The 47606-nt window shown below is 59.0% G+C and carries 44 protein-coding genes and 1 tRNA gene; 19 read left to right on the top strand and 26 right to left on the bottom strand.

The genetic code is table 11. From position 1 onward, the window contains the following. Window positions 1-29: 29 nt before the first annotated feature. Window positions 30-119 carry a hypothetical protein gene (locus tag PHW99_RS05260; protein ID WP_366913059.1) on the top strand — a complete coding sequence of 30 codons (90 nt, stop codon included), beginning with the start codon at window positions 30-32 and terminating at the stop codon, window positions 117-119. Between the two features lie 53 nt (window positions 120-172). Next, on the top strand, window positions 173-496 hold the full coding sequence (locus PHW99_RS05255) for a hypothetical protein (RefSeq protein WP_300174471.1): 324 nt from the start codon (window positions 173-175) through the stop codon (window positions 494-496). Window positions 497-527: 31 nt separating this feature from the next. On the opposite strand, the gene PHW99_RS05250 is transcribed toward PHW99_RS05255, so the two are convergent. Next, entirely contained in the window at window positions 528-974 is a 447-nt protein-coding gene (locus PHW99_RS05250) for an Lrp/AsnC family transcriptional regulator (protein ID WP_300174493.1), read from the bottom strand. A gap of 110 nt (window positions 975-1084) precedes the next feature. Between PHW99_RS05250 and PHW99_RS05245 the strand changes: the two genes are divergently transcribed. After that, window positions 1085-1714: a LysE family transporter gene (locus tag PHW99_RS05245; RefSeq protein WP_300174469.1), complete on the top strand. Its 630-nt coding sequence runs from the start codon at window positions 1085-1087 to the stop codon at window positions 1712-1714. 86 nt (window positions 1715-1800) lie between these two features. On the opposite strand, the gene PHW99_RS05240 is transcribed toward PHW99_RS05245, so the two are convergent. From PHW99_RS05240 to PHW99_RS05145, 20 genes are all read right to left on the bottom strand, one after another. Then, complete coding sequence (locus tag PHW99_RS05240; protein WP_300174467.1) at window positions 1801-2121, bottom strand: hypothetical protein; 321 nt, start codon at window positions 2119-2121, stop codon at window positions 1801-1803. Window positions 2122-2178: 57 nt separating this feature from the next. Beyond that, window positions 2179-4413, bottom strand: a complete 2235-nt coding sequence (gene dinG, locus PHW99_RS05235; RefSeq protein WP_366913053.1) for an ATP-dependent DNA helicase DinG — start codon at window positions 4411-4413, stop codon at window positions 2179-2181. A 39-nt stretch (window positions 4414-4452) separates the two neighbouring features. Continuing rightward, window positions 4453-4529, bottom strand: a tRNA-Pro gene (locus PHW99_RS05230). A 34-nt stretch (window positions 4530-4563) separates the two neighbouring features. Continuing rightward, complete coding sequence (locus PHW99_RS05225) at window positions 4564-5013, bottom strand: MerR family transcriptional regulator (RefSeq protein ID WP_300174465.1); 450 nt, start codon at window positions 5011-5013, stop codon at window positions 4564-4566. 73 nt (window positions 5014-5086) lie between these two features. Further along, window positions 5087-5440 (bottom strand): integration host factor subunit alpha, encoded by a 354-nt coding sequence (locus PHW99_RS05220; RefSeq protein WP_300174463.1) that lies wholly within the window; start codon window positions 5438-5440, stop codon window positions 5087-5089. 38 nt (window positions 5441-5478) lie between these two features. Beyond that, window positions 5479-7908 (bottom strand): phenylalanine--tRNA ligase subunit beta, encoded by a 2430-nt coding sequence (gene pheT, locus PHW99_RS05215; protein WP_300174461.1) that lies wholly within the window; start codon window positions 7906-7908, stop codon window positions 5479-5481. 61 nt (window positions 7909-7969) lie between these two features. Beyond that, a complete protein-coding gene (pheS, locus tag PHW99_RS05210) occupies window positions 7970-9046 on the bottom strand; it encodes a phenylalanine--tRNA ligase subunit alpha (RefSeq protein ID WP_300174459.1) in 1077 nt (358 codons plus the stop codon). Between the two features lie 108 nt (window positions 9047-9154). Then, a complete protein-coding gene (rplT, locus tag PHW99_RS05205; RefSeq protein ID WP_300174457.1) occupies window positions 9155-9514 on the bottom strand; it encodes a 50S ribosomal protein L20 in 360 nt (119 codons plus the stop codon). A gap of 25 nt (window positions 9515-9539) precedes the next feature. Continuing rightward, complete coding sequence (gene rpmI / locus PHW99_RS05200; RefSeq protein WP_223911783.1) at window positions 9540-9743, bottom strand: 50S ribosomal protein L35; 204 nt, start codon at window positions 9741-9743, stop codon at window positions 9540-9542. Between the two features lie 213 nt (window positions 9744-9956). Beyond that, entirely contained in the window at window positions 9957-10550 is a 594-nt protein-coding gene (gene infC, locus PHW99_RS05195; RefSeq protein WP_300174489.1) for a translation initiation factor IF-3, read from the bottom strand. A gap of 84 nt (window positions 10551-10634) precedes the next feature. After that, window positions 10635-12548: a threonine--tRNA ligase gene (gene thrS / locus PHW99_RS05190; RefSeq protein WP_300174455.1), complete on the bottom strand. Its 1914-nt coding sequence runs from the start codon at window positions 12546-12548 to the stop codon at window positions 10635-10637. Between the two features lie 282 nt (window positions 12549-12830). Then, on the bottom strand, window positions 12831-14147 hold the full coding sequence (gene aceA / locus PHW99_RS05185) for an isocitrate lyase (RefSeq protein ID WP_300174453.1): 1317 nt from the start codon (window positions 14145-14147) through the stop codon (window positions 12831-12833). Between the two features lie 259 nt (window positions 14148-14406). Further along, entirely contained in the window at window positions 14407-15759 is a 1353-nt protein-coding gene (glnT, locus tag PHW99_RS05180; protein ID WP_300174451.1) for a type III glutamate--ammonia ligase, read from the bottom strand. A gap of 18 nt (window positions 15760-15777) precedes the next feature. Further along, window positions 15778-17247, bottom strand: a complete 1470-nt coding sequence (locus PHW99_RS05175; RefSeq protein WP_300174449.1) for an aldehyde dehydrogenase — start codon at window positions 17245-17247, stop codon at window positions 15778-15780. 63 nt (window positions 17248-17310) lie between these two features. Next, window positions 17311-18171 (bottom strand): ABC transporter permease subunit, encoded by an 861-nt coding sequence (locus tag PHW99_RS05170; protein ID WP_300174448.1) that lies wholly within the window; start codon window positions 18169-18171, stop codon window positions 17311-17313. Between the two features lie 9 nt (window positions 18172-18180). Further along, window positions 18181-19098 carry an ABC transporter permease gene (locus PHW99_RS05165; protein ID WP_300174447.1) on the bottom strand — a complete coding sequence of 306 codons (918 nt, stop codon included), beginning with the start codon at window positions 19096-19098 and terminating at the stop codon, window positions 18181-18183. 12 nt (window positions 19099-19110) lie between these two features. Next, window positions 19111-20211, bottom strand: coding sequence for a polyamine ABC transporter ATP-binding protein (potA, locus tag PHW99_RS05160; protein ID WP_300174446.1), 1101 nt, complete (start codon window positions 20209-20211; stop codon window positions 19111-19113). Between the two features lie 95 nt (window positions 20212-20306). Then, window positions 20307-21479, bottom strand: coding sequence for an extracellular solute-binding protein (locus PHW99_RS05155; protein ID WP_300174487.1), 1173 nt, complete (start codon window positions 21477-21479; stop codon window positions 20307-20309). A gap of 94 nt (window positions 21480-21573) precedes the next feature. Further along, on the bottom strand, window positions 21574-22983 hold the full coding sequence (locus PHW99_RS05150) for an aspartate aminotransferase family protein (RefSeq protein ID WP_300174445.1): 1410 nt from the start codon (window positions 22981-22983) through the stop codon (window positions 21574-21576). A gap of 66 nt (window positions 22984-23049) precedes the next feature. Beyond that, window positions 23050-24399 (bottom strand): glutamine synthetase family protein, encoded by a 1350-nt coding sequence (locus tag PHW99_RS05145; protein WP_300174485.1) that lies wholly within the window; start codon window positions 24397-24399, stop codon window positions 23050-23052. Between the two features lie 189 nt (window positions 24400-24588). Here PHW99_RS05145 and PHW99_RS05140 point away from each other — a divergent pair, with 189 nt between their 5' ends. From PHW99_RS05140 to PHW99_RS05130, 3 genes are all read left to right on the top strand, one after another. Beyond that, entirely contained in the window at window positions 24589-26052 is a 1464-nt protein-coding gene (locus tag PHW99_RS05140; RefSeq protein WP_300174444.1) for a PLP-dependent aminotransferase family protein, read from the top strand. Between the two features lie 331 nt (window positions 26053-26383). Continuing rightward, entirely contained in the window at window positions 26384-26773 is a 390-nt protein-coding gene (locus PHW99_RS05135) for an NUDIX hydrolase (RefSeq protein ID WP_300174443.1), read from the top strand. A 172-nt stretch (window positions 26774-26945) separates the two neighbouring features. Continuing rightward, the gene (locus PHW99_RS05130) at window positions 26946-29165 is read left to right on the top strand and encodes a penicillin-binding protein 1A (protein WP_300174483.1); all 2220 of its coding nucleotides are present in this window, start codon (window positions 26946-26948) and stop codon (window positions 29163-29165) included. 22 nt (window positions 29166-29187) lie between these two features. Here the strand turns inward: PHW99_RS05130 and PHW99_RS05125 are convergent, their stop codons facing one another. Further along, window positions 29188-30489: an FAD-binding oxidoreductase gene (locus tag PHW99_RS05125; RefSeq protein WP_300174442.1), complete on the bottom strand. Its 1302-nt coding sequence runs from the start codon at window positions 30487-30489 to the stop codon at window positions 29188-29190. Between the two features lie 21 nt (window positions 30490-30510). Next, window positions 30511-31428, bottom strand: a complete 918-nt coding sequence (gene speB, locus PHW99_RS05120) for an agmatinase (RefSeq protein ID WP_300174441.1) — start codon at window positions 31426-31428, stop codon at window positions 30511-30513. Between the two features lie 193 nt (window positions 31429-31621). Here speB and PHW99_RS05115 point away from each other — a divergent pair, with 193 nt between their 5' ends. Continuing rightward, complete coding sequence (locus PHW99_RS05115) at window positions 31622-32569, top strand: DMT family transporter (protein WP_300174440.1); 948 nt, start codon at window positions 31622-31624, stop codon at window positions 32567-32569. Between the two features lie 25 nt (window positions 32570-32594). Here PHW99_RS05115 and rraA read toward each other — a convergent pair whose 3' ends face one another. Continuing rightward, a complete protein-coding gene (gene rraA, locus PHW99_RS05110; RefSeq protein WP_300174439.1) occupies window positions 32595-33116 on the bottom strand; it encodes a ribonuclease E activity regulator RraA in 522 nt (173 codons plus the stop codon). A gap of 188 nt (window positions 33117-33304) precedes the next feature. On the opposite strand from rraA, the gene PHW99_RS05105 reads away from it, so the two are divergent. From PHW99_RS05105 to PHW99_RS05080, 6 genes are all read left to right on the top strand, one after another. Further along, window positions 33305-33754 (top strand): SWIB/MDM2 domain-containing protein, encoded by a 450-nt coding sequence (locus PHW99_RS05105; protein ID WP_300174438.1) that lies wholly within the window; start codon window positions 33305-33307, stop codon window positions 33752-33754. Window positions 33755-33843: 89 nt separating this feature from the next. Beyond that, the gene (locus PHW99_RS05100; RefSeq protein ID WP_300174436.1) at window positions 33844-34848 is read left to right on the top strand and encodes an ABC transporter permease subunit; all 1005 of its coding nucleotides are present in this window, start codon (window positions 33844-33846) and stop codon (window positions 34846-34848) included. Window positions 34849-34850: 2 nt separating this feature from the next. Continuing rightward, on the top strand, window positions 34851-35744 hold the full coding sequence (locus PHW99_RS05095; protein ID WP_300174434.1) for an ABC transporter permease subunit: 894 nt from the start codon (window positions 34851-34853) through the stop codon (window positions 35742-35744). A gap of 11 nt (window positions 35745-35755) precedes the next feature. After that, window positions 35756-36745, top strand: a complete 990-nt coding sequence (locus PHW99_RS05090; protein WP_300174432.1) for an oligopeptide/dipeptide ABC transporter ATP-binding protein — start codon at window positions 35756-35758, stop codon at window positions 36743-36745. Beyond that, entirely contained in the window at window positions 36742-37785 is a 1044-nt protein-coding gene (locus PHW99_RS05085) for a dipeptide ABC transporter ATP-binding protein (RefSeq protein ID WP_300174430.1), read from the top strand. The genes PHW99_RS05090 and PHW99_RS05085 overlap by 4 nt, the downstream gene beginning before the upstream one ends. A gap of 19 nt (window positions 37786-37804) precedes the next feature. Next, window positions 37805-39433 carry an ABC transporter substrate-binding protein gene (locus tag PHW99_RS05080; protein WP_300174428.1) on the top strand — a complete coding sequence of 543 codons (1629 nt, stop codon included), beginning with the start codon at window positions 37805-37807 and terminating at the stop codon, window positions 39431-39433. A 125-nt stretch (window positions 39434-39558) separates the two neighbouring features. Here the strand turns inward: PHW99_RS05080 and PHW99_RS05075 are convergent, their stop codons facing one another. After that, window positions 39559-41319 (bottom strand): thiamine pyrophosphate-binding protein, encoded by a 1761-nt coding sequence (locus PHW99_RS05075; protein WP_300174426.1) that lies wholly within the window; start codon window positions 41317-41319, stop codon window positions 39559-39561. 55 nt (window positions 41320-41374) lie between these two features. After that, a complete protein-coding gene (locus PHW99_RS05070) occupies window positions 41375-42580 on the bottom strand; it encodes an MFS transporter (protein ID WP_366913045.1) in 1206 nt (401 codons plus the stop codon). A gap of 84 nt (window positions 42581-42664) precedes the next feature. Between PHW99_RS05070 and PHW99_RS05065 the strand changes: the two genes are divergently transcribed. The 6 genes from PHW99_RS05065 to PHW99_RS05040 all read left to right on the top strand — a co-directional run bounded on the left by PHW99_RS05065 (window position 42665) and on the right by PHW99_RS05040 (window position 47397). Continuing rightward, on the top strand, window positions 42665-43489 hold the full coding sequence (locus tag PHW99_RS05065) for a helix-turn-helix transcriptional regulator (RefSeq protein WP_300174422.1): 825 nt from the start codon (window positions 42665-42667) through the stop codon (window positions 43487-43489). 181 nt (window positions 43490-43670) lie between these two features. Next, a complete protein-coding gene (locus PHW99_RS05060) occupies window positions 43671-44210 on the top strand; it encodes a glycine zipper 2TM domain-containing protein (protein WP_300174420.1) in 540 nt (179 codons plus the stop codon). A gap of 59 nt (window positions 44211-44269) precedes the next feature. After that, complete coding sequence (locus tag PHW99_RS05055; protein ID WP_300174418.1) at window positions 44270-44506, top strand: PepSY domain-containing protein; 237 nt, start codon at window positions 44270-44272, stop codon at window positions 44504-44506. A 24-nt stretch (window positions 44507-44530) separates the two neighbouring features. Further along, the gene (locus tag PHW99_RS05050) at window positions 44531-45202 is read left to right on the top strand and encodes a response regulator transcription factor (protein WP_300174416.1); all 672 of its coding nucleotides are present in this window, start codon (window positions 44531-44533) and stop codon (window positions 45200-45202) included. Next, window positions 45199-46557, top strand: coding sequence for an ATP-binding protein (locus tag PHW99_RS05045; RefSeq protein WP_300174414.1), 1359 nt, complete (start codon window positions 45199-45201; stop codon window positions 46555-46557). The genes PHW99_RS05050 and PHW99_RS05045 overlap by 4 nt, the downstream gene beginning before the upstream one ends. A 282-nt stretch (window positions 46558-46839) precedes the next feature. Next, a complete protein-coding gene (locus PHW99_RS05040; RefSeq protein ID WP_300174412.1) occupies window positions 46840-47397 on the top strand; it encodes a cysteine hydrolase family protein in 558 nt (185 codons plus the stop codon). Window positions 47398-47606 lie beyond the last annotated feature (209 nt).

Here is a 47606-nt window from a genome sequence, read left to right as displayed (position 1 = left end):
GCTTCTGGCGGCTCAACCGTTTCGCGGCAATCATCCTGGCTCCGTACTTCGCTTGGGTCAGTTTCGCTGCCGCACTGACTTGGGCAACTTGGCGCGCCAACCCAACAATGCTTGGATAGGTGCGCTCGGAGTAAACACCGAAGGCATCACCGCCCCGGGGAGACAAGTCAACATGGGTGAAGTGCTAGGACTGGTTGTGGTCGCTCCAGTCATTGAGACATTGCTTCTGGCGGCCATTCTTTGGGTTCTGTCTTTGCTCTCCCAGAATCTGCTTCTGGTCGCAGCAGCAAGTGCCGTCATCTGGGCTGGCTTTCATGCCACTTTCGGCGCGCTCTGGTTCTTCGGCACCGTATGGAGCTTCTTCGTGTTCTCATGTGCCTACTTGACCTGGAGGAAGGTTTCATTCCCTCGCGCGTACTTCGCAGCCGCTCTGCCTCATGCATTTGTCAATCTCACAGTCGTGCTCATTCTCTGGGGCACCGAGATTGCTGCCTGACTCCCCCGCCCAGGCGCCTTCACTTCACACCTCAGGCCGTGGGCGGCGACAGACCACGGCGTGGCACCGGGGTGGAAAAAACGATGGAGGTCCTGGTTTCGCCATAGATGTTGATCTGGGCAATCAGCGCTTCAAGATGTGGCAGGTCGGTGGCCACCAGCGTCATCAGGTAGGAGTCGGCGCCACTCACGTGATGGCACTCCAGCACATCGGGCATTTGCAACAGTTTGTCGATCAGCTGGCGCTTGCCGGGCTGCGGCACCTGGATGCCCACAATGGCGCGCACGCCATACCCGACAGCGTTGGGTGACACCTCGGCGTGGTAGCCGCTGATGACCCCAGCCTCTTCCAGGCGCTTGAGCCGCTCGGCCGTGGCGGGCAGTGACAGATTGGCCGCCTGTGCCAGCGCCTTGAGCGGCTGGCGGCCATCGGCTTGCACGGCTTGGAGCAGGCGCCAGGACTTCTCGTCGATCTGCATCATGAAAAATGTCAAAAACTGGCAATTTACCTGAATTATTCTTGCCAAATGGTCTTTTTTCCTGAATTTTGATATTCAGCGTGCCAAGAGGCCTGTTTAGCATCATGGGCATGACAACCGATACACTTTTTCTTTTTCTCAAAGCGCTGGCGCTGGGGGTGCTGATCGCCGCGCCGGTCGGCCCGATTGGGCTGCTGACCATCCAACGCACGCTGGACCTGGGCCGCCGTGCCGGGCTGGCCACCGGCCTGGGCGCGGCCCTGGCTGACGCGGTGTACGGTGCGGTGGGGGCCTTCGGTGTCACGCAGGTGATTCACTGGCTGGTCAGCGCCCGCGTGTGGCTGGCGTTGGGTGGCGGCGCCATGCTGTTGTGGATGGCCTGGCGCATCGTGACGCAACCGCTGGCCGAACAAGCCGCACCGTTGCCAAGCCGCGCCGATTTGTTGCGTTGTCTGGCTGGCACGTTTGTGCTGACGCTGTCCAACCCGGCCACCATTTTGTCGTTCATCGCCGTGTTCGCCGCCATGGCCGCAGGTGCCCAGCAGGTGGTGACACCATTGCCCATGGTGTCTGGCGTGCTGGTGGGCTCAGCCTTGTGGTGGCTGGTGTTGTCGAGCATCGTGAGCCATTGGCGCCATCACTTCAGCACCGTTTGGCGTCGGCGGATCAACCAGGTGTCAGGCACCCTGCTGGCGGGCTTTGCCCTGTGGCAATGGGTCAGCGTTTTTGGGGGGCAGTGACACCCCTGGAAACCGACTATTTTTTAAGCAAAAACGGGCCTTAGCCCGGTTGGAATATGCCTTATTAGCTATGATTTATATAGCATTCATCGGTCAAAACGCTCGATGCGCTTGGGTTCCACGTCGGTGATGTCCGTCACTTCGGCATCCACCACTTTACCCGGCGTTGCATTACCAGGCTGGGCGGGGCCATGCGGGTAAAACCGTTGCCAGGCGGCTTGCCGCTTCATCTGAAACGTCCAGGGGCTGACCGGCTGGCCAGTCAATTTGGCCCACAACGCCCGCAGCAGCCAGACTGCCAGCACCAACAAGCCGGCGGCCAGCAGGCTGACAAAAAACACCGCGCCGGCCAGCAACAAGCCCAGCCGCACGACCCAGCCCAATAGTTTCAACAAAACATTCGTCAACTCAGCACTCCTTGTGAATGGGGTAGGTTGGGGCATTGCCGCCCATGACAAGGCCGCTCAGGGCTGCGCCGGCACTGCCTGCGGCTGACCGTGCAGCCGACGTGACACCGCGTAGGGCGGCAGGCCCTGCAGCATGCGCCGGCCAAAGGCCATGGACAACAGACGTTTGTCATAACAGATCACCCGCGCCTGGTCGTCCTCGGTACGGATGGCGCGGCCGGTCCATTGCAGCAGTTTGATGCCGGTGGCGGGCACCACCAGCTCGGCAAACGGGTCGCGGCCCTCGCGTTTGAGCCATTCGGCGCGTGCCTCTTCCACCGGGTCAGACGGCGGACTGAACGGCAGCTTGGCAATGAACACGGTCTCGCACAACAGACCGGGCAGGTCCAGCCCCTCGCCAAACGACTGCAGGCCAAAAATCACCGACGGCAGGCCCGCCTCGACACGGGCCTGATGGATACCCAGCAAGCGCGTGCGCGCCATCTGGCCCTGCACCAGGACCAGGTCCAGCAGCGCCGCATCCAGCGCGTCCACCGCCGCTTTCATCTGCACCCGCGAGGTGAACAGCACCAGGGCGCCGTGTGGCACCTGGCGCAGGTCGGTCAACAGGGCCGCCACCATTTCGCGGGTGTAACTCTCGACGTGGCGCGGGTCGGCAGCCGTTTCCACCACCACCAGCTGGCCTTGGGTGCGGTAATCAAACGGGCTGGCCACGGCCAGCGTGGACACCTGCGGCAAACCGTCGAGCCCGGATTCACCCAGAAAGTAGTCAAAGCTGCCACAGCTGGTCAGCGAGGCCGAGGTCACCACCGCGCCGCGCACCTGGCTCCACAACTGGCGACGCAGCAAGTCACCCGGAACGATCGGGCAGGCATGGGCGCTCAAACTCACCAGGCCACTGCTGGTGTCGGACTTGAGCCATTTGGCCATCGGCTGGGCCTCGTGCGCCAGCAGCATGGTACTGGTCCCCAGCACGCTGTTGAGCTTGGGTGCCATCTGGCCCAGCTTGGCGTATTGGACCGAACATTGCGCGGCTTGGGACGGGTCTTCCTTGGCGCGCAGCTTGAGTTCAGCACCCAGGGCTTCCAACACGTCAGACAGGCCGCGGGCATGGCCCTGGATCAGGGTCATGGGCTCCACCAGAGCCTCGGGCAGCTGGCCGTCCTTGAACCGGTGCACCACGTCATAACTGGTGGCCACCACGCGCAGCAGGTCCATGGCGATACGACCGGCATCCAGCATGGCGGTTTTGAGTTGCTGGGCCAGCGTGGTCACGTCCTGGGCCACGGCATAACCCAGTTTTTCGGCCACATCCAGCAGAATGCGCGGCAGCTTGTCGAGCCAGCGCAGGCCGCTGAGGTCCATGGCCCCGGAAAACTGGTCCAGCGCCACGGCCGGTAGGTGGTGGCCTTCGTCAAACACCAGCAGGCAGTTGTCCAGATCGGGCAGCGCTTTCATGCCCAATGAGGCCAGCACCAGGTCGTGGTTGGCCACAATCACCTGGGCCTGCGCCAGTTGGGTGCGGGCGTTGTAATAGCTGCAGTCCCGAAACCGCGGGCAATGTCGGGCAGTGCAGGTGTGGCGTTCGGCCGCGACGGTGGCCCAGTCACGCGGATCAGGCTGCTCGGCCAGGCTGTCGCGGTCACCGTCCCAGCGGCCCGCCGCCAGCGCCGAAGCCAGCGTGTCATAGAGCTGCATGCGGCGTTCTTCGGGGTCTTGCCAGTCCTGGCCTTTGAGCTGTTTGCCATAGGTAGTTGGCGAGGGTGGCGCATCTTCATCCACACCAAACAGCTCGCTGCCTTCGTCACCGCCGGCACCGGCCAAACGCTCCAGCTTGAGTTTGCACACATAACGGCCGCGGCCCTTGGCCAGGGCGTAGACAAACGGGGTGTCCAGCACGGCTGCCAGGGCCGGCAGGTCCTTGGTCATCAATTGCTCTTGCAGTGCCACCGTGGCGGTGGACACCACCACCCGGGTCTTGCGCGCCAACGCCATGGCGACGGTGGTGGCCAGGTAGGCGGCGGACTTGCCCACGCCAGTACCGGCCTGGATCACCGCAATGGCTTTGTCGGGATGGGGCTGATCACCCAGGCTGATGCCGTGCAAGGCCTGGGCAATGCGCTCCGCCATGTCACGCTGGCCGGGCCGGGAACGAAAACCCGGCGTGGCAGCGACCATCTGGTCAAACGCTGCCAGCGACAAGTCGGCCAAAGACGGATCATTCAACATGGCACCTGCCAAGGCAATGGAATAAGTGCGCTGCACCGGTGGGTGAACGTACAAAAAAGACAAAGGGCTTAGCACCTTTCGATGCTAAGCCCTTGATTTTATTGGTCGGTGTGAAAGGATTCGAACCTTCGACCCCTTGCACCCCATGCAAGTGCGCTACCAGGCTGCGCCACACACCGAAGCTGATGATTATAACGTGACCGCAGACGTTTCTCAGAACTCATCGAGCAGAAGTTCGCGAATTTCACCGAGTTCGTGGCGCACCTGCAGCCAAGGGTCTGGTGTGGATGCCAAGTCCGGCATCTGCGACAGGTTCTGCACATCGTTTAACGAGACATCACTGACTTCGATCACCTCAACACCGTCAAGAAAAACCTCCCCATGGCGCGACTTGTCACGCTCAGCCTGCAACAGCTCCTGCATCTTGTTGCGCGCACCACTGATGGTGAAACCCTGGTCGTACAACAAGTCCCGGATGCGGCGGATCATCAACACTTCATGGTGTTGGTAATAGCGACGGTTACCGCGTCGCTTCATCGGGCGCAGCTGCGTGAACTCCTGCTCCCAATATCGAAGCACATGTGGCTTGACACCGCACAGATCACCCACCTCACCGATGGTGAAATAGCGTTTGGCAGGGATGAGCGGGAGAGAATTCTCCATTGAAATCAATGCAATAACTGCAAAAGCTTGCAGGTTACTCTAAGTCACCAGTGCCTGTAAAGACAACCGTGAATCAATTGACGGAATCAGGCAAGAAACGCGAGGACGACGCCCCTTGCTCATGGATTTGTTCCTTGAGCTTGTGGCTGGCATGAAAAGTGACCACCCGGCGCGCCTCAATGGGAATGGCCTCGCCAGTTCGAGGATTACGCCCCGGCCGAGGCGCCTTGGTGCGAATCTGGAAATTGCCAAAGCCGGTGATCTTGACATCATTGCCGTCCACGAGACTCTGTGCAATCAGGTCAAAAAAGGCATCGATCATGTCTTTGGACTCCCGCTTGTTCAAACCAATTTGCTCAAACAGCAATTCGGCCAGTTGGGCTTTGGTCAACGCAGGCGTTTCAAGAGATTCAACAGTGATATCCATGGAGACTCGTTGTGTTTACGACACGATATGGCACAGGGTCAGGCGCGCTGACGGGCACCCACCTGAGCGACAAGTGATGCCACCACCGCAGCCACGGCAGAATCAATCTGCGTTTCAGTCAAGGCAGCGTCCTGCGCGTTCAGCGTCAGACGAACCGCCATGCTCTTTTCAGCAGTTGGGGCCACGCCGTCCAAACTGGGTTTTGGACGGTAAATATCAAACAACACAGCGTCACGCAGCAGCCCGTTGACTGGTGCCGCCCAGATGGCTTGCATCAGGGCATCGTGGGTGACCTTTTCGTCGACCAGCACAGCGATGTCACGCTCCACGGATTGAAATTTGGCAACAACCTGGGCACGAGGAACCTCGCGACGCAACACAGTCGCCAAGTCCATCTCAAACATCACCGGCGCCTGGTTCAGGTCGTAGGACTGCCGCCACTTGGGATGCAGTTCACCAACAAAACCTACATCGACACCATCCAGGACCACCCTGGCGCAGCGTCCCGGATGCATGGCCGGATGTTGTGCCGGGACAAAGGACAACCTGGCAGGAGCCAGCAGAGCCTCCAGATCACCTTTGACATCGTAAAAATCAACAGGGCGCTCCTTGACACCCCACTCAAGCGTATCACTGGCCCCAACAGCCAATCCTGCCAGACGCATGGGCTGGTCAAACCCCTTGACGGTGGTGTCGGTACTGGTCACGGAGGGATCACGCAAAAAAACCCGTCCCATCTCAAACACCCGTACACGCTGTGCCTTGCGATCCTGGTTGAACTTCAAAACCTGCAACAACGAGCCCAATAAGGATGAACGCATCACGCTCATTTGGCTGGCAATGGGGTTGAGCAACTTGATCGGATTCGGGTTACCGGCCAGTTCACGTTCCCAGCGTTCGTCCACAAAACTGAAGTTGATGGTTTCCTGGTAACCCAACGCAGCCACGGCACGGCGTACAGCAAATTCGCCGCGCTGCGCCTCCGAACGAACTTTGGCGGTAATAGGCGCCTGAGGCGGTGTCGCCGGCAAGTTGTCATAACCCACGACCCGGGCCACTTCCTCAATCAGGTCTTCTTCGATCTGCAGGTCAAAGCGGTAAGTCGGAGGTGTCACCGACAACACACCGTCACCCTCCACCACCGGCAGACCCAGACCAGACAGCGCCTTGGCACACTGAGTCTGCGTCAACGGCATGCCAAGCACCTTGCTGGCCCGGGCCACCCGCAGGTTCACAACGGCTGGTTTAGGCATGGACACCTGCTGATCATCAATCGGGCCACAAACGGTTTGTGGGGTGCCGCAGATCTCAAGGACCAGTTGGGTGATGCGCTCAATGTGTTCCACTGTCAGGTCAGGATCAACGCCACGCTCAAACCGGTGACCAGCATCGGTTGAAAAATTGAACCTGCGTGAACGCCCGGCAATCGCCTTGGGCCACCAGAAAGCCGCTTCAATGTAAATATTTTGCGTCTCATCAGACACGGCAGTGGCGTCGCCACCCATGATGCCGGCCAATGACTCCACCTGCACGTCATCGGCAATCACACCGACCTGGGCATCCACGGTGATCGTGTTGCCATTGAGCAATTTGAGCTGCTCCTCAACCTGGCCCCAGCGCACATCCAGACCACCATGGATTTTGTCAAGGTCAAAAATATGCGACGGACGCCCCAATTCAAACATCACATAGTTGGAAATGTCGACCAGGGCTGTCACACTACGCTGGCCGCAACGCGCCAGCCGCTCGACCATCCAGCCTGGCGTCGTTGCACGGGGATTGATGCCACGGACCACACGACCAGAGAAGCGCCCGCAGAGATCCGGTGCACTGACCTTGACCGGCAGCACTTCCTCTGTTGTCACTGATGTGACCGGAAAGGTGGGTGCAGCCAAGGGGGCTCCTGTCAGGGCAGAAACTTCACGCGCCACCCCGTACACGCTCAGGCAATGCGCCAGATTGGGCGTCAGTTTGAGCGTCAGCAGCGTGTCGTCCAGATTCAGGTGCTGGCGAATGTCTTGCCCCACCTGAGCGTCTGGTGAAAGTTCCAGCAAGCCGCCGTGGTCCTCAGAGAGCTTCAGTTCACGTGCCGAACACAGCATGCCAAAGCTTTCGACCCCGCGCAGCTTGCCAACCTTGATCAAAAACGGCTGGCCATCCTCACCGGGAGGCAACTCGGCTCCCACCAGCGCACAGGGGACCTTGATGCCAGCACGGGCATTGGGCGCTCCGCAAACAATCGTCAGAGGCGCGGCCTGCCCCACATCCACTTGACAAACACGCAGACGGTCGGCGTTGGGGTGCTGAACAGCCTCCTTGATTTCCCCCACCACGATGTGGCTGAATGGAGGCGCCACTGGTTTGAGTTCTTCCACCTCCAAACCGGCCATGGTCAAGGTGTCAGACAGTTGTGTGGTGTTCAAAGGTGGGTTGCAGAATTCACGCAACCAGGATTCAGGAAATTGCATAGTCGTTTATTGGGGTCGGACAACGTGGATCGAAACGCTAGAACTCGCAGGCAAGCAAGTGTTAGCGGAATTGCGACAGAAAACGAATGTCGCCGTCAAAGAACAGACGCAGATCATTCACACCATAACGGAGCATCGTGAACCGGTCCACCCCCATACCAAAAGCAAACCCGATGTAACGCTCGGGATCAAGTCCCATGTTGCGAATCACATTGGGGTGCACCTGACCGGAACCACCGACCTCCAGCCAACGACCTGCAAGTGCGCCACTTTGAAACTGGATGTCAATCTCGGCACTGGGCTCGGTGAATGGGAAAAAGCTGGGACGGAAACGCAGTACCAGATCATCCTGTTCAAAAAGTGTTCGGCAAAAATCCGTGAGGACAAACTTCAAATCCTTGAAGCTGATGTTCTCCCCGACCCACAGACCTTCACACTGGTGAAACATGGGGGAATGCGTGGCATCACTGTCCACGCGGTAGGTACGCCCTGGCGCAATGACGCGAATTTCAGGCATGGCACCCGAAAAAAGGGCATTCGCAGGCACGGAACCTTCCGCAGCCATGCGGTGTTTCTTGACATGTTGTACCGCATGACGAACCTGCATCGGACTGGTATGTGTACGCAGCAGATTGGGTGCCTGTTCTGTGCCACCTTCAACGTAAAAGGTGTCATGCATGGATCGCGCCGGGTGATCTTCCGGCGTGTTCAACGCTGTGAAATTGAACCAGTCCGACTCAATCTCCGGGCCCTGCGCCACTTCAAACCCCATGGAGCCAAAAATCGCCTCAATTCTTTCCAGTGTCAGCGACACCGGGTGCAGTCCACCCGACCCGCGCTGGCGGCCAGGCAACGTCACGTCAAGCGCCTCTGCCTGCAACTGGGCCTGCAATTCGGCATCGGCAAGTGCTTGCCGGCGAGCATTCAAAGCAGCCTCGATCGCCTGTTTGGCCAGATTGATCGCCGCACCTTGTGTTTTTTTCTCTTCGACCGACAGCGCGGCCATACCTTTCATCATCTCGGTGATGCGGCCCGACTTGCCCAAATACTGGGCCTTGGTATTTTCCAGCTCAGCAGGCGTACGAGCCAATTCAAAGGCGGCCTTGGCATGTGCAACAACGGACTGTAGGTCGTTCATAAGTAATCTGATTCTTCGTCATGGAAAAAGGGCTAGTGCTCTTTCAAGCTCTAGCCCTTGTCTCTGGTACTTGGAGAGCTATCTTTTCAATAGCAAACCAATGGATACTCAAGCTGCCAGCTTGGCCTTCACCTGTTCCACGATACCGGCAAACGCTGCCATGTCATGCACGGCAATATCGCTCAAAACCTTGCGGTCGATTTCGATACTGGCTTTTTTCAGACCATTGGCAAACTGACTGTATGTCAAACCACACTGACGCGCAGCGGCATTGATACGGGCAATCCACAACTGACGGAAAACACGTTTTTTGGTACGACGGTCACGGTAGGCATATTGCCCAGCTTTCATGACCGCTTCTTTGGCGATCCGGAAAACATTACCGCGACGACCACGGAAACCTTTTGCAAGGGCCAGAACTTTTTTATGGCGGGCGCGAGCCGTTACACCACGTTTGACGCGAGGCATGTGATTACTCCTTGTTCGTCGTTAATTAAATACCACGGCCTGGCAGCATCTGCGCCATGTGACCCATATTGGTCTCATGAACAGCAGTAGCACCACGCAATTGGCGTTTATTTTTGGTGGTCTTCTTGGTCAGAATGTGACGTTTGAAGGCTTGACCGCGTTTAACGGTACCACCTGGACGGACGCGGAAGCGTTTCTTCGCCGCGCTTTTAGTCTTCATTTTGGGCATCTTCATGCTCCTTTTTACATTGTGCTCGTGAGGCGTCTGCAAACTCCTTGCAGCCTTGATGGCCCCGAGCCACTTTTAAGCGACCGGATCAACCGGTCACTTTCGGCGGCGAGTTGAACCCACCACCTTTTGGTACATGCCTGAAAGTTCCTTTCGTCATCTTCCAGTCATATCTCAAATCCGCTCACTGCCCCGCAGGACACTGCCACGTCATCAGGACGCCGATGTCGCACTCTCAGCAGCGACAGCCTTGGGAGCAGGCTTCTTTCGCCCCGGCGCGATCATCATGATCATCTGGCGACCTTCGAGCTTAGGAAACTGCTCAACCAAAATCGAATCACCTAATTCGTCACGAATCCGGTTCAGCAGAGCCATCCCCAAATCCTGGTGAGTAATCTCACGCCCCCTGAAACGCAAAGTAATCTTGCACTTGTCACCATCAGCCAGAAAGCGCCGGATATTGCGCATCTTGATGTTGTAGTCGCCATCATCCGTGCCCGGGCGGAATTTGATTTCCTTGATGTCGATCACAGTCTGCTTGGCTTTGGCCTCCGCCGCCTTCTTCTGCTCCTGGTACTTGAACTTGCCGTAATCCATCAAACGACAAACTGGCGGCGTTGCTGTCGCAGCAATCTCCACCAAATCAACGTCCAACTCGCCCGCCATGCGCAACGCCTCCATCAGGCTGACAACACCAAGCGGCTCGTTATCCACACCAGAGAGTCGAACTTCTGGCACCATGATTTCCCGATTCAATCGGTGTTTGCGTTCTTCGCGTTGACGGCGATCACGAAATTCGGTAGCGATGACTCAATCCTTCACAAAACTGCTACAAATCTAGTAGCTTAAACCGTGCAGAACACGCAATCAGGTTTACCTCAAGTAAACCATTCAGGTCTTAGATTTGCGAGCAATGTCGGCTGATATTTTTTGCGAAAAATCCTCCAAAGACATCACTCCAAGGTCCTGACCACCTCGAGCGCGCACTGCCACGGCACCAGAAGCCATCTCTTTGTCGCCAATAACGACCAGATACGGCACCTTCTGCATCGAGTGCTCCCGTATTTTATACGTGATTTTCTCGTTACGCAGATCAGTCTGTACTCTAAACCCTTGATTTAGCAGCGTTTTAGCGACGTTTTGGGCATATTCACCCTGTGCATCTGTGATGTTGAGCACCACAACCTGAACCGGTGCCAACCAAGTTGGTATTGCACCCGCCGTTTCCTCAATCAAGATACCGATAAACCGTTCCAGACTACCGACGATGGCGCGGTGCAACATGATGGGACGATGGCGGGCACCATCCTCCCCCACATATTCCGCTTCCAGGCGTTCGGGCAGATTGGGGTCCACTTGAATCGTGCCACACTGCCACGGCCGGCCAATCGCATCTTTCAGCGTGTATTCGATTTTGGGGCCGTAAAAAGCGCCCTCGCCTGGCAGATAGTCAAAGTCACAGCCGGAAGCGCGCAAGCCTTCTGCCAAGGCATTTTCGGCACGGTCCCAGCTTTCCTCTGAGCCAATGCGCTTTTCAGGCCGCGTGGACAGTTTGTAGATGATGTTGGTGAAACCAAAATCCTTGTAGACCTTTTGCAGCAACGTCGTGAACGCGACCACTTCCGACTGAATCTGTTCTTCGGTACAAAAGATGTGCCCGTCGTCCTGGGTAAAGGCACGCACCCGCATGATGCCGTGCAGGCCTCCGGTTGGTTCATTGCGGTGGCACTGACCAAACTCACCAAATCGCAATGGCAACTCGCGGTAACTCTTGATGCCCTGCTTGAAAATCAGGATGTGGCCCGGACAGTTCATCGGCTTGAGCGCGTAATCGCGCTTTTCGCTTTCTGTGACAAACATGTTTTCGCGGTACTTGTCCCAATGCCCGGTCTTTTCCCACAAACTCTGATCCAGGATTTGTGGCCCCTTGACCTCCTGATAACCATTGTCGCGATAGACCTGACGCATATATTGCTCGACTTGCTGCCACAACGTCCAGCCCTTGGGGTGCCAGAACACCGTGCCCGGAGAATACTCGTCAATATGAAACAGATCCAGCTCACGACCTAGTTTGCGGTGATCACGCTTCTCGGCTTCTTCAAGCATCTTCAAATGCTGTTGCAGGTCTTCTTTTGACGCCCAGGCAGTGCCATAAATGCGTTGCAACATTTCATTGCGATGGTCACCACGCCAGTAGGCACCAGCCACCTTCATCAGCTTAAAGTGCCTGAGCTTGCCCGTACTCGGCACGTGCGGGCCACGGCACAAGTCTTCAAAGTCACCCTCACGGTACAAGCTGACATCTTCATTGGCCGGAATGCTGGCGATGATCTCAGCCTTGTAATGTTCACCCAACCCCTTGAAGTAAGCCACTGCCTCGTCACGCGGCAACACGCGGCGCAACACCGGTTCATCCTTGGCAGCCAACTCTGTCATGCGTTTTTCAATGACCGCCAAATCCTCCAGGGTGAATGGCCGCTCAAAGGAAAAATCGTAGAAAAATCCGTTTTCAATCACCGGACCAATCGTCACCTGGGCTTTCGGAAACAACTGTTTGACAGCGTAAGCCAGCAAATGCGCCGTTGAATGACGAATCACCTCCAGCCCTTCGGCATCCTTGGCGGTGATGATGGATAACTTGGCATCGGCATCCATCGTGTAGCTGGCATCCACCACCTTTCCGTCGACCTTGCCAGCCAGCGCCGCCTTGGCCAGACCGGAGCCGATGGATGCAGCAACTTCAGCCACCGTCACCGGACCGGGAAAGTCACGTTGCGAACCGTCGGGAAGAGTGATTTGAACCATGATGATCAGATGATGTTGATTGAACAAAAAAAAACGCGGATCCGTCCGCGTTTTACTATTATTTATGAAGCGCTTTGTGCACAAGGCACGCGGGCTACGGCCTTATTTCTTCAATAAACTTGCCGTTGTAGTTCGCGGTGTCATAACCCGTGCGCCTTTCTTGCTCTTGTCAATTGGTTAGGTGGATGATTTTAACCGCAGTCTTGGCGATTCAAAAAAAACGGGCCGTTTGCTACAAACGGCCCGCCCCAGCCTCCTCAGGCTATATCGAAACCAAGTCGATTAATGGAACTGTTCTTCTTCTGTCGAACCGGTCAACGCTTTCACGCTGGACGAACCACCCTGAATGACGGTGGTCACATCGTCAAAATAACCGGCACCCACTTCCTGCTGGTGCGACACAAAGGTGTAACCCTGCTCACGAGCCTTGAATTCAGGCTCTTGCACCATGTTGGTGTAATGTTTCATACCCTCGCCATTGGCATAAGCATGAGCAAACTGGAAGGTGTTGAACCAGTTGATATGGATACCGGCCAAAGTGATGAACTGGTACTTGTAACCCAGGGCTGACAGGTCTTCCTGGAACGAAGCGATCTGGCTGTCGCTGAGGTTCTTCTTCCAGTTGAAAGAAGGCGAGCAGTTGTACGACAACAGCTTGCCGGGGCAAGCGGCCTGCACGGCTTGTGCAAATTCGCGGGCAAAACCGATGTCAGGCACACCGGTCTCGCACCACACCAGGTCAGCGTAGGGGGCATAAGCCACGCCACGGCTGATGGCTTGCTCAAGACCGTTCTTGACACGGTAAAAACCTTCTTGCGTGCGCTCACCGGTCAGGAAGGGCTTGTCATTGGCGTCGTAGTCCGAAGTCAACAAGTTGGCAGCTTCCGCATCAGTACGCGCCAAAACGATGGTGGGAACCCCCATCACGTCAGCAGCAAAACGTGCGGAAATCAGCTTCTCAACAGCTTCTTGTGTCGGAACCAGCACCTTGCCACCCATGTGACCACACTTCTTCACGGCAGCGAGCTGGTCTTCAAAGTGAACACCCGCAGCGCCAGAGGCAATCATGTTCTTCATCAGCTCGAAAGCATTCAACACCCCGCCGAAACCTGCTTCAGCGTCCGCCACGATCGGCAGGAAGTAATCCACAAAACCCTCATCGCCGGGATTGATACCGCGCGACCATTGGATTTCGTCTGCGCGCTTGAAAGTGTTGTTGATACGACGCACCATAGTCGGCACGGAGTCATAAGCGTACAGCGACTGGTCTGGATACATGGTCTCAGAGGTATTGCCGTCTGCGGCCACTTGCCAGCCAGACAGGTACACAGCTTCCAGGCCAGCCTTGGCCTGTTGCATGGCCTGACCAGCGGTGATAGCACCAAAAGCATTCACATAACCCTTCTTGGCACCACCATTGACCTTGGTCCACAGTTTTTCAGCGCCGTTTTTGGCCAAGGTGTACTCAGGCTGCAAGCTGCCACGCAGACGCACCACATCGGCAGCGCTGTAGCCGCGCTTGACGAGCTTCCAGCGGGGATTGGTCGCCCAGTCTTTTTCCAGGGCAGCGATTTGTTGTTCACGGGTCATTTGCGTCATGAGAACACTCCTAAGTTGATTAAAACAGTCTCGTCAAACTCGGATTGAGCATTGATGAATTGGCATTCATTCTAAGTCTTCTATAAGACTGAATTTAAATCTTATGTCTTATAGAAGACATTTATTTATTTTAAACAAATCAACAACTTACAGAGATAATTTCTCAATATGAGATTGAATTTTTTACAATGAGAAAAATAGACAATGCCAAGAGCACATCATTTTTTGCCATGCAAAAAACTATTTTTACATGGCGAAATCAAAAAATGCCTGCATAGTGCTGCAGTTCCCATTCACTCACAGCAAGGCTGTACGCCCGCCATTCCCGGGATTTGATCTGGATGAATTGACGGCAGAAATCGAGCCCGATGGCATTCCGAAGAACCTCGTTTTCCGCCAGCGCCTGCACAGCACGGCCAAGATCAGCAGGCAGGCGCCCCGGCATGGGCAGCCCCTGGGCGTCCCGTTCGTACAAATCCTCTGCACAGGCCGGTGGCACTGGCAGGCACCGGTCGATGCCATCCAGACCGGCAGCCAAGGTAGCAGCAATGGCTGCATAGATATTGCAGGACGAATCGGGCAGGCGCCACTCCACCCGACCCGCAACGATTCGAGCCAGACAGGTTCGATTGTTATCGCCATACGCCTTCCAGACTGGCGACCAAGTCGTCCCGGAAGCGCTGTCACTGCACGCCAGGCGTTTGTAACTGTTGACCGTCGGTGCACACAAGGCACTCAAAGCATCTGCATGATGCAACAAGCCGGCGACAAAGCCATAACCTGCAGCACTGAGCTGCAGTGCATCCGCTTGATCGGTAAAAATGGGCCGCCCTTGTCCGTCCGTCAAGCTCAAGTGAAAATGCAAACCACTGCCCGGCGCATTGGCAAAAGGCTTGGGCATACAGCTGAACACCGCATCATGTTGCGCCGCAATGGCATGCGCGGTTATCTTGAACAACATGTACCGATCCGCCGCGGCCAGAGCATGGTCAAAACGGTAGTTGATCTCGTATTGGCCGCAGGCGTCCTCATGATCCATCTGCTGCAGTTCAAACCCTAGGTGTGTCAATGACTGGCGCATGTCATCCAGGAATCTGAAGTTGCGGTGAATGGCCTTCAAGTCGTACGAGGGCTTGTCCAGCATGTCCTGTTCATCGGCACGCTGCCATTGCCCCTGCGCATTCTGGCGCAACAGGAAAAACTCCGGCTCCACCCCCACCCACAGCGTCCACCCTCGCTCTTCGATACGTCTTAATTGATGCTTGAGAAGCTGGCGCGAACAAGTCGCCAAGGGCTGGCCACCAGCATAACCATCACAAACCGCATGCGCCACACCCGGCAGATAAGGCAGCGGACGCAAAGAATCCAGTTGCACCCGCCCGTAGTATTCGCTGCGCGCACCAAAACGCCCCAGCCCAGTCCCCCAAATGCTCGGGCCGGCAAAACCAGCGCCTGTCGTTACCCATTCATGCAAATTTTGCAGAGGCACCAACTTGCCCTTGGCAACCCCAAACAAGTCGCAGAACTGGGGCAACACACTGTGAATACCCTGTGCCGACAACCTGTCGATGGCGGCTTGAATGGCATCAGCCGAAGATATTGACACCGTCATTTTGCGAACCTGGTCTGATCAAACCGGGCTGTCAATGCGGATCCAGGTGGTCTTGGTTTCGGTGTACTTGTCAAAGGCATGCAGCGACTTGTCTCGGCCGACACCACTCTGTTTGTAACCACCAAAAGGCACGGTGATGTCGTCCTCGTCATACTGATTCACATGCACCGTGCCGGCACGCAGAGCACGCGCCACACCATGGGCCTTGTTGATGTCACGTGTCCACACGGCGGCCTGCAGGCCATAGACACTCTGGTTGGCTTGACGCACCACGTCTGCCGCATCGGTAAAAGACAACACCGACAAAACCGGGCCAAAAATCTCTTCACGAGCAATCGCCATCCCGGATGTCACACCGGCAAAGATGGTGGGCTGCACATAAAAGCCGCCCGTCTGTGTCAAGGCCTGCTCGCCGCCATAAAGCAGACTGGCGCCCTCAGCCTTGCCAGTGTCCACATAACGCAGCACCGTGTCCATCTGTGTCCGGTCAACAATGGCACCCATGACCGTCGCCGAATCCAGCGGATTGGCTGGTGCATAACGTGGCGCCAGTGCCAAGGCCTTTTCCAGGAACCGGTCCTGGATACCAGCCTCCACATACAAACGCGACGGCGCATTGCAACTTTCACCTTGGTTGAAAAATATGCTGCCCACCGCTGCCTCAACCGCTTTGTCCAGATCAGGGCAATCGGCAAACACGATGTTGGGCGACTTGCCTCCAAGCTCGGTCCAGGCACGTTTCAGATTGCTCTGCCCCGCCATCACATGGATTTGTTTGCCCACCCTGGTCGAACCGGTAAAAGCAATACAGTCCACATCCATATGCAAGGCCAGAGGTGATCCCGCTTCGACACCATAACCTGGCACCACGTTGAGAACACCAGGCGGCAAACCGGCCTCCAGAGCCAGTTCAGCCAGGCGCAGTGCCGTCAAAGGAGACTTCTCGCTGGGTTTGAGCACCACGGAATTCCCTGCCGCCAGAGCCGGCGCAATCTTCCAGGCCGCCATGATCATGGGGTAGTTCCAGGGCACGATGACCCCGATCACGCCCATCGGCTCACGGGTGATCAGCGCCAGTGCGGTACTGGCTGTTGGGGCGATTTCGTCATAAATTTTGTCAACGGCTTCTCCATACCAGCGAATGCAATTGGCCGCACTGTTGACGTCCACGGCACGGGCATACCGGATAGGTTTGCCCATATCCAGCGTCTCCATCAACGCCAGTTCGTCGGCGTGGACCAGCAATTGATCAGCAAACTTGATCAACACCCGCTTGCGCGCCGCCGGCGCCATGCCGCTCCAGCGGCGGTCTTCAAAGGCCGCCCGAGCGGCAGCTACCGCCGCGTCAACATCAGCCTGCTGACAACGCGCCACCGTGGTGAGCAAACGCCCGTCCACCGGAGAAATACAGTCAAACGTGGCACGGTCCCGTGCGTCCACCCGCTCACCGTTGATCCAAGCGCGCCCATCAAATTGTTGATTCACCATATTGACCTCATGCCATTAAAAATGTGGTACCAGCCGTGCCCGGTCCGACCGAGCTGACAGGATTCAGGACGACTGCAATGCCACCAGTTCAGCGCGGGTAGCCGCGGCGATCTCACGTTCACGCCGACGTGTCTGGCGAGCCACCCACACGCTGTAGCCGATCACGACCAGCGTGACCGACACAATCAGCAAGGTCGCTGCGGCGTAAATCGTGGGGTTGATGCCACGCCGGGCATAACCAAAAATGACTTGTGGCAGCGTATTCACACCCGGGCCCGAGAGAAATTCGGAAATCACCACATCATCAAACGACAGGGTGAAAGCCAGCAGGTAGGCCGCAAAAATGGCCTGCAGGATATTGGGCATGGTGATCAGAAAAAACACCTGATAGGGCTTGGCCCCCAGGTCCATGGCCGCCTCTTCAATGGCGCGGTTCATCTCAAGCAAGCGTGACTGCACCACCACCATGCCGTAGGCCATGCCCAGCAGCGTATGTCCCAACACGATGGTCAACATACCGCGCTCGGGCCAACCCAAGGCATTCTGCACACCCACCATCAACAACAACAGCGACAGGCCGATCACCACCTCCGGCATGACCAAGGGGGCATTTACCATGCCCGAAAACAGGGTCCGACCGACAAAACGGCGATAACGCACCAGCACAAAAGCGGCAAATGTCGCCAACACGGCGGAAGCAACACCGGCTGCCGTGGCCACCTTCACCGACAGCCAGAAACCTTCGACGATTTTGGTGTCGTGCATCAAGGCCTCGTACCAACGCAGCGACAAGCCGGTGAATTCGGCATCCTGACGAGTGCTGTTGAACGAAAACACCACCATGAAAAATAGCGGCATGTACAGAAACAGAAACGTCACTGCCATCCATGCCTTGCCAAAATGCCGGTTCAGCCAATTGTTCATCTCAGCACCTCAATGACGAGTTTCAGCGGCCACGCCGGTAAAGTGGTAATAGATGGCCAGAGGGATCACGATCAGGCCAATCATCACCACCGCCAGCGCGGACGCACGGGGCCAATTGTTGCTGGTGAACATTTCGTCCCACACCACCCGCCCAATCATGATGTTCTCTGGCCCGCCCAACAGGGACGGAATCACAAACTCACCCAAGCAAGGAATAAAAACCAGCATAAAACCAGCCACGATGCCGGCTTTGGACAAGGGCACGGTCACCAGCCAGAACGCCTTGAAAGGCGATGTCCCCAGATCGTAAGCCGCCTCCAGCAACCGAAAGTCCATCTTGACCAGGTTGGCATACAGCGGCAACACCATGAAAGGCAAATACACATAGGTCATCCCCACCAGCATGGAGACATCGGTGTAGAGCATCTGTATTGGCTCGGTCGTGAGGCCAAGCGCCATCAGGATCCGGTTCAGTACCCCCTGGTCCGCCAGAATACCCTTCCAGGCATAAACCCGCAGCAGAAACGAGGTCCAGAACGGCAGCATCACCATCATCAACAAGGCCGGCCGTACACTGGGCGCCGAGCGGGCCAGAAAATAGGAAAACGGGTACCCAATCACCAGGCACAACACCGCCGTACACAAGGCGTACCAGATCGAGCGCAGATAAGCTTCGATATAGATGGTCTGGAACAGTCCCCCCCCATCATTGGGGCGAAAAATCGACCAGTAATTCTCATACTTGAGTTTGAGCAAACCGGTTTCCGAATCCCAGATGGGCTTGAAGGGCGAAATGTCATTGCCCATGTCAACAAAGCTGATGTACAGCAGGATCAGAAACGGCAACAGAAAAAACGCGACGAGCCAGGCGTAAGGCACGCCAATCACAAAACGCTTGCCGGGGACAGGAATGTTCAACTTGCTCATGCCACCTCCGCCTCAGTCGCGCAACACCACGCCAGCCCGGTCACTCCACCAGAAGAAGACGTCGTCTTCCCAGGTGATGTTGCTGAGTTCATGACGCGAAGTGTTGGCCTCGGTGATCTTCACACGCTTGCCGTCGGTCGACTGAACGATGAAGGTGTTGTACGAACCAAAGTAGGCGATCTCCTTGACCCGGCCACTGAACACATTGTGGTCAGCGTTCGGGCGCTCCTTGCTGATCTCGATTTTTTCGGGCCGCACCGCAATCGCCACTGGCATGTTCAGGGCGCCGCTGACACCATGACCAACCTGGACTTCACCAAGACCACACTCCACCGCACAGCGGTCAGGCTCATCCACACTCAACCGGCCATCAAACAGATTCACATTGCCGATGAAATCGGCCACAAAACGGTTGGCCGGATGTTCATAAACTTCCTCCGGGGAACCCACTTGCAGCACCCGGCCCTTGCTCATGACGGCAATGCGCCCGGCCATGGTCATGGCCTCTTCCTGGTCATGGGTCACCATGACGCAGGTCACCCCCACTTTTTCAATGATGTTGACCAGTTCAAACTGGGTCTGCTCGCGCAGCTTTTTGTCCAGGGCGCCCAACGGTTCGTCCAGCAACAAGACCTTGGGCCGCTTGGCCAGGCTGCGCGCCAGCGCCACACGCTGCTGCTGTCCGCCCGACAACTGGTGCGGCTTGCGCTTGGCATAAGGCGAGAGCTGCACCAGATCCAGCATTTCACCGACACGCTGTTGGATGTCGCTCTTGGGCAAGCCTTCCCGCTTGAGGCCAAAAGCGATGTTTTCCCAAATATCGAGATGCGGAAACAACGCGTAGGACTGGAACATCATGTTGAACGGCCGCTCATACGGCGCCAACCTGGCCACATCCCGCCCGCCGAGCAAGATGCGACCGGACGTCGGCGTCTCAAACCCCGCCAGCATCCGAAGCAAAGTTGACTTGCCGCAGCCCGAACTGCCCAGCAGGGCAAAAATTTCCCCCTGCCTGATCGACAGATTCACTTCATCCACAGCCAGCGCTTCATCAAAACGCTTGACCAGCTTTTCAGTCACCAGATAGTTGTCTTTGGAATCGGTGTCAGCCATGCCCGGACCTCTGCTTTCAAATTTCAAACCGGCAAACAAAAGGGGCTGCTCATACCCTGCGTACAAACAGCCCCGTCAGTTTTGAAAAAACCGGTTTACTTGCCCTTTTTGAAACCGTTATAGGCCGTTGCCATGGCTTCACGTGCTTCGTTGCTGAAGCTGCTGGGCGGGATCATCTTGGCGAAGTAGTCAGACTCGACAAAAATGGTCTTGTTGCCGGCAATTTCAGGCTTGATTTTCTCGATCGCGGCCTTGTTGGCCGTGGGGTAGTTCATTTCATTGGCCATACGCGCGGCATTTTCGGCACGCAGGTAGAAGTCGATGAACGCATGGGCATTGTTCGGATGTTTGGCGTCCTTGGTGATGGCCATGGTGTCAAAGAAAATCAGCGCACCCGTGCTTGGCAACAGCGACTCGATTTCGTCCTTGGACTTGTTTTCCTTGGCACGATTGGCGGCCTGGTTGATGTCACCCGACCAGCCGATCGCCACGCAAGCCTTGCCACCCGCAATGTCGTCAATCATGGTGGAGCTGAACAAGCGAACATCCTTGCGCACCTTGGCCAGCATGTCAGCGGCAGCTTTGTAATCAGCGGCATCATTGGAGTAGGCGTTCTTGCCAATGTAATGCAGCGCTACCGGGATGATTTCGGTCGGAGAGTCCAGATAAGCGATACCGCAGGATTTGAGCTTGCTGGTGTATTCAGGCTTGAACACCAGGTCCCAGGCGTTTTCCGGCATGGGCAGCTTGCCCAGGGCCTTGGCGACTTTGGTCTTGTTGATCCCCACGGTGGTGAAACCCCAAGCCCATGGCACCAGATGTTTGTTGTCAGGGTCGGTATTCTTGGCCAGCGTGGCCATGATGGCCGGGTCCAGGTTGGCCAGGTTCTTGATCTTGCCCTTGTCCAGCGCCTGGAACATGCCGCCTTCGATTTGCGGCTTGGCAAACACCGAGCCGGGCACCACGATGTCGTAACCACTGTTGCCAGCCACCAACTTGGCGTGCAAGGCTTCATTGGTCTCAAAGGTGTCGTAGTTCACCTTGATACCGGTTTCTTTCTCGAACGCCGCGGTCATGCCTTCGGGAATGTAATCCGGCCAGTTGTAGACATTGAGAACTTTCTCTTCGGTGTTGACCGGCGCTGGTGCGGATGCCGGCGCACTGGCCACCGGCGCTGGGGCTGCAACAGGCGCTGGTGGTTCCTCTTTTTTGCCGCAAGCGGCCAATACCACCGCCGACAGCGCGAATGACCATAAGTACTTTTTCATCATGAAGCACACTCCGTTTGAGAGAAAGAAATTGAAGGGAGCACAAGTTTAAGGCTAGCAAAAACCAGACCAGACAAATCCTGGGCAAAAATTTTCAGACCAGTCCCTTTTGGGTCAATTCCTGCAGGGTCAGGTCCAGCGCCTGACGGATCAGGCGCAACAATTCATCAATATCGGCATGGGTCATGGTCAACGGCGGGGCGATGATCATGCGATCACCCACCGCGCGCATGATCAGCCCGTGACGGAAACAATGGCCTCGGCACACCATGCCGACATCCACCTCGGCCGGGAAACGCTCCCGCGTCTGCTTGTTCTTGACCAGTACCAGGCCAGCGACAAAACCGCAGGTCTCGGTCTGTCCCACCAGCGGATGGTCATTGAGTTCGGCGTAGCGTTTGGCCAGGTAGTCGCCCATCTCGCCGCGCACCCGTTGCGGCAATTGCTCCCGCTCCATGAGGTCCAGATTGGCCAGCGCCACCGCGCAGGCCACCGGGTGGCCGCTGTAGGTGTAGCCGTGGTTGAATTCACCGCCCTTTTCAATCAGCACCTTGGCCACACGGTCCCCCACCATGACCCCGCCCAAAGGGATATAACCACTGGTGACGGCCTTGGCAAAAGTCACCAGATCGGGCTTGTACCCAAAGCGTTCATAAGCAAACCAGTGCCCCAGACGGCCAAAGGCACAAATCACCTCATCACTGATCAGCAAAATGCCGTATTTGTCCACAATGCGCTGGATTTCAGGCCAGTAGCTGGCTGGCGGAATGATGACACCGCCAGCCCCCTGTATCGGCTCGGCGATAAAAGCCGCGACCTTGTCAGGGCCGACTGCCAGGATTTTTTCTTCCAGCCAACCCGCCGCACGCAAACCAAACTCTTCGGCGCTTTCACCAGCACGGCCCAGCTCGTAAAAATACGGTTGCTCAATGTGCGTGATGTTGGGAATCGGCAAATCACCCTGCGCGTGCATGCCACTCATGCCGCCCAGTGAGGCCCCCGCCATGGTGCTGCCATGATAGGCGTTGTGCCGGCTGATGATGACCTTGCGCTGCGGCTGGCCAAGCAAGTCCCAGTAACGGCGCACCATGCGCACATTGGAGTCATTGCTCTCGCTACCGCTGCTGGAGTAAAACACATGCTCGAAACTGCGGCCATCCACCTTGGGCGCCAGCGCGGCCAGACGGGCTGCCAGCTGCACGGCCGGCACATTGGTCGTCTGGAAAAAGCTGTTGTAAAACGGCAGCGTCATCATCTGCTGGTACGCCGCCTCCGCCAGCGCCTTGCGACCATAACCCACGTTGACACACCACAGACCACTCATGGCGTCAAAAATCTTTTCACCCTCGGAGTCCCAGATATACAGACCCTCGCCGCGGGTGATGATGCGCGCCCCGCGGGTGGCCAGATCACCGTGGTCAGTGAACGGATGGATGAAGTGGGCGCTGTCCAGAGTCTGGATATCTTGGGTGGTCAGCGAAGTGGCCGAGGTCATAACGTTCATAAGTCAGCGTTCCGATGTTTTACAAACAAAATTGGGCTCTAGCCCAGATAAAATAACGTTATATTGCTATACATGTAATAGCAAATGTTCACGTTCCCAGGGTGAGATCACTTTCATGAATTCATCAAACTCAAGTTCCTTGATCTCCGAATACACGGTGATGAATTCCTTGCCCAGCACCTCATGCAGGTCGGACTCGCGACGCAGCCACTCCAGCGCATCACCCAGGCTGCGCGGCAAGGCGTAGGGCGACAGATAAGCGTCACCCTTCATCTCGGCCTTGGGCTTGATCTTGTTCTTGAGCCCCAGATAACCGCAGGCCAAGGTCATGGCCAGTGCCACATAAGGGTTGGCATCGGCGCCAATCACCCGGTTTTCCACGCGCCGGGCCGCCGGCGATGAAATCGGTGAGCGGATGCCCACGGTGCGGTTGTCATAACCCCACTCGATGTTGATCGGTGCCGCCGTGTTGCGCGACAGCCGGCGGTAGCTGTTCACATACGGTGCCACCAGCACCATGGCCGCCGGAATGTAGCGCTGCAGCCCACCGATGTAGTGCATGAAGGCATCCGACGGCGTGCCGTCATCGTTGCTGAAGATGTTCTTGCCAGTGGCCACATCCAGAATGCTCTGGTGCACGTGCATGGCGCTGCCGGGCTCACCGGCAATCGGTTTGGCCATGAAAGTGGCGTACATGTCATGACGCAAGGCCGCTTCACGCACCGTGCGCTTGAAGAAAAACACCTCGTCAGCCAACCCCAGCGGCTCGGCATGGAAGAAATTGATCTCCATCTGCCCGGCGCCAATCTCATGAATCAGCGTGTCGACGTTGAGTTCCATCTTGTCGCTGTAGTCGTAAATCTCTTCAAACAGCGGGTCGAACTCGTTGACGGCGTCGATGCTGTAGGCTTGGCGCGACGTCTCGGCGCGGCCACTGCGGCCCACCGGCGCACGCAGCAGCGTGTTGGGGTCCGTGTTGCGGGCCGTCAGGTAAAACTCCAACTCAGGCGCCACAATGGGCTGCAGGCCTTCGGCGGCAAACAGGTCACAAACGCGGCGCAACACGGTGCGCGGGGCAAACGGCACCAGATTGCCCTGGTGGTCAAAACAGTCGTGAATCACTTGCGCCGTGGGGTCGGTGGCCCAGGGCACGATCCGCACCGTAGACGGGTCCGGCCGCAACTGCATGTCGCGGTCGGTCGGGTCAATCACGTCGTAATACGGCCCGCTCTCAGGAAACTCGCCGGTCACCCCCATGGCCACCACTGATTGCGGCAAACGCATGCCACGATCCTCCGTGAACTTGCCGCGCGGCAGGATTTTGCCGCGCGCCACACCGGTCAAGTCGGGCACCAGGCACTCGACCTCGGTGACGTGGCGCTCATTGAGCCATTGCTCCAAATCGTTGAAATTCATTGATTTTTTGTCATTCACTTGATGCTCCTGAAACAGCTGAATGCTGGTTAGCTGCTGTTTGCCAGCGCATTGTGCGGGGATAATTGGTTCAAAATCAGAGCCATTTGATTCAAATCAAAGGTGCCACTTTCTGGTGTGATCACAACCCTGCCAAACAAGCGCTGTACCGCGACCACTCTGCTGCCCCACATGTTGTCCGAACTTCTGCTCACGGAAATCAACCGTCTGAACCAACGAACCCGGCTGCCCCTGCACCGGCAGCTGTACGAGGCCCTGCGCCGCGCCATCCTGGACGGCAAACTCGTCGCCGAAGAGCGCCTGCCCTCCAGCCGCGATCTGGTGCAGGACCTGCAACTGTCACGCAACACGGTCGTGGCGGCGCTGAACCAGCTCACGGTGGAAGGCTACCTGATCAGCCGCGTCGGCAGCGGCACGTATGTCAACCCCAAGGTGCCCCAGCCACCGGCACGCCAGTCGCGCCAGCCGGTCCGCGCGCCGGATCGCCTGTCCCATCGCGGCCAAGCCCTGAGCAGCCGCTTTTGCGCCAGCGAACTCGAAATCCAGCCCTTCACCCCGGGTATTGCCGACTTCAGCGCCTTCCCGGTGGCCCTGTGGCAACGGCTGCAGAACAAACACTGGCGCATGACCTACCCGGACATGCTGGACTACAGCAGCGCTGGCGGCCACGCCCCTCTGCGACGGGCCATCACCGACTACCTGCGCGTGTTTCGCAGTGTGCCGGTGGACATGGAACAGGTCATCATCACCAGCGGCACCCAGGAATCGCTGGAGCTGTGCTCACAACTGCTGGCCGATCAGGGCGACACCGTCTGGCTGGAAGACCCGGCCTACTGGGGCGCGGGCAAAGCCTTCATGGCCAATGGCCTGAACCTGCACCCGGTGCCGGTGGATGACCAGGGCATCGCCCCGCACCCCAGGGACAACAGCACACCACCCCAGCTGATCTACGTCACCCCCTCTCACCAGTACCCCACCGGGGCCGTGATGTCGCTGGCACGGCGCCACCAGATCCTGTCGCTGGCGCGCCAGCATGGTGCCTGGGTGCTGGAGGATGACTACGACAGCGAGTTCCGCTTCAGCGGTCCGCCGATTTCGTCACTGGCCGGACTCGACACCGAAGAACGTGTGCTCTACCTCGGCTCCTTTTCCAAAGTGCTCTACCCCGGCCTCAAACTGGGTTATATGGTGGTCCCCAAAGGGCTGGCGTCAGCACTCAAACGCACCCACTACGACCTGAACCGGCCCGGCCAGATTCCGGTGCAGGCAGCGCTGGCCGAATTCATCGACATGGGCCACTTTGCCAGCGCCCTGCGCAAGGCCCGCCAGAGTTATGCCCAGCGCCGCCACTGCCTGCTGGCGGCCTTGCAACCCTGCCTGAGTGACAGTGCCTACATCACCGGCGCCGAACAGGGCCTGCACCTGTGCCTGCGCCTGCCCGATGCCATCAACGACAAGGCGCTGGCACAACACATCGGCACCCTCGGCCTGATCGTGCGGCCGCTGTCGGCCTACTGCCTCAAACGCCACGACATGAAAGGCCTGATCATTGGCTACGGCTACGCGCCGCTGGCCGAAATCGAACACTTTGGCCCGGTCCTGGCCAAAGCGCTGGCGCAAGAACTGGCGCCCTGAAACCCTGACAGATTGAATCGGTCATTTGCTATATTTTATGTAGCATCATGCGGAATAAATATGCGGGCTAAAGGCCATTTTTACAAAAATTATCCGCTTGTCACAGACCCGTTATCGTGATCTGGCTATGGCAAGGCGTTTGCCCATACCCGCCGCCGCTGCATGATCCCGTTATGATGCCATCCCATTCACCCCGCTTGATCAGCCGCGCAGGTGACCTGGCCTTTTTCGCCTGGCAACACGGCAGATTGCCAAACGTTTCCATCTGCCAACCTTCCGCACCATCTGAGACATGCCAACCCAACCGTCCGCCGCAGTCCCTCGCGTTGGTGTGGGGGTCATCATCGTCAGGGATGGACTCGTTCTTTTGGGCGAGCGCATGGGCTCACATGGCGCCGGCACCTGGGCGTTGCCAGGCGGCCATCTGGAATTCGGCGAATCCGTTGAGGATTGTGCTCGAAGAGAGACCCTGGAAGAAACCGGTTTGTTGCTTCAAACGGTCTCTGCAGCACCGTACACCAATGACCTCATGCTTGCCGAGGGCAAGCACTACGTCACGGTCTTCGTGCAAGCCACCGCCAATGGGGCACAACCCCAAGTCATGGAACCGGCCAAATGCCGGACCTGGCGCTGGTTTCGCTGGAACGCCATGCCTGAGACACTTTTTCAACCGCTCAAGACCCTGGTCCTTCAGGGTTTTGTTCCAGACGGGACAGCCTGAGCCGGCCGCTTGCTGAAGGCCCTGGGCCCAAGGCCGTTTACAAACACTTACCTGCACGGTCGCAAACAACCATTAAAGTCTGCCCTTTGTCGCGGTTCCTCGCGCCGCTCTTGCCTGACTTGTGTCCCATTTGATCTTGAAACCGTTGCTCCCCGTTTTCCTTTCCCGCCTGATGATGTTGTGGGCACTGGCAGTGCCCGTCACCTTTGCCGCCACGCCATTGGACTTGCCCAGTCTTGACGCCTTGATGGACTACCGGCCCAAAATTCCCTTGCGCATCTACACCAGTGACAACGTGCTGATTGGTGAATTTGGGCAGGAGCGGCGTGACTTTGTCGCGATCAAGGACATTCCGCTGCTGCAGAAACAAGCGCTGCTGGCGATTGAAGACGCCCGCTTCTACCAGCATGGCGGCGTGGACTTCAAGGGGGTGGCGCGCGCGGTGGTGGCCGACCTGAGTGGTGGTCTCAAACAGGGGGCTTCCACCATCACCATGCAGGTGGCGCGGGACTTTTTCCTGACCAAGGAAAAGCTGTTTTCCCGCAAGCTGACTGAAGTGATGCTGGCCTACAAAATCGAGCGGGCGCTGACCAAAGACCAAATCCTTGAGCTCTACATGAACCAGATCTACCTGGGGCAACGCGCTTATGGCTTCAGCAGCGCAGCCGGGATCTATTTCGGGAAGAAACTCAATGAACTGAGCCTGGCGCAGATGGCCATGTTGGCTGGCCTGCCTCAGTCACCCGCCAACGTCAACCCGGTGGTCAACCCCAAACGTGCGCAAAAGCGCCAGCAGCTGGTGCTCAAACGCATGCGTGAACTCGGCTACATCAACGACGCGCAATACAAATCGGCGCTGCAGGAAAACCTGCATGTGCTCACGCAGGGCCAGGCATTCAACAGCCATGCGCCCTATGCCGCTGAAATGGTGCGGCAGGCGATTTATGCCCAGTTCAAGGAAGAAACCTATACCCGCGGGATCGTCGTCACCACCACCCTGGTCCAGGCCGACCAGGAGGCTGCTTATGATGCCGTGCGGCGCAATGTCATGGCCTACGACCAACGGCATGGCTACCGGGGGGCCGAAGCCCAGGTGAACTTGCCGCGCCACCCCGCTGAACGCCAGAAGCTGATCGAAGCCACCTTGCAGAAACACCCGTCCAGTGACCGGCTCTTGTCTGCCGTCATTCTCACGGCCTCGCCCAAACTGGTGCGGGCGATGCTGGCCAACGGCGAGGAGATCGAACTGAACGCTGACGGCTTGCGTTGGGCCGCAGCGGCGCTGGCGTCCAATGCAGCGGCAGCGATCAAGCTCAGGCCAGGCTCGGTGATCCGGGTGACCAACGATGGCCACGGCCGCTGGAAGATCTCACAACTGCCCGCTGTGGGTGCCGCTTTTGTGGCGCTGAACAATCAGACCGGTGCCTACCGCGCCCTCGTGGGGGGCTTTGATTTCAATGCCAGTCAACTCAACCACGTGACGCAGGCCTGGCGTCAGCCCGGGTCAACCATCAAACCGTTCATCTATTCGGCCGCGCTGGAAAAAGGTTTTTCTCCGGGCACGCTGGTGAACGACGCCCCGCTGACCCTGAGCAGCGCAGAAACCGGTGGCCAACCCTGGCAGCCCCAAAACGATGACGATGTCTACGCCGGCCCCATTACCTTGCGTACCGCCTTGGCCCAGTCGAAAAACGTCGCAGCGGTACGCCTGCTGCGCGCCATCACGCCGCCCTACGCCCATGACTTTTTATCGCGTTTTGGCTTTGATGTCGCCAAACAACCCGTGAACTACACGCTGGCGCTGGGCACAGGCGCAGTCACGCCGCTGCAAATGGCGCAGGCTTATTCGGTCTTTGCCAACGGCGGTTTTCAAGTCACCCCCTATCTGATCCAAAAGGTGGCGGACACACGCGGCGCGGTGTTGTTTGAGGCCAAGCCAGCGCCGCCGGGGCAGGAGACGGCACGGGTGCTGGATGGCCGCAACGCCTTTGTCACCGACAGCATGCTGCGCGAAGTGACCCTCACTGGGACAGCGGCCAGTGCCTCGCAGACGCTGGGGCGCCAGGACCTGGCTGGCAAGACCGGCACCAGCAGCGATGCCATTGATGGTTGGTTTGCCGGCTACTGCGGTGCCACCACCGCCGTGGCCTGGATGGGATATGACGAACCCCAATCTCTGGGCGGGCGCGAGTTTGGCGCCACATTGGCGCTGCCGATATGGACCGATTTCATGCGCGTCACCCTCAATGGCAAACCGCCGTCCCAGACACCTCAGCCCGGTGGGGTATCGCAGTCCCAAGGGGACTGGATGCTGGACGAGTATGTGAACGCCGGTGCCGTGCGCACCCTGGACCTGGACGAACTACGCGATCTGGACCTCTATCGGCGCTGATGTTCGTGACCGGCCACGCCCATCACAACCGATCCAGCAACCGGTGATAGAGCATACCCAGCACCAGACTGGGTGTGCGCAGCAGTGGCCCGCCCGGAAACGGGTGGTGCCGCAATTGGGCGAACACATCAAAACGCTCGGCCTGCCCGGCCACGGCCTGGGCCACCAGCTGCCCGGCCAGACCGGTGAGCGCCACACCATGGCCGCTGAACCCCTGCAGGTAATAGAGGTTGTCGCCGAGCCGGCCAAAGTCGGGGGCGCGGTTCATGCTGATGTCAACAAACCCACCCCACACAAAATCGATGGGCGCACCTTGCAGTGGCGGGAAAACCTGGCCCAGACGCTGCGCCATCAGCTCCTTGAGCTTGGCTGGCGTGCGTGTGGAATAACTCACCCGCCCGCCAAACAGCATGCGATGGTCGGCACTGAAGCGAAAGTAGTCCAGGATGAAATTGTTGTCACACACCGCAGCGTTGCTGGGCAACAGGCGCTGGCACAGTGCGGCATCCAGCGGCGCCGTGCCAATGATGTAGGTACCCACCGGCATGATCCGCGCCTGCAGCTCCGGCGCCACCTGGGCGCCATATTCGGGCAGGGTACAGTTGCCCGCCAGCACACCAAAACGGGCGCTCACGCTGCCGTGGGCCGTGTGGGCCATCAGGCGCGCGCCACGGTCCAGCCGCAGCACCGCACTTTGCTCGAAAATCCGCACCCCCAGTTGCTGCGCGGCCTGGGCCAGCCCCAAGCCATATTTGAGCGGATGCAGATGCCCGGAAATGGACTCAAACGCGCTGGCGCAATAACGTGGGCTTTGAATATGACGCTGGACGTCGGCCCCGGTCGCCAGTTCGGTGACCAGACCATAGTCACGCGTCATGGTGGCCATGTCCGCTTCCAGTGCGCGGGCCTTGCGCGCCGAGTCGGCCACGTACAGATACCCTTTGACCAGATCACAGTCGATCTGGAATTCGCGCACCCGTTCATCAATCAGTTGCACGGCCTGCACCGATAGGTCCCAGGCCAGCCGGGCCTGCTTCGGCCCCAGTTGCTGTTCAAACGGCGCCTGCCCGCTGGCATAACCCACAATCGCCTGACCACCGTTGCGCCCGGAAGCACCACTGCAGACCCGGTCGGCCTCCAGCAGCACCACCTGGTAGCCCCGGCGTGCCAGTTCAATCGCCGCCGACAGGCCGGCATAACCGGCACCGACCACCACCACGTCCACCGACAGGTCTTCCTGCAAGGCCGGCTGCAGGGGCGGACGCTGCACACTGGCTTCGTAATAACTGTGTTGATTGAGCTGGGTATCTGAATTGAGCAGCATGGCAAATCCTTGTCCAGGGCCTCAGGCCCGTTTGGCCACCTGGCCGCACACATAAGTCCAGACCAGTGTGGCGGCAGCGTTGCTGGTCAGCTCGGCATGGTCATACGCCGGCGCCACTTCCACACAGTCCATGCCCACCATGTTCAGTGGCGCCAGGTCCTCCAGCAGTGTCAACAGCTGGGAGCTGCTCAGGCCACCCGGTTCAGGGGTCCCGGTCCCGGGCGCAAACGCCGGGTCCAGGCAATCAATGTCCAGCGTCAGATAACACGGCCGCTGGCCCAGGCGCTGGCAAATTTGCGCCACCACACCCTGCAGCGCGGCGCCGTCGAGCCCGCGTAATTGCCGGGCGGTGAAGATCAGCCCACCCTGGGCTTGCACATAGTCGCGCACAGCCCGCTCCCCACTGGAGCGCAAGCCAATCTGCACCGTGTGGTGTGGGCTGACCAGCCCCTCCTGAATGGCTTCATAGGTCCAGGTCCCATGCCCGGATGGCTCGCCAAAATGGTCGCTCCAGGTGTCACAGTGGGCATCAAAATGCACCAGCGCCAGTTCGCCAAACTGGGCGCGCGCCGCACGCAGCAGCGCCAGCGTGACCGAATGGTCGCCGCCCAGAAAGACACAGTGGTGACGCGCCATCAGGGCTGCCGCCTGGGACTGGATGCACTGGCGCACCTCGGCCAGCGGCGAGGCATTGGGTAGGGCCATGTCATAGCCGTCACCCAGCCAACCCAAGGGCGTTACATTGAAGTGGGGGTGGATGCCATCACACAGCATCAGGCTGGCACGGCGAATCTCCTGCGGGCCAAAACGGGCCCCCGGGCGGTGGGTGACAGCACCGTCAAAAGGCACACCCACCACCGCAAAAGGCTGCTGCTGCAGCTCGGGCGCGGCCAAAAATCTATTGGTGGCATTGGCGTAGGCAAAACGGGGAGAGGTCATCACACAGTCCTTGAAAATCAGTCCAGGCGCATCAAGGCGCCCCTGGTCGAGTGCTGGTAGTTTCCCCATTTTTGACCCCGGCGGTGGTGCCAATTCAGACCGCCTGCAACAATCCAATGCCACCCGCCAAGGCGCAGTCCACATTCAGGCATGATGCATGTTTTGTGATTGAACACCCTTGGTCCTGACCTCCATGAAAACCGTTGTCGCTCCCCCACGTTGGCTGGCTTATCTGTTGCTGGCATTGAGCATGGCCCTGGTGGGCAGTTATGTGGCGCTGTCCAAACCGCTGGCGGCGGCGCTGCCGGTGTTCCTGCTGGCCTGGCTGCGTTTTGGCATTGGTGCACTGGCCATGCCGCACTGGCTGATCAAACCCGCCAGTGAACCGCCGATGAGCCGCACCACCCGTCAACTGATTTTTCTGGAGTCCTTTCTGGGCAACTTCATGTTCACCATCTGCATGTTGTTTGGTGTCAGCATGACCACCGCCGTGTCAGCCGGCGTCATCATGGCCGCGATACCAGCGGTGGTGGCACTGCTGAGCCGGGTTTTTCTGCGCGAACGCATCAGCCCGCGGGTCGCCGCAGCGATTGGGCTGGCAGCCATCGGCATTGGGCTATTTTCGCTATCAAAACAAGAGCTATCGACGCAGGTTACATCCGGGCTAGAGGGTCATTTTTCTCACAAAACCGCGTGGCTTGGCAACCTGCTGGTGTTTGGCGCCGTGGTATGTGAAGCCGCTTATGCGGTGATCGGCAAGAAGCTCACCGGCAGTGTGTCCCCCAAACGCATCACGGCGCTGATCAATCTGTGGGGTTTTGCCCTGATGACCCCGATGGGACTCTACGCCGCCTGGGCTTTTGACTTTGCCCGTATCAGTCACAACGTCTGGCTGCTGTTGGTGTTCTACGCCTTGGCGGCCAGTGTCTGGACCGTCTGGTTATGGATGACCGGCCTGAAAACCGTGCCAGCGGCACAGGCCGGTGTCTTTACCGTGATGCTGCCGATATCAGCTGCCGCCGTGGGGGTGCTGGTCCTCGGAGAAAGCTTGAGCGGCCTGCAACTGCTGGCATTCGGCCTATGCCTGGTCGGTGTGGTGCTGGCAACCTTGCCAGTGCCACAGGGCAGATCACCGGCCTGAGCGCCCGCCGGATGCGCCGCTGGCCTCAGGCCAGTTGCGTGGCACTCACCACCATGCCGTCGGCATCGGCATACAGCCAGTCACCCGGGCGCACCCAGACGCCCTGGATCTGCACCGGTATGTCCTTGAGACCCTGGTTCTGTTTCTCGGTGGGCATGGGCATGGCCGCCAAGGCGCGGATACCCACCTCCAACGGCGCCAGCTCGGCCACGTCGCGCACACAACCGTCGATCACCACACCGGCCCAGCCATTGCGCGCTGCCGCTGCGCCCAGGTTGCCCCCCAGCAGGGCGCGACGTAGCGAACCGGCACCATCCACCACCAGCACTTTGCCCACCCTCCCCTGGGGTGTGTCAATGAAGCCACATGAGTCCACCGCCGCCTTGACCAGGGAGTTGTCTTCAAAACACTTGACCGTGGTCACCGGTCCGGCAAACACATACCGTGCCCCGAAATCACGAAAGACCGGTGGCAGAACCCGAAAGATCTCGGGGGAGTCTTGTTTGTGTGCGTCACACAAATCACAGGTGGCCAGGCTGAAAGGCATGGGGTTCTTCCTCTGAAAAAAAGAAAAATTGTAGGTTGTGGGCCATACAGCCACAAAATCAGACGACACAGCGTGAATTTATCGTCTTCCCCCTTGGAAAACCGGGGTTTCTCCAGTAGCATCCGCTCCAACCAGCAAGCAAGCTGACTTTGCTGGGGATTGATCAACTTTCAATAGGACAACATACCATGGCAACTGCAAAAAAAGCGCCAGCTAAAAAAGCTGCTCCTGTCACCAAAGCCGCTCCAGCCAAAAAAGCTGTGCCGGTAAAGGCCGCTGCGCCAGCCAAGAAGGCAGCCCCCGCCAAAAAAGCGGCAGCACCAGCCAAGAAAGCAGCAGCCAAGGCCGCTCCAGCCAAAAAAGCAGTCGCCAAGAAACCCGCTGCCAAGCGCACTGTGAACGCTGCGTTCATGAAAGCCTTGACGCCGAGCACCGCACTGGCTGCCATCGTCGGCGCCAAGGCTCTGCCACGCACCGAAGTGGTCAAACAAATGTGGGTCTACATCAAGAACAACAAACTGCAGGATCAAGTCAACAAGCGCCTGATCAATGCTGACGCCAAACTCAAGGAAGTGTTTGGCAAGGCACAGGTCACCATGTTTGAAATGGCCGGCCTGATTGGCAAGCACTTGAAGTAACTCCAGCATTGTCAAACTGTGGGAAAGCCGACGTCAGTCGGCTTTTTCGTTGTGGCATGATGCCAGCCACCTTCAACTTTTAGTCCTCAATGCTGCGTTTTCTTCTCACACGCTTCAGTCTGATCGTGCCGACCTTTATCGGCATGACCTTGGTGGCGTTCTTTTTGATCCGACTGGTTCCCGGTGATCCCATTGAAACCCTGGCAGGTGAACGCGGCATTGACGCGGCACGCCACGCCGAATTGCTCAAGGCCTACGGGCTGGACCGCCCGATCTTGGTGCAATACGGCATCTACATTGGCCGTGTGCTGCAAGGTGATCTGGGTAACTCCATCATCACCCACGCGCCTGTTCTGAACGAATTCACCGCGCTGTTTCCGGCCACCATCGAACTGGCGCTCAGTGCCATGCTGTTTGCCCTGATCATTGGCATTCCGGCCGGCATTGTGGCGGCGGTCAAGCGCAACACCTTTCTGGACCATGGCGTGATGGGGGTGTCCCTCACCGGTTATTCCATGCCCATTTTCTGGTGGGGCCTGCTGCTAATCCTGCTGTTTTCGGTGCAACTGGACCTGACCCCGGTGTCCGGGCGCATTGCCGTGCAATATTTTGTGGAGCCAGTGACCGGTTTTCTGTTGATCGACACCTGGCTGGCCGGTGACAGGGACGCCTTCTGGTCAGCGGTGACCCACCTGATCCTGCCCATGATTGTGCTGGGCACCAATCCGCTGGCGGTGATTGCCCGCATGACCCGCTCGGCCATGCTGGAAGTGCTGGGAGAGGACTACATCCGTACCGCCCGTGCCAAGGGCCTGTCGAGTTTTCGGGTGGTGGGCCTGCACGCACTGCGCAATGCCATGATCCCGGTGGTGACCGTGATCGGCCTGCAAATCGGCGTGTTGTTCACGGGCGCGATCCTGACTGAAACCATTTTTTCCTGGCCTGGTGTTGGCAAATGGATGATCGAGGCCATTGGCCGTCGTGATTACCCGGTGCTGCAAGGCGGCATCCTGCTGCTGGGCAGCATGGTAATGCTGGTCAACCTGCTCGTCGATGTCACTTACGGCATCATCAACCCCAGAATCAGGCACTGACCATGACCACTGTTGCTGATACCTCTCTCCATCATCCCCCGCACCCGCTGCGCGAGTTCTGGGACTATTTTCAAACCAACAAAGGCGCCGTTGGTGGACTGGTGATTGTGGTGCTGGTCCTGCTGATGGCTGTTTTTGCCCCCTGGATTGCGCCCTACGCCCCTGATGCCACCGACGCCAGCGTCTTCCTGACCCCGCCGGCCTGGCAAACAGGCGGCTCCAGCGCCCACCTGCTGGGCACCGATGCCATCGGGCGCGATATCCTGTCGCGGCTGATCCACGGCTCACGCCTGTCACTGGCCATTGGCCTGGCCGTGGTGACACTGTCGGTGGTCTTTGGCACCGTGCTGGGTCTGACCGCTGGTTACTTCCGGGGGGTGTTCGAAATCGCCGTGATGCGGCTGATGGACATCATCCTGACACTGCCCAGCCTGTTGCTGGCGATCGTGATCGTGGCCATTCTCGGGCCGGGCCTGATGAATGCCATGCTAGCGGTGGCGGTGGTGGTGCTGCCGCATTACGTTCGGATCACCCGCGCGGCGGTGATTTCCGAGATGTCGCGCGACTACGTGACCGCTGCCCGCATGAACGGCGCCAGCCATCTGCGGCTGATGTTCAGCGAAGTGCTCCCCAACTGCACGGCACCGTTGATTGTGCAGGCCTCGCTGGGTATTTCTGCCGCCATTCTGGATGCCGCCGCCTTGGGCTTTTTGGGCCTGGGCGCTCAGCCCCCATCCCCCGAATGGGGCACCATGCTGGCCGATGCACGCGAATTTGTGCTGCGCGCCTGGTGGGTGGTCACCTTTCCGGGTCTGGCTATTTTGATCACGGTATTGGCCTTCAACCTGTTGGGTGATGGCTTGCGCGACGCGTTTGACCCGAAACTCAAGCGCTGAAAGACTTTTTGATGGCACTTCTCGAAATCGACAATCTGTCCGTCCGGTTCCCGTCCAAGACCGGCGTCATGCACGCGGTCGACGGTGTGAGCCTGTCCCTGGAAGCTGGCGACGTCCTGGGTATTGTGGGTGAATCCGGCTCCGGCAAAAGCATCACCATGATGGCGCTGATGGGTCTGGTGGCCTATCCGGGACAAATCTCCGCCGACCGACTGAACTTTGATGGCCATGACCTGCTGAAAGTGTCGGAGCGTGAGCGCCGGCAGCTCATCGGCAAAGACATGGCCATGATTTTCCAGGACCCCACCACCAGCCTGAACCCCTGTTTCACAGTGGGTTTCCAGATGGCCGAAACCCTGCGGCTGCACATGGGCCTGGACAAGGCGGCGGCCCGTCGGCGTTCGATTGAGCTGCTGGAGCAGGTCGGCATTCCAGCACCGGAAAGCCGCCTGGGCATCTATCCACACCAACTCTCGGGCGGCATGAGCCAGCGCGTGATGATTGCCATGGCGATTGCCTGCAACCCCAAGCTGCTGATCGCCGACGAACCCACCACCGCGCTGGACGTGACCATCCAGGCCCAGATCCTGGACCTGCTGCGCACCCTGCAAAAAGAACGCAACATGGCGCTGGTACTGATCACCCACAACATGGGGGTGGTGTCCGAGATGGCGCAGCGTGTGGCCGTGATGTATGCCGGCCAGATCATGGAGGAACGCAGCGCCCTCGATATTTTTGAAGCGCCGCAACATCCCTACACCGAGGCGCTGCTGGCGGCGATGCCCGAGCGCAGTGATGGCCAGACCCGCTTGGCCACCATCCCCGGCATGGTGCCCGGCCTGTATGACCGACCCGGCGGCTGCCTGTTTTCCCCGCGCTGCATCTACGCCAATAAACACTGCCGCGACGAACGCCCCAACCTGCGTGAATGGCAAGCCGGTATGGTGCGCTGCCATACCCCACTGGCCACCACACCGCTGGCGCAGGAGGCCTTGGCATGAGCACCCCATCCACCCTTTTCCCGGAGTCCGCAGGCCAGGTCACAGCAACACAACCCGTGGTGGTGGCGCGTGACCTGAAGCAGGTCTACAAGATCAGCCATGGCGCCTTTCGCCCAGCCGACCATCTGCAGGCGGTCAGTGGTGTCTCGTTTGCCGTGTTGCCCGGCAAAACCCTGGCCGTGGTGGGCGAGTCCGGTTGTGGCAAATCCACCCTGGCGCGCATGGTGTCGCTGATTGAAACCCCGGCTGCCGGCCAGCTCAAGCTCGGCGAGGTTGACGTGATGCAGGTCAACGCCAAAGACCACCAGGCCTTGCGCCGCACCGTACAACTGGTGTTCCAGAACCCTTACGGCTCGCTCAACCCGCGCAAAAAAATCGGCGCCATCCTCGAAGCCCCGCTCGAAATCAACACCGCGCTGGACGCCAGTCAGCGCGCCGAGCAGGCGCGCGCCATGCTGGCCTTGGTGGGGCTGCGACCCGAGCACTATGACCGCTATCCACACATGTTCTCAGGTGGCCAGCGCCAGCGTATCGCCATCGCCCGCGCGCTGATGCTCAAACCAGGGCTGATCGTGGCCGACGAACCGGTGTCGGCGCTGGACGTCTCGATCCAGGCCCAGGTACTCAACCTGCTGGCCGATCTGCAACGCAACCTGGGGTTGGCCTACCTGTTCATCTCGCACGACCTGGGTGTGGTGCGCCACATTGCCCATGAGGTGCTGGTGATGTACCTGGGCCACGCCATGGAGCAGGGTGACAAGACCACCATTTTTGCCCAGCCACTGCACCCCTACACCCAGGCGCTGCTGGCTTCCACGCCCGGCATTGTGGGCTCGGGCGCACCACGCCAGCGCATTGTCCTCAAGGGTGAATTGCCGTCACCGCTGAACCCACCCAACGGCTGTGTGTTTTCGACCCGCTGCCCGCATGTCACCGAACGTTGCCAAAACGAACGTCCAGTCCTGCGCGAGCTGGCTGGCAGGCAAGTTGCTTGTCATCTGGCTGAACAATTTACCCAACCCGCTGCAGAGCAGCATTAACCTGTCAGGAGTCCACAAGATGACAAATTCCAAAACAACGGCAAGCCCCAAGTTTGTGCTCAAGCGCACGGCCTTGTGCGCCTTGGCACTCCCAGCCCTGCTGGCCCTGTCGCCGGTATCGGCCAAAACCCTGGTCTACTGCTCCGAAGGCAGCCCGGAAAACTTCTACCCCGGCATCAACACCACCGGCACCTCGTTTGACGCCGGTCTGCAGATTTATGACACCCCGGTCCAGTTCGAGCGTGGCGGCACCAAGGTTCTGCCTGCCCTGGCCGAAAAATGGGACATCTCCAAAGACGGCAAGGAATACACCTTTCATCTGCGCAAAGGTGTGAAATGGCATTCGAACAAAAACTTCAAGCCGACACGTGACTTCAACGCCGACGACTTCATCTTCTCGATTGAGCGTCAGTGGAAGAAAGAAGACCCCTACTTCAAGGTCACCAGCTCCAACCACTCCTACTTCGACGACATGGACATGCCCAAGCTGCTCAAGTCGGTCGAGAAGGTGGATGAATACACCGTCAAGATCACACTGAACGCGCCTGAGGCGCCGTTCCTGGCCAACATGGCCATGCCGCACAACGGTGTCCAGTCCAAGGAATACGCCATTGCCATGCTGAAAGCCGGCACCCCCGAGAAGATTGACCAGGAGCCGATTGGCACCGGCCCCTTCTCGCTGGTTCAATACCAGAAGGACGCCATCATCCGCTACAAGGCCTTCCCCCAATACTGGGCTGGCAAGGCCAAGATTGACGACCTGGTGTTCTCCATCACCCCCGACGCCTCGGTACGCTGGGCCAAGCTGCAAAAGGGTGAGTGCCATGTCATGCCCTACCCCAACCCGGCGGACGTGCCTGCCATGCGCAAGGACGCCAAGGTCACCGTGCTGGAAGCACCAGGCCTGAACGTGGGTTACCTGGCTTACAACACCACCAAGAAACCGTTCGACGACGTGCGTGTGCGCAAGGCCGTTAACATGGCCATCAACAAGAAGGCGATCGTCGACGCGGTTTACCTGGGCACCGGTATCCCCGCCACCAACCCGATTCCGCCAACCCTGTGGTCTTACAACAAGTCGGTCAAGGACGATGCCTATAACCCGGACGAAGCCAAGAAGCTGCTGGCTGCCGCTGGCCTGAAAGATGGCTTCGCCACCGATCTGTGGGCCATGCCGGTGCAACGCCCCTACAACCCCAACGCCAAGCGGATTGCCGAGCTGATGCAGGCGGACCTGGCCAAGGTTGGCATCAAGGCCGAGATCAAGAGTTTTGAGTGGGGTGAATACCGCAAGCGCATGCAGGCCGGTGAACACCAAATGGGCATGTTGGGCTGGACCGGTGACAACGGAGACCCGGACAACTTCCTGAACGTGTTGCTGGGCTGCGCTTCAGCCAAGTCCAACGGCTCCAATGTGGCCAAGTTCTGCTATCAGCCATTTGAAGACCTGATCGCCAAAGCCAAGATCACGTCCAACCAGGCTGAGCGCACCAAGCTCTACGAAAAAGCCCAGGTGATTTTCAAGGAGCAGGCGCCCTGGTTCACCATTGCCCACGCCGTGGCCCTGAAGCCGGTGCGCAAGGAAGTGGTTGACTTCAAGATCAGCCCGTTTGGCTCCCACGTGTTCTACGGTGTGGACATCAAGTGATGTGAACCGTGCCGGGTGACACCGGCTTCCAAACAAAAGCCAGCGCAAGCTGGCTTTTTTTATGCATCAAAACAGGCTCTAGCCCGCATAAAACAAGCCTGAACAGCTTCCCTATTTGTAGCAAATCAAGGCCGATCAAGCTGACGCGCCAGCGCCGCCCGGGTGATGTCACTCAAGGTGCCGCGGGTGCTGATGGCCTCGGGCTCCAGCATCAACTCGATCAACGTGCCCTGCTCACGCGCCAGCGCGGCCAGCAGCTCGGTTTCAAACTGTTCAGTGCGGGTCAGACGCACCCCGGCATAACCATAGGCTTGCGCCAGCGCCGCAAAATCCGGGTTGCGCAGCGGTGTGCCGGTGACCCGCTGGGGATACTCCCGTTCCTGGTGCATGCGGATGGTGCCGTACATGCCGTTGTTGAGCAGCAGAATGATGGTCTTGGCGCCATATTGCACGGCGGTCGCCAGTTCCTGCCCATTCATCAAAAAGTCGCCGTCCCCGGCAATCGTGAACGCCAGCCGTCCGCTGGTGATGGCCGCTGCAATCCCGGCCGGCACCCCATAACCCATGGCGCCATTGGTCGGCGCCAGCTGGGTTTTGCCGCCCTTGGCCAGGCCGTGGTAGCGGTAGAACCGGTGCAACCAGCTGGCAAAGTTGCCAGCGCCATTGGTCAACACCGCATCCACCGGCAAGTGCTTTTGCAGTGTGGCAATGATCTGCGGCATCTGGACCACCCCGCGTTCAGTGTCTGCCGGCAAGGCACTGATCACGGTGGGCTGCAGCCCGGCCAGATAGTCGGCATGGCAGGCCTGGGCCCATTCCAGCCACGGCACGGTGGTTGGCGCGGGCAGGGCCTGCAAGGCCCGAGCCGCCGCCGGCATGCTGGCGTGGATGGCCAGGTCAGCCTGAAAAACACGGTTGAGCTCCTCGGCGCTGGCGTGCACATGCGCCAGCGTCTGGCGCGGCCTCGGCGCCTGGATCAGGGTGTAGCCGCCGGTGGTCATCTCCCCCAGGCGTGGACCCAGCGCCAGGATCAGGTCACTGGCCTGGATGCGTGCGGCCAGCTTCGGGTTGATGCCAATGCCGACATCACCGGCATACAGCGGGTGGTGGTTGTCAAACGTGTCCTGAAACCGGAACGCATTGGCCACCGGCAACTGCCAGACCTGCGCAAAATGCTGCAGCGCCTGCGCCGCCGCTGGCGACCAGCCGCTGCCACCGGCAATCACCAAAGGCTGCTTCGCTTTCAAGAGCATGTCACGCAATATTGACGTGGGCTCAGGGCCCATATAGCTCTCAACCGCAGACAACTTCGGCAACACGGCTGGCAGCGTCCCACCCCGTGGCGGCTCAATCGCCTGCGTCAGCATGTCTTCCGGCAACACCAGCACCACCGGACCCGGGCGGCCATTCATGGCCGTGGCAAAGGCACGGGCCACGTATTCGGGGATGCGCCTGGCATCGTCAATCCGCTCCACCAGCTTGGCCATGCCTTTGGTGCTGGGGCCAAAAAAACTCAGGTAATTGACCTCCTGGAACGCCTCACGGTCACGGGTGTCGCTGGCCACATCACCGACAAACAACACCATCGGCGTGCTGTCCTGAAATGCCGTGTGCAGCCCAATCGAGGCATTGGTGGCGCCCGGCCCCCGGGTCACAAAACACACACCTGGTCGGCGTGTGAGCTTGCCGTGCGCCTCGGCCATGAAGGCCGCGCCCCCCTCCTGCCGGTTGATGATGAACTGGATCTGGTCGCGGTAATGGTGAAAACCATCCAGCACCGCCAGATAACTTTCACCCGGCACGCCAAACGCATGGGTCACGCCTTGGCTGATCAAACACTGCACCAGCAGATGGCCGGCAATTTCAGGAGGATTGGTTGTATTCATAGCCGGGGATTGTGCAATGAAACACCAGCGGCTGAACCGCTGGCACCAGGGCGCGTCAGGCCCGCGCCACCGTGCGGCGCCCCACCCCGAGCGCGGCCACGACGCTGAGCAGCAGCACCAGCGCGGCGCCGAGCAAGGTGGCGCTGTACCAGCCCCGGTCCATGAACACGCCAAAGACCAGCGGCGAGATGGCAAACCCCGTGTCCAGTCCCGAATACACCAGACCGTAGACCCGGCCGGTGGCGCCCTTGGGCGTGGCTTTCTTGATCATCATGTCCCGCGATGGGCCGCCAATGCCCACGGCAAACCCGGTGGCTGCCAGCACCACCATGGTCAAGGTGGGGCCAAAAATGCCAGCACCGCACAAGGCCAGCAACACCGCCGCCGCCGCCATCGACAGGGCCACCACGCGGTCGCTGTGACGCGAGGTGGCTGCCACAAAGCCGCCAACAAACATGCCCAGTGCGCCACACAACATATAGGCGGTAACCGTGAACGTGGCCGACTCAAAACTGATGCCGTGCATGGCCTTCAGGATCGACACCGAAAAACTCTGTATCACCGCCAGCGTCATGGTTGACAGCAAAAAGAAAGCAAAACACCACCACACCACCGGCAGCTTCATGAAGGCCATGCTGTGCTCAGCCGGCGTATCGGCATGGTGCACCACCGCCCGGGTGCTAAGCTGGTCGCGATTCAGCCATAACAGCACCAGTACCACCACAAACAGGCCGGCAGCGCCCAGGTACGCCGTGCGCCAACCGGACAGGCTGGTGATGCTGGCGAAAAAAACCGGTGCGGTGGCCCAACCAAGGTTGCCGGTCAAGCCATGCGCACTGAAGGCGTAACCCAGGCGCGGGGCCGAGACCCGCTGGTTCAGGATCGTGAAGTCCACCGGGTGAAACGTGGCATTGGCCAAGCCGGCCAGAGCGGCCACAACCAGCAGGCCGGCATACCCCGTCACCACCGAAGCCAGCCCGCTGGCCAGCACAAACAGACCCAGTGCCGCAAACAGCATCGGGCGCGCCCCAAACTTGTCCACCACAAACCCAGCGGATGCCTGACCAATACCGGACACCACAAAAAACACACTCATCAACAAACCCAGTTGCGAGTAACTCAAGCCGAACTCCGTCATGAACACCGGAAACAGCGGCGGCAGCAGCAGATGCCCGAAGTGGGAAGACGCATGCGCCAGCCCGACCAGCCCGATGATGGTCGCATCCTGTTTCAACGGCACCGGAAAGCTATTTGGGTTCAAGGTGGTACTTGTCATGCGTCAATGGTAGGGGCTGGGTCACGCGCAGAATTGCGACAAAAAGACAATAATCACCGAAATCCTGCCATGAAACGAAAAACCCGTCTGCAACCGGTGTCGTTTGACACCTCGGCCAATCGCCCGCCCACCGCTGCTCGCCCGGTGCGTAGCCGTGCCCGGGCGCTGGCGATGGATGCCCACATCGAACCGCACCAGCACCCCTGGTCGCAGTTCACCTACTGCGCCAGCGGCCTCATGCAAGTCACGGTGACGCAAGGCGAGGTGCAAACCACCTACATCGTGCCGTCCACCCGCGCCGTCTGGCTGCCCCCGCAGGTGCAGCACAACGTGGTGGTGCTGGAGGCGGCTGAACTGCGTACCGTGGACATTGCCGCCGACGTGCTGCCGCGTGACTGGACCGAATGCCGGGTGCTGGTGGTGAGCAAGCTGTTGCGTGAGCTGGTCCATGCGCTCGAGGGCGCCGAAGCCGGCCCGCGTGAGGACGCGCTGATGCGCCTCACGCTGGACGAAATCACCCACGCCGACACCCAGGCGCTGGGGGTGCCCATGCCCCACCCCGAACACGGCGACAAACGCCTGCGGGCGCTGTGCGAAGCAGTGCTGCGTGAGCCGGCCAGGAAATCACAGTTGCGCGAATGGGTGGCCGAGATTGGCGCCAGCGAACGCACCGTGGCACGGCTGTTCCGCGATGAGCTCGGCACCACCTACCAGCAATGGCGTCTGCAGGCCGTGCTGGCCCATGCCCTGCCCCAACTGGCGCGTGGACTGCCGATTGCCCTGGTCGCCGCCGCCAGTGGCTACCACAGCGACAGCGCCTTTTCAGCCATGTTCAAACAGGCCATGGGCAAGGCACCAAGCCATTTTCAGCGCAAAACGCTACTAAAACAATAGCTTAATGCAGCCTGTTTATCTGGGCTAGAGCCGTTTTATGCCCTACACCTTGATGGGCCAGGCGTGCTGCGGTGTCCGCCACTTCCACCGTGGCCGATGGACCAAACAATTTTGAGTTGGTTCAGCCATGGTTCAGGCAGGCACGCGCAAACTGCTCCCATACCAACCCAAGGAGCTTGTCATGAAACGTCTTGTCATTGCCAGTATGTTTGCCACCGGATGGATGGGGGCCCACGCCGAAACCTATACCGATAACGCCCGCGTCCGCAACGCAGAGCCACAGTACGAGAACGTCAACGTTCCGCGCAATGAATGCAGCAGCCACTGGATCCGAGAACGGGACAACCGCGTCAGTTCCGAAAGGCCGGCGGATCGCCAATATGGCGGCGCCATCATTGGTGGCCTGGCGGGTGGCGTTCTAGGCCACCAGGTGGGGGGCGGAACTGGCAAGGATGCGGCGACGGCGCTGGGTGTGGTGCTGGGTGCCATCGCTGGAGACCAGCTCGCCAACCGCGATCAAGGCGTCCGCTACGACGATGACCGGTATGACACCACCCAACGGGAAGTCAAGCGCTGCCGGACGGTGTACGACACACAAACACGCGTCACAGGTTATCGCGTGACCTACGAATACCGCGGGCAGCACTACACCACCTTCATGCGCACCAATCCGGGCAACAGTCTGCCGGTGCGGGTGACGGTGGATCCGATTGAACAATAGGGCAAGAGAGGTAACCGGTTTACCATTCCGTCCCCCGACATCCAAAGACCTGGTACACCATGAAAGCTCCCATCGTCCTGATCAGCGCCTTGCTGCTCGCACTGGCCACGCCAGTGTGGGCCGAAGTGAGCCGCGATGACGCCGCCGCCGCCGCGCAAAAAAGCAGCGGCGGACGTGTTCTTGCCGTGGAAAAAACCCAGCATAACGGCCAGGCGGTCTGGCGCGTCAAAGTGCTCACCCCTCAGGGTGAAATCAGGATCGTGCTGGTTGATGCCGCCAATGGGCGAACGTTTTAAAAACAGTTCTGGACTCGACGCCGCATGCGCCTACTGCTGATTGAGGACGACGCGATCTTGCGACTTGGCTTGAAGCGCCAGCTCGAAGCGGACGGCTACCGCGTCGATATGGCGGTCGACGGCGAAGATGGCTTGTTCCAGGCGCGCGAATATCCCTTTGACCTGGCCATTGTTGATCTGGGGCTACCCCGGATCAACGGTTTGACGGTGGTGCAAACCCTTCGCGCGGAAGGCGCTACCCTGCCCATTCTGATCCTGACCGCCCGCGGCAGTTGGCAGGACAAGGTCAAGGGCCTCGAAACCGGTGCCGATGACTATCTGGTCAAGCCGTTTGAATACCCGGAACTCGCCGCGCGCGTCAAGGCCCTGCTGCGTCGAGCGCTCAAAGCCAGCTCCAATGTGCTCACACTGGGTGGGTTGAGCATCGACTTTTCGGCGCAAAAGGCCCAGTTCAATGACCTTGCCCTGGATCTCACTACTTTTGAATACCGGGTGCTGGAATACCTGGTCCGCGAACGGGCCAGGGTGGTGAGCAAACAAGAGCTGTCTGACTACCTTTACCCCCATGATGAAGACCGCGACAGCAATGTGCTGGAAGTTCTGGTGGGGCGGTTGCGCCGCAAACTCGATCCCGATGGCACCCACGCCCCGATTGAAACCTTGCGCGGTCGCGGTTACCGCTTTGTGCTGCAGTGAAAATCCCGCTGTCCATCCGAACACGTCTGGTGTGGGGCGCTTTTCTGGTGTTGCTGGCCTTTCTGGCCGGTGCTGGCTGGGCCGTGCAGCGAGCGTACATTGACAGCGTGCGCGCCCAGCACTTTGCCCGCCTGCAAACCACCATTTATCTGCTGATGGCCGGTGCCGAACTCAATGCCAGTGGCTCACTGATCATGCCGGCGAGCCTGGCCGAACCGCGCCTGTCGCTACCGGCGTCCGGTCTCTACGCCAACATTGCCAATCCGGGTAAAAATGAAGAGTGGCAATCGTCCTCGACACTGGGCCTGAGTCTGCCCTTTCAACGCCACCAGGTGACAGGTCAGTGGCAGTTTGACACTGTCCTCGCCCCACCGGCACACCATGCTCCCCGCCCCAACACCGGTCAAGCCTTTTTGATGGCGAGTTATGCCGTCAAATGGACCGTCAACCAGCAGGCGGCGCCGCTGGTTTTTTCTGTGCTGGAGGACAAGACGGCCTTTGACCGTGAGTTGCAGGCCTTTGAGCGAACCCTGTGGAGCTGGTTGGGTGGCGCCGGACTGCTGCTGCTGCTCGCCCAGGCGCTGTTGTTACGCTGGGGGCTGGCCCCGCTGGCGAGGATGGCACGGGAAATCCAGCGCATCGAACAGGGTGAACAAGCCAAGCTGGAGGGCCGCTACCCGAGTGAACTCATTGGCGTGACCCATAACCTCAATGTGCTGATCGACCAGGAGCGTGCGCGGCAAACACGTTACAAGGACGCCCTTGACGACCTGGCGCACAGCCTCAAAACACCGCTTGCGGCATTACGCGCCTCGCTTGATTCTCCCGAAGAACTTCCCGCCATGGTGACGCAACAAGTCACTCGCATGGACGACATCGTGGTGCATCAGTTGGGCCGGGCAGGTGCCAGTGGTGCAGCGCGCTTTGCCCCACATCTGGCGCTGCTGCCTGTTCTGACCCGGATTCGCGACACGCTGTCCAAGGTCCATGCCGACAAGCACCTGGTTTTCACACTGGACTGCCCTACCAGCCTGACTTGGCGGATCGACGAGGGTGATGCCTTCGAGATATTGGGCAATCTGCTCGATAACGCGGCCAAGTGGGCCAGGCAGACGGTGTCGGCACGTATTTGGTCAGACCACAACTGCCTGCACATCCGTGTCACGGACGATGGCCCAGGCATTGCAGACCCACAAGCCGTACTTGACCGACGGGTGCGGCTGGATGAACAAGTGCCGGGCCATGGCATTGGCCTGACGGTGGTCAGGGACCTGGTCGCCAGCCATCGGGGTGAACTGCTGATTTCAGGCGCGGACACCACCGGTGCACAAATCGATATCGTCTTGCGAACGTGAGTGAGCCCGGGCTGGCGATGGTTCTGGCCAACACCCCGCAGGCGTTTGGCGGTGTCCTCGGGAGTTTGATCTACCGAAGTGTAGTTCAAGCCCATGGCGCCAAGGCTGGCATAGGCGCAGTGAATCATGACCGTTAGGTCGATGAGAGAGTCCGAAGGGGGGCAGCGGGCGAATGTGCAGCATGCGGTTCACGATAATGCGCTTATTTACCCCTTCGGGCAGACACCGCCCAACCACTCGGTCTAGGCCCCCTAGTCCGGTGTTGTGAACACAAGCTTATTGATGAAACATTCTCCCAAACACACCGCACTTCTCATCATTGACGTCCAGCGAGGTCTTTGCGAGGGCGAACACGCTGTGTTTGACGCACCACATGTCATTGCCCGGATCAACACCGCCTCGCTCAAGGCGCGTGCTGCCGGCGCGCTGGTGATCCTGATCCAGCATGAGTCCAGCTCCGGTAAGCTGGAATATGGCAGCCCGACCTGGCAATTCGCCCAGGGGCTGAAAATCAGCCCCACCGACTTGCACCTGCGCAAAACCACGCCGGACTCGTTCCTGCGCACCCCTTTGCAGGAACTGCTGCAGCAGCATGGCGTGACCGATCTGGTGATCTGCGGCATGCAGTCTGATTTCTGCGTCGATACCACCACGCGCCGGGCGCTGGCATTGGGCTACCCAGTGGTGCTGGTCAAGGATGGCCACACCACCGAGCACAATGCCCATCTGTCAGCGGAGCAGATCATCCAGCACCACAATCACACGTTGGCCAACATCGCCAGTTTTGGGCCGAGGGTACAAGCCATTGCTGCCGCCGACCTGCAATTTGCCCTGCACTGACCAGGGCGCTGGAACATACCCAGCGAGCACAGGACCATGCAATGGCGCGGGCTTGGCCGTCAAGATACCTGACTCCATGCGGTAACCAGGGATGAACAATCAGTGCTGCCTAGGAAATGAGTTCCACATCAGTCTGAGCACCAAGTTCATCGGCAAAGGTGTCTTTCACCCTGAGAATGTCTGGCAACACTTTCTCAAAGGCTGGAATC

Source organism: Rhodoferax sp., assembly GCF_028689305.1.
Taxonomy (GTDB): Bacteria; Pseudomonadota; Gammaproteobacteria; order Burkholderiales; family Burkholderiaceae_C; genus Rhodoferax.
This window is presented reverse-complemented; position numbering and strand designations above follow the sequence as displayed.

Excerpts from the sequence above, each read along its gene's own strand:
- PHW99_RS05255 (WP_300174471.1), top strand. The coding sequence starts at position 173 with ATGGGTGAAGTGCTAGGACTGGTTGTGGTCGCTCCAGTCATTGAGACA.
- PHW99_RS05250 (WP_300174493.1), bottom strand. The coding sequence starts at position 974 with ATGCAGATCGACGAGAAGTCCTGGCGCCTGCTCCAAGCCGTGCAAGCC.
- PHW99_RS05245 (WP_300174469.1), top strand. The coding sequence starts at position 1,085 with ATGACAACCGATACACTTTTTCTTTTTCTCAAAGCGCTGGCGCTGGGG.
- PHW99_RS05225 (WP_300174465.1), bottom strand. The coding sequence starts at position 5,013 with ATGGAGAATTCTCTCCCGCTCATCCCTGCCAAACGCTATTTCACCATC.
- PHW99_RS05220 (WP_300174463.1), bottom strand. The coding sequence starts at position 5,440 with ATGGATATCACTGTTGAATCTCTTGAAACGCCTGCGTTGACCAAAGCC.
- pheT (WP_300174461.1), bottom strand. The coding sequence starts at position 7,908 with ATGCAATTTCCTGAATCCTGGTTGCGTGAATTCTGCAACCCACCTTTG.
- pheS (WP_300174459.1), bottom strand. The coding sequence starts at position 9,046 with ATGAACGACCTACAGTCCGTTGTTGCACATGCCAAGGCCGCCTTTGAA.
- rplT (WP_300174457.1), bottom strand. The coding sequence starts at position 9,514 with ATGCCTCGCGTCAAACGTGGTGTAACGGCTCGCGCCCGCCATAAAAAA.
- rpmI (WP_223911783.1), bottom strand. The coding sequence starts at position 9,743 with ATGCCCAAAATGAAGACTAAAAGCGCGGCGAAGAAACGCTTCCGCGTC.
- thrS (WP_300174455.1), bottom strand. The coding sequence starts at position 12,548 with ATGGTTCAAATCACTCTTCCCGACGGTTCGCAACGTGACTTTCCCGGT.
- aceA (WP_300174453.1), bottom strand. The coding sequence starts at position 14,147 with ATGACGCAAATGACCCGTGAACAACAAATCGCTGCCCTGGAAAAAGAC.
- glnT (WP_300174451.1), bottom strand. The coding sequence starts at position 15,759 with ATGACGGTGTCAATATCTTCGGCTGATGCCATTCAAGCCGCCATCGAC.
- PHW99_RS05175 (WP_300174449.1), bottom strand. The coding sequence starts at position 17,247 with ATGGTGAATCAACAATTTGATGGGCGCGCTTGGATCAACGGTGAGCGG.
- PHW99_RS05170 (WP_300174448.1), bottom strand. The coding sequence starts at position 18,171 with ATGAACAATTGGCTGAACCGGCATTTTGGCAAGGCATGGATGGCAGTG.
- PHW99_RS05165 (WP_300174447.1), bottom strand. The coding sequence starts at position 19,098 with ATGAGCAAGTTGAACATTCCTGTCCCCGGCAAGCGTTTTGTGATTGGC.
- potA (WP_300174446.1), bottom strand. The coding sequence starts at position 20,211 with ATGGCTGACACCGATTCCAAAGACAACTATCTGGTGACTGAAAAGCTG.
- PHW99_RS05155 (WP_300174487.1), bottom strand. The coding sequence starts at position 21,479 with ATGAAAAAGTACTTATGGTCATTCGCGCTGTCGGCGGTGGTATTGGCC.
- PHW99_RS05150 (WP_300174445.1), bottom strand. The coding sequence starts at position 22,983 with ATGAACGTTATGACCTCGGCCACTTCGCTGACCACCCAAGATATCCAG.
- PHW99_RS05145 (WP_300174485.1), bottom strand. The coding sequence starts at position 24,399 with ATGAATTTCAACGATTTGGAGCAATGGCTCAATGAGCGCCACGTCACC.
- PHW99_RS05140 (WP_300174444.1), top strand. The coding sequence starts at position 24,589 with ATGTTGTCCGAACTTCTGCTCACGGAAATCAACCGTCTGAACCAACGA.
- PHW99_RS05130 (WP_300174483.1), top strand. The coding sequence starts at position 26,946 with ATGATGTTGTGGGCACTGGCAGTGCCCGTCACCTTTGCCGCCACGCCA.
- PHW99_RS05125 (WP_300174442.1), bottom strand. The coding sequence starts at position 30,489 with ATGCTGCTCAATTCAGATACCCAGCTCAATCAACACAGTTATTACGAA.
- speB (WP_300174441.1), bottom strand. The coding sequence starts at position 31,428 with ATGACCTCTCCCCGTTTTGCCTACGCCAATGCCACCAATAGATTTTTG.
- PHW99_RS05115 (WP_300174440.1), top strand. The coding sequence starts at position 31,622 with ATGAAAACCGTTGTCGCTCCCCCACGTTGGCTGGCTTATCTGTTGCTG.
- rraA (WP_300174439.1), bottom strand. The coding sequence starts at position 33,116 with ATGCCTTTCAGCCTGGCCACCTGTGATTTGTGTGACGCACACAAACAA.
- PHW99_RS05105 (WP_300174438.1), top strand. The coding sequence starts at position 33,305 with ATGGCAACTGCAAAAAAAGCGCCAGCTAAAAAAGCTGCTCCTGTCACC.
- PHW99_RS05100 (WP_300174436.1), top strand. The coding sequence starts at position 33,844 with ATGCTGCGTTTTCTTCTCACACGCTTCAGTCTGATCGTGCCGACCTTT.
- PHW99_RS05095 (WP_300174434.1), top strand. The coding sequence starts at position 34,851 with ATGACCACTGTTGCTGATACCTCTCTCCATCATCCCCCGCACCCGCTG.
- PHW99_RS05090 (WP_300174432.1), top strand. The coding sequence starts at position 35,756 with ATGGCACTTCTCGAAATCGACAATCTGTCCGTCCGGTTCCCGTCCAAG.
- PHW99_RS05085 (WP_300174430.1), top strand. The coding sequence starts at position 36,742 with ATGAGCACCCCATCCACCCTTTTCCCGGAGTCCGCAGGCCAGGTCACA.
- PHW99_RS05080 (WP_300174428.1), top strand. The coding sequence starts at position 37,805 with ATGACAAATTCCAAAACAACGGCAAGCCCCAAGTTTGTGCTCAAGCGC.
- PHW99_RS05075 (WP_300174426.1), bottom strand. The coding sequence starts at position 41,319 with ATGAATACAACCAATCCTCCTGAAATTGCCGGCCATCTGCTGGTGCAG.
- PHW99_RS05065 (WP_300174422.1), top strand. The coding sequence starts at position 42,665 with ATGAAACGAAAAACCCGTCTGCAACCGGTGTCGTTTGACACCTCGGCC.
- PHW99_RS05060 (WP_300174420.1), top strand. The coding sequence starts at position 43,671 with ATGAAACGTCTTGTCATTGCCAGTATGTTTGCCACCGGATGGATGGGG.
- PHW99_RS05055 (WP_300174418.1), top strand. The coding sequence starts at position 44,270 with ATGAAAGCTCCCATCGTCCTGATCAGCGCCTTGCTGCTCGCACTGGCC.
- PHW99_RS05050 (WP_300174416.1), top strand. The coding sequence starts at position 44,531 with ATGCGCCTACTGCTGATTGAGGACGACGCGATCTTGCGACTTGGCTTG.
- PHW99_RS05040 (WP_300174412.1), top strand. The coding sequence starts at position 46,840 with ATGAAACATTCTCCCAAACACACCGCACTTCTCATCATTGACGTCCAG.